46 protein-coding genes and 5 tRNA genes (2 of these 51 cut by a window edge) are annotated in these 57671 nt (G+C 73.6%); 15 read left to right on the forward strand and 36 right to left on the reverse strand.

The window, feature by feature from the left end:
• Positions 1-558 carry the 3' portion of a TetR/AcrR family transcriptional regulator gene (locus E8D37_RS02560; RefSeq protein WP_136568206.1) on the forward strand. Its footprint begins 6 nt before the window's first position, so only the last 558 of its 564 coding nucleotides appear in the window; the start codon falls outside the window, past its left edge; the stop codon is at positions 556-558.
• A 19-nt stretch (positions 559-577) separates the two neighbouring features.
• On the opposite strand, the gene E8D37_RS02565 is transcribed toward E8D37_RS02560, so the two are convergent.
• The 4 genes from E8D37_RS02565 to E8D37_RS02580 all read right to left on the reverse strand — a co-directional run bounded on the left by E8D37_RS02565 (position 578) and on the right by E8D37_RS02580 (position 4495).
• Positions 578-1204, reverse strand: coding sequence for a GyrI-like domain-containing protein (locus tag E8D37_RS02565; RefSeq protein ID WP_136568207.1), 627 nt, complete (start codon positions 1202-1204; stop codon positions 578-580).
• A 400-nt stretch (positions 1205-1604) separates the two neighbouring features.
• Complete coding sequence (locus E8D37_RS02570) at positions 1605-2354, reverse strand: hypothetical protein (protein ID WP_136568208.1); 750 nt, start codon at positions 2352-2354, stop codon at positions 1605-1607.
• A 2-nt stretch (positions 2355-2356) separates the two neighbouring features.
• On the reverse strand, positions 2357-3433 hold the full coding sequence (locus tag E8D37_RS02575) for a hypothetical protein (protein WP_136568209.1): 1077 nt from the start codon (positions 3431-3433) through the stop codon (positions 2357-2359).
• A gap of 528 nt (positions 3434-3961) precedes the next feature.
• Positions 3962-4495, reverse strand: coding sequence for a hypothetical protein (locus E8D37_RS02580; protein WP_136568210.1), 534 nt, complete (start codon positions 4493-4495; stop codon positions 3962-3964).
• Positions 4496-4942: 447 nt separating this feature from the next.
• Between E8D37_RS02580 and E8D37_RS02585 the strand changes: the two genes are divergently transcribed.
• Together E8D37_RS02585 and E8D37_RS02590 are read left to right on the forward strand one after the other, a co-directional pair.
• Positions 4943-5386, forward strand: coding sequence for a hypothetical protein (locus E8D37_RS02585; RefSeq protein ID WP_136568211.1), 444 nt, complete (start codon positions 4943-4945; stop codon positions 5384-5386).
• A 124-nt stretch (positions 5387-5510) separates the two neighbouring features.
• A complete protein-coding gene (locus E8D37_RS02590; RefSeq protein ID WP_136568212.1) occupies positions 5511-6047 on the forward strand; it encodes a hypothetical protein in 537 nt (178 codons plus the stop codon).
• Between the two features lie 265 nt (positions 6048-6312).
• Here E8D37_RS02590 and E8D37_RS02595 read toward each other — a convergent pair whose 3' ends face one another.
• The 3 genes from E8D37_RS02595 to E8D37_RS02605 form a co-directional block, all read right to left on the reverse strand.
• Positions 6313-6966 (reverse strand): hypothetical protein, encoded by a 654-nt coding sequence (locus E8D37_RS02595; protein WP_136568213.1) that lies wholly within the window; start codon positions 6964-6966, stop codon positions 6313-6315.
• Between the two features lie 145 nt (positions 6967-7111).
• Positions 7112-7183 (reverse strand) — tRNA-Val (locus tag E8D37_RS02600).
• A gap of 87 nt (positions 7184-7270) precedes the next feature.
• Positions 7271-8089 carry an aminotransferase class IV gene (locus tag E8D37_RS02605; RefSeq protein ID WP_136568214.1) on the reverse strand — a complete coding sequence of 273 codons (819 nt, stop codon included), beginning with the start codon at positions 8087-8089 and terminating at the stop codon, positions 7271-7273.
• A 160-nt stretch (positions 8090-8249) separates the two neighbouring features.
• On the opposite strand from E8D37_RS02605, the gene E8D37_RS02610 reads away from it, so the two are divergent.
• The 4 genes from E8D37_RS02610 (at position 8250) to E8D37_RS02625 (ending at position 8774) form a co-directional block, all read left to right on the forward strand.
• Positions 8250-8322, forward strand: a tRNA-Gly gene (locus E8D37_RS02610).
• 32 nt (positions 8323-8354) lie between these two features.
• Positions 8355-8425 (forward strand) — tRNA-Cys (locus tag E8D37_RS02615).
• A gap of 25 nt (positions 8426-8450) precedes the next feature.
• Positions 8451-8522 (forward strand) — tRNA-Val (locus E8D37_RS02620).
• Between the two features lie 176 nt (positions 8523-8698).
• Positions 8699-8774 (forward strand) — tRNA-Gly (locus tag E8D37_RS02625).
• 66 nt (positions 8775-8840) lie between these two features.
• Here the strand turns inward: E8D37_RS02625 and E8D37_RS02630 are convergent.
• From E8D37_RS02630 to E8D37_RS02655, 6 genes are all read right to left on the reverse strand, one after another.
• Positions 8841-10175 (reverse strand): MFS transporter, encoded by a 1335-nt coding sequence (locus E8D37_RS02630; protein ID WP_136568215.1) that lies wholly within the window; start codon positions 10173-10175, stop codon positions 8841-8843.
• Positions 10176-10377: 202 nt separating this feature from the next.
• Positions 10378-11847, reverse strand: coding sequence for a GNAT family N-acetyltransferase (locus E8D37_RS02635; protein WP_136568216.1), 1470 nt, complete (start codon positions 11845-11847; stop codon positions 10378-10380).
• Positions 11848-11911: 64 nt separating this feature from the next.
• Positions 11912-12589 (reverse strand): response regulator transcription factor, encoded by a 678-nt coding sequence (locus E8D37_RS02640; protein WP_136568217.1) that lies wholly within the window; start codon positions 12587-12589, stop codon positions 11912-11914.
• Positions 12590-12695: 106 nt separating this feature from the next.
• A complete protein-coding gene (locus E8D37_RS02645; protein WP_136568218.1) occupies positions 12696-13271 on the reverse strand; it encodes a hypothetical protein in 576 nt (191 codons plus the stop codon).
• A gap of 271 nt (positions 13272-13542) precedes the next feature.
• Positions 13543-13764: a hypothetical protein gene (locus tag E8D37_RS02650; RefSeq protein WP_136568219.1), complete on the reverse strand. Its 222-nt coding sequence runs from the start codon at positions 13762-13764 to the stop codon at positions 13543-13545.
• 563 nt (positions 13765-14327) lie between these two features.
• Entirely contained in the window at positions 14328-14747 is a 420-nt protein-coding gene (locus E8D37_RS02655; protein ID WP_136568220.1) for a hypothetical protein, read from the reverse strand.
• On the opposite strand from E8D37_RS02655, the gene E8D37_RS02660 reads away from it, so the two are divergent.
• Complete coding sequence (locus E8D37_RS02660; RefSeq protein WP_136568221.1) at positions 14746-16425, forward strand: acyl-CoA dehydrogenase family protein; 1680 nt, start codon at positions 14746-14748, stop codon at positions 16423-16425. The genes E8D37_RS02655 and E8D37_RS02660 overlap by 2 nt on opposite strands.
• A gap of 58 nt (positions 16426-16483) precedes the next feature.
• Here E8D37_RS02660 and E8D37_RS02665 read toward each other — a convergent pair whose 3' ends face one another.
• Complete coding sequence (locus E8D37_RS02665) at positions 16484-17965, reverse strand: glycine hydroxymethyltransferase (protein WP_136568222.1); 1482 nt, start codon at positions 17963-17965, stop codon at positions 16484-16486.
• Between the two features lie 307 nt (positions 17966-18272).
• Between E8D37_RS02665 and E8D37_RS02670 the strand changes: the two genes are divergently transcribed.
• The 4 genes from E8D37_RS02670 to E8D37_RS02685 all read left to right on the forward strand — a co-directional run bounded on the left by E8D37_RS02670 (position 18273) and on the right by E8D37_RS02685 (position 21785).
• Positions 18273-20009, forward strand: coding sequence for a nitrite/sulfite reductase (locus E8D37_RS02670; protein ID WP_136568223.1), 1737 nt, complete (start codon positions 18273-18275; stop codon positions 20007-20009).
• On the forward strand, positions 20006-20191 hold the full coding sequence (locus tag E8D37_RS02675) for a hypothetical protein (RefSeq protein WP_136568224.1): 186 nt from the start codon (positions 20006-20008) through the stop codon (positions 20189-20191). The genes E8D37_RS02670 and E8D37_RS02675 overlap by 4 nt, the downstream gene beginning before the upstream one ends.
• The gene (locus E8D37_RS02680; protein ID WP_136568225.1) at positions 20188-20934 is read left to right on the forward strand and encodes a phosphoadenylyl-sulfate reductase; all 747 of its coding nucleotides are present in this window, start codon (positions 20188-20190) and stop codon (positions 20932-20934) included. Before E8D37_RS02675 ends, E8D37_RS02680 begins: the two co-directional genes overlap by 4 nt.
• Before the next feature lie 98 nt (positions 20935-21032).
• Complete coding sequence (locus E8D37_RS02685; RefSeq protein ID WP_136568226.1) at positions 21033-21785, forward strand: CbiX/SirB N-terminal domain-containing protein; 753 nt, start codon at positions 21033-21035, stop codon at positions 21783-21785.
• 9 nt (positions 21786-21794) lie between these two features.
• Here E8D37_RS02685 and E8D37_RS02690 read toward each other — a convergent pair whose 3' ends face one another.
• From E8D37_RS02690 to E8D37_RS02740, 10 genes are all read right to left on the reverse strand, one after another.
• Positions 21795-22178 carry a DUF3037 domain-containing protein gene (locus tag E8D37_RS02690; RefSeq protein ID WP_136568227.1) on the reverse strand — a complete coding sequence of 128 codons (384 nt, stop codon included), beginning with the start codon at positions 22176-22178 and terminating at the stop codon, positions 21795-21797.
• The gene (locus E8D37_RS02695; RefSeq protein ID WP_136568228.1) at positions 22175-22987 is read right to left on the reverse strand and encodes a HipA family kinase; all 813 of its coding nucleotides are present in this window, start codon (positions 22985-22987) and stop codon (positions 22175-22177) included. Before E8D37_RS02695 ends, E8D37_RS02690 begins: the two co-directional genes overlap by 4 nt.
• A 76-nt stretch (positions 22988-23063) precedes the next feature.
• The gene (locus E8D37_RS02700) at positions 23064-23543 is read right to left on the reverse strand and encodes a phosphoribosyltransferase family protein (RefSeq protein WP_136568229.1); all 480 of its coding nucleotides are present in this window, start codon (positions 23541-23543) and stop codon (positions 23064-23066) included.
• A gap of 7 nt (positions 23544-23550) precedes the next feature.
• Positions 23551-24057: a regulatory protein RecX gene (locus E8D37_RS02705; RefSeq protein ID WP_240770142.1), complete on the reverse strand. Its 507-nt coding sequence runs from the start codon at positions 24055-24057 to the stop codon at positions 23551-23553.
• 265 nt (positions 24058-24322) lie between these two features.
• A complete protein-coding gene (recA, locus tag E8D37_RS02710; RefSeq protein WP_136568231.1) occupies positions 24323-25384 on the reverse strand; it encodes a recombinase RecA in 1062 nt (353 codons plus the stop codon).
• A gap of 264 nt (positions 25385-25648) precedes the next feature.
• The gene (locus tag E8D37_RS02720) at positions 25649-26083 is read right to left on the reverse strand and encodes a hypothetical protein (RefSeq protein WP_136568232.1); all 435 of its coding nucleotides are present in this window, start codon (positions 26081-26083) and stop codon (positions 25649-25651) included.
• Positions 26080-27315, reverse strand: coding sequence for a molybdopterin-dependent oxidoreductase (locus E8D37_RS02725; protein ID WP_240770143.1), 1236 nt, complete (start codon positions 27313-27315; stop codon positions 26080-26082). The genes E8D37_RS02720 and E8D37_RS02725 overlap by 4 nt, the downstream gene beginning before the upstream one ends.
• Positions 27312-27998, reverse strand: coding sequence for a class I SAM-dependent methyltransferase (locus E8D37_RS02730; protein ID WP_206055532.1), 687 nt, complete (start codon positions 27996-27998; stop codon positions 27312-27314). The genes E8D37_RS02725 and E8D37_RS02730 overlap by 4 nt, the downstream gene beginning before the upstream one ends.
• The gene (locus E8D37_RS02735; RefSeq protein ID WP_240770144.1) at positions 27995-28684 is read right to left on the reverse strand and encodes a DUF2064 domain-containing protein; all 690 of its coding nucleotides are present in this window, start codon (positions 28682-28684) and stop codon (positions 27995-27997) included. The genes E8D37_RS02730 and E8D37_RS02735 overlap by 4 nt, the downstream gene beginning before the upstream one ends.
• 23 nt (positions 28685-28707) lie before the next feature.
• Positions 28708-29454 carry a glycosyltransferase family 2 protein gene (locus E8D37_RS02740; protein WP_136568233.1) on the reverse strand — a complete coding sequence of 249 codons (747 nt, stop codon included), beginning with the start codon at positions 29452-29454 and terminating at the stop codon, positions 28708-28710.
• 82 nt (positions 29455-29536) lie between these two features.
• Between E8D37_RS02740 and E8D37_RS02745 the strand changes: the two genes are divergently transcribed.
• Positions 29537-31000: a hypothetical protein gene (locus E8D37_RS02745; RefSeq protein WP_240770145.1), complete on the forward strand. Its 1464-nt coding sequence runs from the start codon at positions 29537-29539 to the stop codon at positions 30998-31000.
• Positions 31001-31007: 7 nt separating this feature from the next.
• Here the strand turns inward: E8D37_RS02745 and E8D37_RS02750 are convergent, their stop codons facing one another.
• From E8D37_RS02750 to E8D37_RS02765, 4 genes are all read right to left on the reverse strand, one after another.
• Positions 31008-32051: an NAD-dependent epimerase/dehydratase family protein gene (locus tag E8D37_RS02750; protein ID WP_136568234.1), complete on the reverse strand. Its 1044-nt coding sequence runs from the start codon at positions 32049-32051 to the stop codon at positions 31008-31010.
• Positions 32052-32062: 11 nt separating this feature from the next.
• On the reverse strand, positions 32063-32890 hold the full coding sequence (locus tag E8D37_RS02755; protein ID WP_136568235.1) for an S-methyl-5'-thioadenosine phosphorylase: 828 nt from the start codon (positions 32888-32890) through the stop codon (positions 32063-32065).
• A gap of 72 nt (positions 32891-32962) precedes the next feature.
• Positions 32963-33154, reverse strand: a complete 192-nt coding sequence (locus E8D37_RS02760; RefSeq protein ID WP_136568236.1) for a DUF3046 domain-containing protein — start codon at positions 33152-33154, stop codon at positions 32963-32965.
• Positions 33155-33191: 37 nt separating this feature from the next.
• A complete protein-coding gene (locus E8D37_RS02765) occupies positions 33192-33770 on the reverse strand; it encodes a DinB family protein (RefSeq protein WP_136568237.1) in 579 nt (192 codons plus the stop codon).
• Between the two features lie 147 nt (positions 33771-33917).
• Between E8D37_RS02765 and E8D37_RS02770 the strand changes: the two genes are divergently transcribed.
• Positions 33918-38732, forward strand: coding sequence for an ATP-dependent helicase (locus tag E8D37_RS02770; RefSeq protein ID WP_136568238.1), 4815 nt, complete (start codon positions 33918-33920; stop codon positions 38730-38732).
• Positions 38733-38778: 46 nt separating this feature from the next.
• On the opposite strand, the gene E8D37_RS02775 is transcribed toward E8D37_RS02770, so the two are convergent.
• Positions 38779-42543, reverse strand: a complete 3765-nt coding sequence (locus tag E8D37_RS02775; protein WP_136568239.1) for a M12 family metallo-peptidase — start codon at positions 42541-42543, stop codon at positions 38779-38781.
• Between the two features lie 321 nt (positions 42544-42864).
• The gene (locus E8D37_RS02780; protein WP_136568240.1) at positions 42865-43200 is read right to left on the reverse strand and encodes a helix-turn-helix transcriptional regulator; all 336 of its coding nucleotides are present in this window, start codon (positions 43198-43200) and stop codon (positions 42865-42867) included.
• A 196-nt stretch (positions 43201-43396) separates the two neighbouring features.
• Between E8D37_RS02780 and E8D37_RS02785 the strand changes: the two genes are divergently transcribed.
• The gene (locus E8D37_RS02785; protein WP_136568241.1) at positions 43397-45169 is read left to right on the forward strand and encodes a glycoside hydrolase family 15 protein; all 1773 of its coding nucleotides are present in this window, start codon (positions 43397-43399) and stop codon (positions 45167-45169) included.
• Between the two features lie 159 nt (positions 45170-45328).
• Here E8D37_RS02785 and E8D37_RS02790 read toward each other — a convergent pair whose 3' ends face one another.
• The 6 genes from E8D37_RS02790 to E8D37_RS02815 all read right to left on the reverse strand — a co-directional run.
• Positions 45329-47974, reverse strand: coding sequence for a 5'-nucleotidase C-terminal domain-containing protein (locus E8D37_RS02790; protein ID WP_136568242.1), 2646 nt, complete (start codon positions 47972-47974; stop codon positions 45329-45331).
• A 116-nt stretch (positions 47975-48090) separates the two neighbouring features.
• Positions 48091-50886, reverse strand: a complete 2796-nt coding sequence (locus E8D37_RS02795) for an ExeM/NucH family extracellular endonuclease (RefSeq protein ID WP_136568243.1) — start codon at positions 50884-50886, stop codon at positions 48091-48093.
• Positions 50887-51208: 322 nt separating this feature from the next.
• Positions 51209-51826: a CDP-diacylglycerol--glycerol-3-phosphate 3-phosphatidyltransferase gene (gene pgsA, locus E8D37_RS02800; RefSeq protein WP_240770146.1), complete on the reverse strand. Its 618-nt coding sequence runs from the start codon at positions 51824-51826 to the stop codon at positions 51209-51211.
• Positions 51823-53244: a 30S ribosomal protein S12 methylthiotransferase RimO gene (rimO, locus tag E8D37_RS02805; RefSeq protein WP_240770168.1), complete on the reverse strand. Its 1422-nt coding sequence runs from the start codon at positions 53242-53244 to the stop codon at positions 51823-51825. Before rimO ends, pgsA begins: the two co-directional genes overlap by 4 nt.
• Positions 53245-53435: 191 nt before the next feature.
• On the reverse strand, positions 53436-55682 hold the full coding sequence (locus tag E8D37_RS02810) for a helix-turn-helix transcriptional regulator (protein ID WP_136568245.1): 2247 nt from the start codon (positions 55680-55682) through the stop codon (positions 53436-53438).
• Positions 55679-57671: the 3' portion of a DNA translocase FtsK gene (locus E8D37_RS02815; RefSeq protein WP_346763578.1), read on the reverse strand. The gene runs 860 nt beyond the window's last position; the window shows 1993 of its 2853 coding nt (coding positions 861-2853); its start codon lies beyond the right edge, outside the window; the stop codon is at positions 55679-55681. The genes E8D37_RS02810 and E8D37_RS02815 overlap by 4 nt, the downstream gene beginning before the upstream one ends.

The raw sequence follows: 57671 nt of genomic DNA on the forward strand, positions 1-57671 counted from the left end.
GACCAGACGACCGGGTCGCGACCCGGGGGACGCAGCAGCCGCGTGCGGGAGGCCGTGCACGCGGCTGTCGGCGAGCTGCTCGCCGAGGGGGCCGAGCGGATCACGTTCCCGGTCGTCGCCGAGCGTGCGGGCGTCAACCCGACGACCCTGTACCGCCGCTGGTCGGACGTCGACGCCCTGCTCGAGGAGGTCACCGTCGCTGCGCTCACCCGCGACGGCGAGAACCTGCCGGACGGCGGCTCGCTCTCCGAGGACCTCGCGACCTGGGCCGAGACGATCCGGCGTGACATCAGCCGACCCGCCCGCAGCCGGTACCTCCGCGCGATGGTGGGCGCCCGGGACGGCCTGGCCGACAGCTGCCCCGTCACCGATCTCCGGGCCGAGCAGGCCGGACGGCTGCTGGCCGCCGCTGCCGGTCGGGGCGAGCCGGTGCCCACGGTCGAGCAGGTGCTCGACCACGTGGTCTCGCCGCTCTACTACCGGATCGTCTTCGGCCTCGACGTGGACGCCGCCCACGCACGACGGCTCACCGACGACGTGCTCCGGATGGCCACCTGATCTCTCGCCCCCGACGCGCTCACGGCTCTGCAACAGGCCGCACCGGCTGGCGCAGGATCGTCCGCAGCCGCTCGGGGGCCGCCCGGCGCGGGTCGCCGAGATACACCTCGTGGTGCTTGCCCACCGGCCGCAGGCCGCGGCCGGGGATGACGTCGTCGTGCAGCCGGGCCAGCACCTCGGCCTCGTCGTCGTACGGGCCGACGTGCAGAGTCTGGAGGCACTCCCCCTCGGCCAGCGACGCGCACCGCAGGTCGCCGAGGCGGGGCGCCCGCTTCTTCGCGCCGACCGCCTGGACAGCGTCGTCGACGAGGGTGCCGGGCACCCAGTCCGGCACCATCAGCATCAGCGTCCAGTCCCACCGGGTCTTGTCGCGCGCCGTGGTGAAGGCCGCCAGGTCGTCCGCCCACCACAGACCTTCGAGCGGTGGGACGACGTAGTCGCGACCCAGGTCCTTCCTGCTGGCGAGCTTGAGCGCGTAGGCCACCGGGTACAGCGTCTCCAGCGCCTGGACGTACGCGGGCTCGACGTTCGGGTCCCCGTGCCCGTCGACCATGAGGTACCGCGTGGGCGGCACATCGATGCGCTCGAACTCCCCACGGCGCGCGCGGTACCGGGCGAGCGTCCTCTTGAAGTCGACCTTCTCCATGCCGCTCCTCGACTCGTCCGCCCGCTCGGGTCCCCGGCGCGGCACCTGCCGGCGGAGTCCGGCGATTGGGCGGCAGGAGCCACCACTGTGGCCGCTCGGCGCCACGGCACGCAACGCGCCGTCAGCCGCTGCCACCAGCCGCAGTCCAGACCGTCTCGACGAACGACAACTTCTGCGGGGAACGCGGCATCCAAGCGACGTGCGAGTGAGGCGTGGAGCGACTGTCCTGGTGATGGCGTGCGTGGTCGCGACAGGGTGTTCCACCACGCAGGGAGGCGCAGGCGCTGCAGCGCGCAGAACGCCGCCAGCAGTTGAGGTGGCAGCGTGATGGCAGTACGGCACCCAGAGCTGCCTCGCCGCGACTCTGCACTGGTTCGACACCCTCCAGCAGCACAGCTGCTTAGTTGTCCCAGTAGAACTGGTAGGGGTAAACCGCGACGTAACGTCCCCCGTCGCTGGTGGCGTAGTGGAGGTTGATGGCGTTGTTCTTGCTCTCCTTCGCCCCGTTGACCTCCTCGTCAGGGGCCGGCCCGATCCGGAACGCGAGGATGACGCGGGCCGGGTCGGAAGTCGGCGTGAGGTCAGTGCCCGTTCCGCCGTCGGTCCCCGGCAGGCAGTAGTCGGAGGCGTCGGGCCAACGGTCGAACCTCGACGTGGGACGAGTAATGGCCTTCCGTATGTCGGCCGGTGCCAGGCGGACGCCGGCCACGGTCAGCGGGGACGCGCCCTTCTCGGTGACGAACTCGACGGAGAGGACCGCGACTGGTTCGGCGCCCTGGTTGGTGACCGGGATGACCGCTACCTGCTGCAGGGGGTCTCCCGGTTGGGTGCGCATTCCGACGCCGAGGACGCGGCTGCCCGCGTCCTGCAGCGGCCCTCCCTGGTGTTCGTCGCCGGCAGGTTCGGTGAACTGCGCGCAGCTGGTTCCCTCGAACTTCCGCTGCCACGCGGTCAGTTCCTGACTCGTCGCCGGACCTGTCGTGGGCGCAGGCTCCGTGCTGCCGCTGTCACAGGCGACGAGCAGGACGGCAGCGAGTGCCGCGGCGAGGAGGGCGGGAACTCTCCTCGCCGCGGCCTGACCGGCCGGCCGGGCGCTTCGGGACTCGGGGGCTTGACGACCGCCCGGGCGCGTCGACGCGGGGTTGGGCACGTTCAGTCCTTTCGGCAGGTGACGACGTCGGTGCCGCCGTCGGAGCGGCATCCGCTGCCGGTGGTCTTGTCGCGCAGGTTCAGGTAGAGCGCAGAACTGTTCTTGACCAGGTCAGCGTTTCCACCGATGCAGTAGCGGTGCCGCTTCTTGGTCTTGTCGAGGACGAGCTTGACGTATGTGTCGGAGCCGTAGGTGACCGAGACCTTCAGGCTGCTTCCGCCGGCGCCGGCGGAGACCGCGTTGTTGTACTCGACGCCGTCGGTGGTGATGAACTCCCGCTGGCTGCGGTTGCCGAAGTACCAGCCTCCGTCGCTGTCGGCGAAGCAGCCCTTGAACGTGGCCGCCTTTGTGGTGACCTCGCCAGTCCAGTCTCCGGAGGACTCCGGGAGGCAGCCAACGCCGAATCCGCCGGCGTAGGGGTTGTAGGACGGGCAGGTGTAGGTGTTGGTGACTTCGATCTGTGGGTGAACGGTGACCGCTCGGTCCCGCTTTTTCGCGGTCGGGTTGAGCTCCCTGAGACTTCCGAATCCGGTCTCCCCGCTGAGGGAGACCTCACCCGCGATGGATACCGTGTCGCCGGGGGCGCCGACAGTGGCTTCGAGGGTCGCTTTCGACTTGGCGCCGAAGTAGTACTGCGCGGTCATGTGCGGCACGGCCTGGACGAACATGACGCCGGGGTTGACAAGGGACGAGTGCCCGATGGGGTCGCCGGTGGCGACGCCGCGGCCGGCGGTGCGGCTGGCGCTGGCGTACGTCCGCACAGGCACGAACTTTCCCCCGACCGTCGTCGCTGCCCTTCCGACCGGCGTGGTGATGGTGCGGACGTAGGTGGTCCCGTCGCCCTTGCGGGCGAGGATGTCGATGTTGAGGTGCCCGTTGTGCCCCGCGGCGTACGTCTTGAGGGTCTTGGTACGGCAGAAGCTGCCGGAGTAGAAGCCCTTCTTGTTCGAGCGGAATCCGCCGAGGACCGTGCCGTCCTTGTGGAGCATCATCAGGACTCGGTGCTTCTTGAGCTTGGTCCCGCCGCGGCGGCGGGCGACGCCTTCGACGGTGATCTTGTTGTCGGCGCAGCCGCGCATGGCGGTCTCCGGGGAGGTGGTCAGGTCGGCGGCGGCCGGCGTGGTCTCTGCTGCGGCGGCGGAGCCAGCCCCGGTCAGGGCTGTGAGGGCTAGGGCGCCGCCTAGGGCGGCTGCCGCAAGTCGGCGGCACGCGGCCGAGTGGCGAACTGGGGCTGGCGCCGGAGGCGCAGTGGTGTGAGGCATGGTGTTCTTTCCCGAGATGTTCCCCCACTCTTTCCGTCAGGTCTGCCTTGAAGCGTCGCTCTGCGGGGCTGGAGGAAGCCGACACCTTACGGGACCGGCGACCTCTCCGGGCAGCGGTCGGCCAGCGCCTTGAGGGGGCCCCTGATCGTTCAGCAGCCCCCTCCGTCGAAACCCGCTCTGAAGCCGAAGCGATGCAGCGGCTCACCGAAGCGCTCGTCGAGCTCACCCGGCGAGCCGACGACGGGTAGGGGCCTCGCATCACGAAGACCGACGCGAGGGACACCGCGCCGGTAGCGCTGCGCTCCCGCGCGCCGATCATGCGTGTCGATCCGGTTGGGAAACCGCCTACATGTAGACCATCGGCGGGGGCGGCGGCAGCTTGACGTCGCAGATGTCGGACCACTGATCGCCGTCGTGGTTCGTCGTCAGCTCAATCTTCGCGACGCCACCGCTCGGCGGCTGCGGCGTATGTACGCGCAGCTCGACGTCGATGCCGCGCCGCACCGTGCCGACTTCGGCCGTGTCTCCACCGTTCGGCGAGGCTTCCTGACTGTCGACGAACGTGAGCCTGTCGTCGAGGGAACGGATCGTGACGTGCTCGACCGTCTCTGGGGCGACGAGCTCGACGACGAGCCGACGCGGCCCTGTCTCGCCGTTCCGACGCCTCGCAAGCCCGGCGCTCCACTGCGGGCGGCGCTCTTCACGATGACGCGCTGCCTCGACCCGTGTCATCTGCTCGTCAGCGTGCGCCGACCGTGAGGCAGCGTCTGCCGCCTGCTCGGCGGCATCGGCAGATCGGCGGGCTTGCACCCACGCGAGCACCGACACGATCAGGGCGAGCACCGCGATCGTGCTGACGACGACATCAGATGCGTTCACGGCGCGCAGCCTCCCACGTAGCGGCGACACTGGACCCATGACGTGCCCGACGTGTCGCGGCCCGCTTCCCGTGCCAGCCCGCACGGGTCGTCCTCGCACGTACTGCAGCGAGCACTGCCGCCGCGTCGCCGAGTTCGCCCGTCGCCGTGCTCGCCGTGCCGAGCAGCGCACGGCGTGGCTCGCACAGTGGGGCGAGCTCTTCGAGCTCAGTCAGCCTCGTGCGTGACGTCCGATCGGCGTAGCGTGGGCTGCGTCGACGACGTGAAGTTGCGGCGACGTGAAGGCCGACGACCCCGCCCCTGGGGGAAGGCCGACGAACTGAGCGACGAGGAACTGAGTCACCAGCGGCCACGCTGACGAGTCCGCTCGCTGAGCCAGCTCGCAGAACCGCCTCTGCTCCGATCCCGACTCTGCGCGCCCACCGCGCGCGACAGGAGCTGCATCCTCATGCCTCTCACGCTCGAAGAGCGGCGTAGCGCCGAGCTCACCGCCGCACAGCAGATCATCGACACCGGCAAGCGCGCCGGTCGTCCCCTCACGGCCACGGAACGGAAGAGCGCGCAGCAGCACATCGACGCCGCCGCGCAGCTGCGTGTCCAGCTCGACGACATCGCCGAAGACGAGCAGCTGCGTCGTGCGCTCGGCAAAGCCCTCGGCGGTGACCAGCTTGCCGACCCGGCCCAGCTGGGGCGCTTCTCCGCGAAGAGCGCGGCCCGGCAGCTTGCCGATCAGCTGCTCCCTGTCGGCCAGAAGGCGATCGCCCCCAGCGGGTCCGCCGTCGCCCCAGCCGGGCTGACGATCCCTGAGCCGATCCCGCTCGACCGCCCGGCGAACGGGCTGCTGTCCGTGATCGACTCGAAGCAGGTGACCGAGCCGCCGAGCGTGTCCTAAATGCAGCAGGCGACACGCGGCGACGCTGCTGCTGTCGTCGCGTCCGGCGCTGAGAAGCCTGTCAGCGGCTCGACGCTGAAGCGGATCGACACTGTGCTGAGCGTCGTCGCCGTTCTTTCGTCCAGTGTGGGTCGCGGACGAGCTGACCGGCGACGTGGATCGTGCGATCGAAGCGCTGATCGTCTCGACGCTTGCCGCCACCAGCGGTGTGCAGACGCAGGCGTTCAGCAGCGACATCGCTGAGACGATCAGGAAGTCGATCACGAAGACGCAGATCGCCGGGTCGTCTGATCCGATCGTCGTGATGCACCCGTCCGACTACGAGGCTCTGTGCCTGCTTCGTAGCGCCGGGACGGAGAAGACGTTCATCGCCACGTCGGCAGTCACGCAGGCCGTGCCGGGTGGGGCTGTGAGCCTGCCTGTGGGTGCGTCCGCTCAGCTGTCGTGGGGTGCGCCGATCTGTCTGAGCGTCGCCGCGACTGCTGGGACTGCGTGGGTGCTCGCTCGTGATGCGCTGCAGCTCTTCGTCGACGGCGCTGTGCTCGTCGACTGGTCCGAGGCTGCCGGGTTCACGCGCAACGAAGTCACCGGGCGAGCAGAGACGCGGGTGCTGCCTGCCGTGCTTCGGCCGTTCTCCTGTGTGAAGACGACGCTGGCCTGAGCTGGCTCGTCGCGGCGTCAACGTCACGCGGCCGTGTGCCCTCTTCGATGTCCAGCACGGCTCGCGATCGAAGCTCGACAACCCGGCTGCGACGTCATCCCTTGTCGCGCCGACGAGCTGCGCCGCACGAGCACCCCATGCCGCGCCTCGCAGGCCGCACTCTCACAGCCTGCGAGGTGGCCCAATGTCCCTCGGCACGCCGACGAGCTGGGGAACCCGCCAGATCGGCTCGGGTGAGCCTTGTCGGGTACGCGCGACAGCTGCGTCACCCATCGTCTGCGAGGCGAGCGAGCAGATGGAGCTGAAGGTTCGGAGGCATGTCCATGAGCCACTGCGCCGAGTCACGTGGCGGGAGCTCTGGACCGAGCCGACTCGCCCTCTCCCGGACGCGAAGCTCGACGCTCGACACCCACTCGACGACATCGGCGAGCGAGACGTCCTCGATCCAGACGCGCTTGCCGTCGAAGCGGAGTCGGCCCGGCGCGATGTCGGGAATCGACTCGCGAAGTTCTGTTGCCGATCGCCCCGTCGGGTCTTCCCAGTGCTCTTCGATGTTGCGCAGCAGCGTCAGCGTGCTCTCGTGGCCGAAGCTCGGCAGGCCGTCGTCCGGCAGTCGACTCGCGCACTTGATGACCTGCGCGACGGCGAGCAGCAGGAAGTACTTGTCTGCGTGCGCTGTGTTCAGAGCCCGTGGCGTCAGCTCGCGACTCGCCTCGTCGACGAAGCCCTGCCACTCCGCAGGCGATCCCTGCTCGACGTGCTGCTCACGGATGCGCTCGTCACGAGCTGCGGCGAACAGGTGCTCTGTGGAGTCCCAGAGTCGCTTCGTCTGCAGATAGACGACGTCAGCCCACGTCACGAGGGCAGCCCTGATGGTCTGCTCGTTGAGCTGCGCCGGTACGCCATCGCCGCGCATCACGCTCTCAGCCTCTCAGGCGTCGAGCCGGACGGGGTGCGATTGCGCGTGCGATAGGCGTGCTACGCACGAAGTCGCTATCGCACAGTTATGGCACAGAAGCCGCCCTCCCGATCGGGAAAGCGGCTCTGACCTGCGCAAACACGGGTGGGCGATACTGGGTTCGAACCAGTGACCTCTTCGGTGTGAACGAAGCGCGCTACCACTGCGCCAATCGCCCGTGCCGCACCTCTCGGTGCGGACGAGACTGTAGCCCTACCCGGGTGGGCACACCAAAATCGGGGCCCCCAGACCCGTCACACGCCCGTCAGAGGCCGACCATCTCGGGCTCGCGCCGGGCCCAGGTCTCGGCGGCCGCCCGCGTGACCGGCCCGACCTCGAGCTCCCGGGAGCCCCACCGCGTGACGGCCTGGACGTCGCGGGTGGTGGACACCAGGAAGACCTCGTCGGCCGCCTCGGCGACCCCGATCGGCTCGTCGACCTCGCGACCGCCGCACCACTCCAGCACCAGGGCACGCGTGACGCCGGCGAGGCAACCGCTCGCCAGCGACGGGGTCCGCAGCTCGCCGTCCACGACGTAGAAGACGTTGGACCCGGTGCCCTCGCACAGGTGCCCGGCCGTGTTGGCCAGCACGGCCTCGGTGGCGCCGCGCTCGCGGGCGTACGCGAGCGCAATGACGTTCTCGGCGTAGGACGTGGTCTTGAGGCCGGCGGTGGCGCCGCGCTCGTTGCGGGTCCAGGGCACGGTCACCACGGACGTCTCGGGCTTCCCCGCCGCCATGGGCACGGCGACCACGGCCACCGACTGCGGCCCGTCGCTGCGACCCGAGCCCAGCGGGCCAGGACCGTCCGTCACCGTGATCCGCAGGCGACCGAGCGGGAGGTGCTCGGCGGCGAGGACGTCGGCGACACCCTTCTCCACGGCGGCCCGGTCGACGGTGCCCAGGCCGAGGCCTACGGCGCTGCGCTCGAGGCGGTCGAGGTGGAGACCCAGGGCGAACGGACGACCGTCGACCACCTTCACGGCCTCGAAGACCCCGTCCCCCACGGTGAACCCGTGGTCGGAGAGCCGGACGACCGGCTGCTCGGGGTCGGTCAGGAGCTGTCCGTCGAACCAGGCGCGCATGACGCGCACTCTAGGACGAGGCCCAAGCATCCCCTCTGACCTGGGCGGACACACGCCGGAACACCTCCGCGCCACGCGCCCGACACCCCCGATTTGGCGCGGTCTGGGCCCTGGGCTAATGTTCTCGACGTCGCAAGGGGCACCGCCCCGAAGCAGACAAGCGGACGTAGCTCAGTTGGTAGAGCGCAACCTTGCCAAGGTTGAGGTCGCGAGTTCGAGCCTCGTCGTCCGCTCTGAGAGGTCGCTTACAGGCCAGGCCTCCAATGGTGGGTTGGCCGAGAGGCGAGGCAACGGACTGCAAATCCGTGTACACGGGTTCAAATCCCGTACCCACCTCGTAGAGTAGACAACTCAACAACTAGGACGATTGGCGCAGCGGTAGCGCGCTTCCTTGACACGGAAGAGGTCACTGGTTCAAACCCAGTATCGTCCACAGGAAAGAACCCCCAGCCGGTCCGGCTGGGGGTTCTTGCGTTCCCCGGCCCCCGTCGGCGGACCGGTGACCGAGTGGCATCGGCCCAGATCAGAGGGGGTGCGACCCCGTTTTGGGCGGTCCGGCCGACGTCCGCTACGGTTCTCGTCGTCGCCAGGGCGCAGCCCGGGAGACCTGCGGACGTAGCTCAGTTGGTAGAGCGCAACCTTGCCAAGGTTGAGGTCGCGAGTTCGAGCCTCGTCGTCCGCTCCAGCAGAAGAAGGAGGACCGCCGGCCACAGGCCGGCGGTCCTCCTTCTTCGTCAGCGGGTGGACGCGCTCAGGCGACCTTCTCCGGCAGGGGCGACAACCCCGCCCGGGCGCGAGCCTTCCCGTAGCGCTCCGCCTCGATCTCCTCCAGCGAACGCCCCTGCGTGTGCGGCGCGAACACCAGCCCGATGACCATCGAGCCCACCAGGAGCGCGATGAGCAGCGTGCCGACCCCGTGCAGGCCGGTCACGGCCAGCAGCGTCGGGAAGAGCAAGCTCACGGGCGAGAGCAGGCCGCGCGTGGCGAAGGTGAGCACGCCCTGGGCGCTGGCGCGGTAGCTGGTCGGGAACAGCTCGCTGGCCCACACGGCGTAGAACGCCTGGGCACCGAGTCCGCTGGAGACGCCCCAGAGCACGGCGAACGCGACCAGGGTGACGGGGCCCACGGGGCCGTAGACCAGGACGATCCAGCCGACGATGCCGAGCGCCGCACCGACCCCGAAGAGCACGCGGCGGTTCACCTTGTCGCCGATCGCCATGAACAGGCCGGTGGCGGCCACCGTCATGCCCCAGAGGAAGACCTGGAGCCAGAACTGCTCGGTCTCGTTCGTCAGACCGCTGGCCTCGTAGATCCGCGGCATGAAGATGCCGGCCTGCCCCGCGACGATGTTCCAGAGCAGGTACACGGCGAACAGGAAGGCGAGCGGTCCGTAGTTGAGGCGGTCGGCGAACAGCGCCTTGAGCGCGAACGTGGGCTGCTCCCCCGCACCACTGGCGTCCACGCCCTCGGCAGCGGCCGCGGCACGCGACTCGACCCAGGCCTCGGACTCCGGCAGGCCCTGCCTGATCCACCAGGCGATGCCGGCCACGACGAACAGGACGAGGAAGACGATCCGGCCACCGAGCAGGCCGAGCGGCGACAGCACGGCCGCCAGCGCGTAGCCGAGCATCGGACCGACGGACCAGAACAGCTGGGCCGTGCCGACGCGGCGGGCCCGGGCGTGGGTCGGGGCCTCCTCGGAGATGTAGGTCCAGGACGTCGGGATGCCGACACCCACGGCCAGGCCGGTGATGACGAACGCCAGCATGAGCATCGTGAAGTCCATGGCGAACGCGGCGAGGAGCACGCCGACCATGTAGACGAGCAGGTCGTAGGTGTAGATGACCTTGCGACCGAAGCGGTCGGCCAGGACACCCCCGACGATCGCGCCGACGGCCCCGCCCAGGGCGTTGGAGCTGAGCGCGGCCAGCAGGCCGACGCCCAGGTTGCTGATCCCGAAGGCGTCCTGGAACGCCGAGAGGCTCGTGGCGATCGCGATGATCGAGCCGGCCTCGATGTAGTTGGACATGGAGACGGCGACGGTCGCCCCCCAGCCCGTGGTGCTGCTTCTTCCCAGGCGCGCCATGGCAAGCCCTCCCTCAGTGACTCCTCGTGACCTGCACGAGCGCGGATTAAAACGTTTCAAAGTCTCGTGGGTCACGTTAGGCACATCACTGTGATGGTTGCAACAGGCACCTTTCATCTCTCAGGTTGCGCACAGACGACGGCGCCCGGCGCCCCTCTCCCCGGGAGGGAAGCGGGACGCCGGGCGCGCGGGGCGGCGCAGGTCAGGTCGGCGTGGCCGCCAGCGCCCGGCTCCGCAGCAGCACGCCGGCCGTCTCCACGAGCTCGTCGACGTCCGTGCAGACGACCGCGCCGGCGTGCGCGAGCAACGGCAGGAGCGGCCGCACCGCCGGCGAGGAACCGGGGAGCACGAGCAGTGGTGTGTGCACGCACGTCCGCCGCGCCAGGCGCAGCAGGTGCCGCCGGTCCCGCACGGTGTCGAGCTGGATCGCGGCGACCCGGATGTCGGGGTCGTCGGACCACGCGGCCAGCAGGTCCTCCGCGGTCACGTCCACCGCCGCACCGAGCGAGACGAAGGACGCGACGCCCAGCCCGTCGCGGGCGGCGAGCCCGAGCGCGAGGTTGCCGACGACCGCGGACTCGGCGGCCAGGCCCAGTCCGCCGGCCCCAGGCACGGACGCCCCCGCGTGCGCGGCGACCCGACGCTCACCCGCCCCGACGACCACGCCCAGGGAGCCGGGGCCCACGAGCCGCACGCCCGCCTCGCGGGCGGCCTCCCCCAGTCGCTCCGCCGTGCCGTGGCGCAGACCCGGGTCGGCGGCGCCCCCGGAGGCCACCACGACCACCTGCGCGCCGATCTTGCCGGCGTCGTGCACCACCTCGACGCAGCGGGACGCCGGGGCCACGACGACGACCAGGTCGGGCCGGCCGGACGACTCCATCAACGAGGGCACCTCCACCGCGCCGCGCAGGTACCGAGCGGCGCCCGGCACCCCGACGACCTGCACAGAGCCGGCGAACCCGGTCGCAGCGAGGGCCTCCAGGTGCCGCACGACCACCCGGGACTCCTCGGGCCCGGCCACGAGGACGACGGAGGCGGGCTGGCGCAGCGCCCGCAGCGAGCAGGCCTCCGCCCGGCACTCCCGCGCGTCCGTGCGCACCTCCGCCGCCGGGCCCGCCTCGGTGGTCAGCTCGACGGTGACCACACCGTCGGTGACGGCGCGACCGACCACCCGCGCCGTGTCGGCCAGGACGCGGAGCATCGGCGCGTTGTCGGCGAGCACCTCGGCCACGAGCCGAGCGACGCCCCGCTCACGGGCGTGCCGGGCGAGCTGCTCCAGCAGCAGCGTGCCGAGCCCGAGGCCGCAGTGCTCGTCGTCGACGAGGAACGCGACCTCGGCCCGCCCGTCCGGCAGCAGCGCGCACGTCCCGAGGGAGACGACGCGCCCCCGCACGCACCCCACCAGCGCCTCCGTGGCCGGGTCCGCCAGCGCGCGGGCCACGTAGACGTGCGCCGCGTGCCGAGACGGCGAGAAGAACCGCCTGCGCAGAGCGTCCTCGCCCACCCGCTCGTGCAGGTCGTCCAGGGCCGCGGCGTCGGCCGCGACCGCGGGGCGCACAACCGCGCGCCGCCCGTCCGAGAGCACGACGTCGACCTCTCGTCCCGCCTGCTCGTCCGTCGTCAGCCCCGCACGGTCCTGGGCCGCGCGTCCCCATCCTGCTCGTGCCTCCATGCCGCCAGGCTTCTCCCGCGGCGGTGGTCCGCAGCAGGGGACCTGGGCCCGAGGCCGTCGTACCTCAGACCCGGGCGAGGGGGGCTGTCAGGCTCGTCCGGTGCAGGGTCGCGAAGACCGCCGCCTGCGTCCGGCTCGAGACCTGGAGCTTGCCGAGGATGTCGGAGACGTAGTTCTTCACCGTCTTCTCCGACAGCTGCGTCGCGTGGGCGATCTGCCGGTTCGTCAGGCCGTCCGCCAGCAGGAGGAGGATGCGCTTCTCCCCCGCGGTGAACGTGCCGACCTCCGGGTCCTCGGTGGAGGCGTGGCGGACGTGCTCGAGCACCCGCCCGGTGACGGCCGGGTCGAGCACCGACTGGCCCGCCGCGACGCGACGCACCGCGGTGGCCAGGTCGTCGCGGCCGGAGTCGGTGAGCAGGAACCCGCTGGCCCCCGCGTGGATGAGGTCGATGACGCCGGCCTCCTCGCGGTCGTCGCCGAGCACCAGCACGCCGGTCCCCGGTGACTGGGTCCGCACCTCCCGGCACGCCTCGACCCGCTCGTGCCGACCGTTCGCCGCGTCCATCAGGACCACGTCCGGCCGGAGGGCGGGCACGCGGTGCACGGCGGTGCGCACGCTGCCGGTCTCCCCGATGACGTGGACGCCGGCCTCGTGCTCCAGCAGCGCCCGCAGACCCTCCCGCAGCAGCCGGTGACGGTGCAGCAGGTAGACCCTCGGCGTCGCGACCCGTGTCGCCTCCATGCTCCCGACGCTATGCCCGGGTCGGCACCACTCTCAGGTGCGCATCGTCAGGTGCCAGCGGGCCCATGGTCCCCGGAGCGGGGGCACCTCACGTCCCGGCGGACGATCAGACCCCGATGCTCTCGAGGAGCCGGGCGCGGCCCCCGGGGTCGACGAGCACGAGCGGACAGCCCTGCGGGGTCCCCCACCGGTCGGCCCAGCGCCGCAGGACAGCGTCGGTGAGCGTCCGCCGGGCCACGGCCCCGTCGACGAGAGGGTGCCCCACCCCGAGGACGAGCAGGCCGGCGCCGGCGGAGGCGTCGGCCAGGACGTCGGCCACCGTCCCGTTCTCCAGGCGCGGGGTGATCCGCAGGTGCCGGCCGTCGGCCGGTCCCACGGCAGCGAGGGCCTCGGCCTGCGCACGGGCGGCCTCGTCCCGAGCCACGCAGAAGTGACCGGGCACCTGGTGGACCACGACTCCGCCCGCCAGCGGCCACACCGTCACGGGCTCGACCCAGCCGCCGGGGCCACCGTGGCCGCGCCGCTCGACCTGGCCGAGTGCCCAGGCGAGCGCGCGGCGGCTGGCGGGCGAGCCCGAGAGCCCGACCACGAGGTGGTCGACGCCGATGTCGCCCTCCCCCGTGGTGCGGGCCCCGGGACGTCCGGGACCAGGCAGGTCACCGCGCGACGCTGAGATCGCCATGGCTCCTCCTCCCGGGCGCACCCGACCGACGTGGACCTCGTCGGCTCCCTCCAGCGTCCCGCGCGCGGGACCTCCGGACACGGGCCGCCTGGCTGGGGCGACGGGGCCGCGTGGCAGGGGCTGGAGGACCAACGTCCCGCACGCCTTCACGCCACCGACACGTGTCGGCGCCCGGGCCCGCCGGACAGCACGACAGCCCCGCACTGGGGGGTGCGGGGCTGTCGTGGGGCCTGGTGCGGGCGACGGCGTGCCGGCCCGAGGCGGGGTGGTGTCAGTCGATGTCGCTGGGGTCGATGTACACGAACAGGGACTCGAGGTTGCCGTCGTGCGGGGCGAAGCGCATGCCCACGGGGCTGTCCGGGCGCACGCCCGTCTTGCGCCCCTGGTCGACGAACCAGATCAGCTCGCCCCAGGTGAGCTGGGGGTCCAGGTCAAGGCCGATGGCCGTGTTGATGGTCTTCTTCTCGAAGGTCTCGAACTCGTCGTCGCTCATACCCCCCACAGTACGGTCGTCTCGTGACACGCGGGTACACATCGGATCCTCCACATCCCCAACATGTGTGAAATCTCTGCTACAGCGAGCACCCTGTCGACACGGACCGGTCTGGACCGGTCGAGATTTCCGGCCGCTCCAGGGTTCGGGCTGCGGAAGCCGGGTAACAGGTGTGACGAGAGTGGACGGCAGTGACAGGTGCACCGGCGCGAGAGGCCGGATCAGGGATGTACCGCCTGCCAACCATCCGCCCCCGACCAAGGCTCAGGTCGGGGGCGGAACCCTTTTTACCCGGCCCTCACCGGCCTCGCGTCCCACGCGCTACCACCAGCCGGACAGCTACCTGTCGGTCACCGGACGCGGCCCCACACTGAGCCACGAGAAGGAAGAGGCCCGCCGTCGAGGTGGGCGCCCGGGCAGCTGGCCCGGTCGCCCGGAGGAGCGTCGAGGGCAGGCGAGGGCCCAGCCGGCTCGTGGTCCGTCCAGCCTCGTGACCACCCGGCTCCCCGCGGCGACGCGGGGAGCCGGACGCCGGCGGCCGCACGTCCGCTCGCGGGCGCGGCTCACCGGGGAGTGAGCGAGGTCGACGGCAGCCACTCCTGAACGAGCCCCCACCGCTCCCCCCGCACGCGGGCCGCGTAGACGACGAGCCCCTCCCAGCCGTCCCCGCCGCGCCGCCACTCCAGCAGCAGGCCCGGCCGCTTCACGCCGTCGGCGTCGATCGCGTCACCGACCCAGCAGTGCCGCGCGGGGCAGGCGTCGACGAGGGGCGGCAGCCCGTGGCCACGCACCTCCGGCCCGGGGAAGGACGTCGGTGGCCGCGCCCGGTCCCGCAGCGGAACCCCGCTGCCGCGCTTGTTCATGCCGCCCGCCACCGCGCCATCGTCCCACATGATCGAACACGTGTTCGACTCGCGCCGCCGCTCCGCCGAGGTGACCCGCCAGTAGCCTCCCCCGCCCAGCCGACCTACGGTGGGGCCCATGACGCAGGACACGTCCCGCCCCACCCGCGCCGCCCTCCGCCGGACCACGAACCAGGTCCCGCCCCTGGTCGGGCACCACACGGTCACCGGCGACGCAGCCCTCACCGACGCGGTCCTGCGTCACGCCGACGCAGCGACCCTCGACTCCCTGCTGGACCTCGGCGCGGAGGCCGGCAGCGCCGAGATCCGTGAGCACGGGGTGCTGGCCAACACGCACACCCCGGTGCTGCGGCCCTACGACCGCTACGGGGAGCGGGTGGACGAGGTGGAGTACCACCCGTCCTGGCACCACCTCATGAGCCGCGCCACGGCGCACGGGCTGGGCGCGACCGCCTGGGCGGCCGACCCCGCCACGCAGCCCCACGCCCACGTCCGGCGGGCCGCCGGCGTCCTCGCCTGGTTCGGCGCCGAGCCCGGGCACGCCTGCCCCCTCACGATGACCTACGCGGCCGTCCCGGCGCTCCGCGCGGACCCGGCGCTGGCGGCACGCTTCGAGTCCGGCCTCGCGTCGACCACCTACGACTTCGGGCTGCGGGCGCCGTCGACGAAGGCCGGGCTCCTGGCCGGGATGGGCATGACGGAGAAGCAGGGTGGCTCGGACGTCCGCACCAACGTGACGCAGGCTCGGCCCACCGGGGAGGAGGGCACGTACAGCCTCCACGGGCACAAGTGGTTCACCTCGGCACCGATGAACGACGTCTTCCTCGTGCTCGCCCAGGCCCCCGGCGGGCTGACCTGCTTCGTGCTCCCGCGGGTCCTCGAGGACGGCAGCCGCAACGTCCTGGACGTCGTCCGGCTCAAGGACAAGCTCGGCAACCGCTCCAACGCCTCCTCGGAGCTCGAGATGGACGGCACGCTCGCGCACCGCCTCGGGGAGGAGGGGCGCGGGGTCCGCACGATCATCGAGATGGTCGCGGCCACGCGGCTGGACTGCGTGCTCGGGTCGACCACCACGATGCGGCGCGCGGTCGCCGAGGCGTCCTGGCACGTCGCCCACCGCGAGGCGTTCGGCGGGACGCTGGCCGACAAGCCGCTCATGCAGAACGTGGTCGCGGACCTGGCCGTCGAGGTGGAGGCCGCCACGGCGCTCGGGATGCGGCTGGCCGCCGCCGTCGACCGCCGCGACGACCCGCACGAGGCGGCGCTGCGCCGGATCGCGCTGCCGCTGGCGAAGTTCTGGGTCTGCAAGCGGACGCCCGCGACGGTCGCCGAGGCCATGGAGTGCCTCGGTGGCAACGGCTACGTGGAGGAGTCCGGGCTGCCGCTGCTGTTCCGCGAGTCGCCGCTCAACTCCATCTGGGAGGGGTCCGGCAACGTCAACGCGCTCGACGTGCTGCGCGCCCTGAGCCGGGAGGCCGGCGTCCTGGACGCCTGGATCACCGAGGTGGGCCTGGCCAGCGGCGGGGACCACCGCCTCGACCGAGCGGTGCAGGAGACGCTCGCGCTGCTCGGCCAGCTCCTGGGCGACCCGGGGCAGCTGGAGCGTCAGGCGCGGAGGCTCGCCTCCAGGATGGCGCTCGTGCTGCAGGGCTCGCTGCTGGTGCGGTTCGCCCCGCCCGAGGTCGCCGACCTGTTCTGCGGCTCCCGCCTCTCCCCCGGGTTCGACGGGGTGTTCGGGTGCCTGGACGGCGGCGACCTCGCCGCGGTGGTGAAGCGCACGACGCCCGAGGCCGGCTGAGCCGGCCCCGGGCGTCGGGGTGCTTCAGGTGACGCCCCGTGGGGGGCGACGGTGGCGCTCAGGCCAGGTCGAGACCCGGGTAGAGCGGGTTGCGCTCGAGCATCTCGGCGGAGGCGGCCTTGACCTTGTCCGCCACGCCCTCGGCCAGGACGTAGGAGGCCTTGGACGGGCCGCCGGCCTTGGTCGTGCCGGGCTGGGTGTTGCTCAGCACCGTGGTGATGAGCTCGGCGACGGTGTCGAACTCGTCGTGCCCGAAGCCGCGGGTGGTGAGCGCCGGGGTGCCGATGCGGACGCCGGAGGTGTACCAGGCACCGTTGGGGTCGGCGGGCACCGAGTTGCGGTTGGTGACGACGCCGGCCTCGAGCAGCGCGGACTCGGCCTGCCGGCCGGTCAGGCCGTAGGAGGAGACGTCGAGCAGCACGATGTGGTTGTCCGTGCCGTCGGTGACGAGCTTCGTGCCGCGCTTCATCAGGCCGGCGGCGAGGGACTGGGCGTTGTCGGCCACGGCCTGGGCGTAGGTCTGGAACTCGGGCTTGCGCGCCTCGGCGAACGCGACGGCCTTCGCGGCCATCACGTGCGAGAGCGGGCCACCGAGGACCATCGGGCAGCCGCGGTCGACGCTGGGGGCGTACTCCTCCGTGGCCAGCACCATGCCGCCGCGCGGGCCGCGCAGCGACTTGTGGGTCGTCGTGGTGACGATGTGGGCGTGCGGGACCGGGTTCTCGTCGCCGGTGAAGACCTTGCCGGCCACCAGGCCGGCGAAGTGGGCCATGTCGACCATGAGGGTGGCGCCCACCGAGTCGGCGATCTCGCGCATCTTGGCGAAGTTCACGCGGCGCGGGTAGGCGGAGTAGCCGGCCACCAGGACGAGCGGCTTGAACTCCTTGACCTTCGCGGCCACGGCGTCGTAGTCGAGCAGGCCCGTCACCGGGTCGGTGCCGTACTGGTTCTGGTGGAACATCTTGCCGGAGATGTTCGGGCGGAAGCCGTGGGTGAGGTGGCCGCCGGCGTCCAGGCTCATGCCGAGCAGGCGCTGGTTGCCCAGCTCGCGCCGCAGGGCCTCCCAGTCGGCCTCGGTGAGGTCGTTGACGTTGCGCTTCTCGGCCTTCTCCAGCCACGGGCCCTCGACGCGGTGCGCGAGGATCGACCAGAAGGCGACGAGGTTGGCGTCGATGCCGGAGTGCGGCTGGACGTAGGCGTACTCCGCGCCGAACAGCTCACGGGCGTGCTCCGCGGCGATGGACTCGACGGTGTCCACGTTCTGGCAACCGGCGTAGAACCGGTGACCCACGGTGCCCTCGGCGTACTTGTCGCTCAGCCAGGTGCCCATGGTCATGAGCACGGCCGGCGAGGCGTAGTTCTCGCTGGCGATGAGCTTGAGGGAGGCACGCTGGTCGGCGAGCTCGGCGCGGGTGGCGTCCGCGATGCGCGGCTCGACGGAGGCGATGACCTCCAGAGCCTGCTGGTAGGCGCTGCTGGTGAGGCCGGAGACGTCGGTCATGGGCGCCAGCGTATAAGGCACAGCGGCGGGTGCCGACATCCGCGCGTGCGGGCGACAGACGTTGCGCAGGTGTGACGGACAAGGCACGGAGCGGTCTCCGCACGCGGGACGCCCCGCTCACATCTCACATTCCGGACATTGGTCTCGTCATACGAGATCCGCATTTGGAGATGACGGTCCCGAGGACTGAGACTGCTTGACGTGAGCCTCGCCGACACCCACGTGCACCTGGTGGTCCGCCGCCACGTGGACCTCGGTCGCACGCGCAGCGCCATGTGTCACGCCCGCTGAACCCCGCCCCGCCTCGCGGCCTCTTGCCGCGCCCCGTTCAGCTAGGAGCCCCCGCATGTCCGACCTGCGCTACCAGACCGTCGCCGCCCGCCAGACCGAGATCCCCCGGCCCCGCCGTGGCGAGGGCCAGTGGGGCCTGGGCTACACGGAGCCGCTCAACAAGAACGAGCAGTCCAAGAAGGACGACGACCCGCTCAACGTCCGGGACCGCATCCTCTACACCTACTCCAAGCGCGGGTTCGACTCGATCGACCCCAGCGACCTGCGTGGTCGCTTCCGCTGGATGGGGCTCTACACGCAGCGCAAGCCCGGCATCGACGGCGGCCGCACCGGCTCGATGGCCGAGGAGGAGCTGGACGACCGCTTCTTCATGATGCGAGTGCGCTCCGACGGCCAGCTGCTCTCCGCCGACGCGGTGCGGGCACTGGGCACCATCGGCGTCGACTTCGCGCGGGACACCGCCGACGTCACCGACCGCGAGAACATCCAGTACCACTGGATCCGCATCGAGGACGTCCCGGCGATCTGGCAGCGCCTGGAGGACGCCGGTCTCTCCACCCTCGAGGCCTGCGGCGACTCGCCGCGCCCGTTCCTCGGCTCCCCCGTGGCCGGCGTCGCCGCCGACGAGATCATCGACGGCACGTCCGCGCTCGAGGAGATCAAGCGTCGCTACATCGGCGACCCCGCGTTCTCGAACCTGCCCCGCAAGTTCAAGACCGCGCTCACCGGGCACCCCAGCCACGACGTCTCCCCCGAGACCAACGACGTCTCCTTCGTCGGCACGGTCCACCCCGAGCACGGCCCCGGCTTCGACGTCTGGGTCGGCGGCGGCCTGTCCACCAACCCGATGCTCGCCCAGAAGCTCGGCGTGTGGGTGCCGCTGGAGAAGGTCCCGGACGTGTGGTCCGGCGTCGCCTCCATCTTCCGTGACTACGGCTACCGCCGCCTGCGCTCGCGCGCCCGGCTGAAGTTCCTCGTCGCCGACTGGGGCGTGGACACGTTCCGTGAGGTCCTCGAGAACGAGTACCTCGGCGAGCCGCTGGTGCGCCTGGAGTCCCCGGAGTCGCCCGTGGGCCACCGCGACCACGTCGGCGTCCACGACCAGCAGGACGGCCGCAAGTACGTCGGCGTCGCGCCGGTCGTCGGCCGCGTCTCCGGCACCCTGCTGGTGCAGCTGGCCGACGTCATCGACGAGTTCGGCCTCGACGGCGCCCGCCTCACGCCGTACCAGAAGATCGTCCTGCTCGGCGCCGACCCGGAGCGCGTCGAGGCCCTCGTCGAGCGCCTCGACGAGATCGGCCTCTCGGCCCGTCCGTCGGTCTTCCGCCGCAGCTCCATGGCCTGCACCGGCATCGAGTTCTGCAAGCTGGCCATCGTCGACACCAAGAACCGCACCCGCGACCTCATCGCCGAGCTCGAGCGCCGCTTCCCCGACCTCACCACCGAGCAGATGGGCGGGGGCTTCTCGATCAACGTCAACGGCTGCCCGAACGCCTGCGCCCGCACCCAGGTCGCCTCGATCGGCCTCAAGGGTCAGCTCGTGACCCACGAGGGCCGGCAGGTCGAGGGGTTCCAGGTCCACCTCGGCGGCGCGACCGGCCTCCAGGCCAACTTCGGCCGCAAGCTGCGTGGCCACAAGGTCACGAGCGAGGGGCTGGACGACTACGTCAGCGCCGTGGTCACCAACTTCCTGGGCGACCGGTCCGAGGGCGAGACCTTCACCGACTGGGTCGCCCGGGCCGACGAGTGGCAGCTCGACGGGTCGGCGGTGCTGGAGGGACAGGGCTCATGAGCGAGCGCGCCGTCCCCTTCCACTGCCCCTACTGCGGCGACGAGGACCTCTGGCCCCACGAGGTCGTCGCGGAGGACGGCAGCACCACCTCGCCCCACGGCTCGTGGGAGTGCCGCTCCTGCCTGCGGGCGTTCTCGCTGAGGATGCTCGGCCAGGTGGCTCGCCCCGGGAGCCCCTCGTGACCGCCGCGACCACGGTCGCCGCGGCCGAGGCGCGCGGTGCGCAGACCGAGGGCCGCTCCCCCGAGGAGCTGCGCGAGATCGTGCAGCACTGGGGCGCCGAGCTCGAGCTGGCGCCTGCCGAGACGATCATCGAGTGGGCCGCCGCCACCTTCGGCGACCGGTTCTGCCTGACCTCCTCCATGGGGGACGCCGTGCTCGCGCACGTCGCCGCCAAGGTCGTGCCCGGCATCGACGTGGTCTTCCTCGACACCGGCTACCACTTCATCGAGACGATCGGCACCCGCGACGCGGTCGAGGCGACGATGGACGTCAACCTCATCACCATCACGCCGACCCAGACCGTCGCGGAGCAGGACGCCGCCGAGGGCAAGGACCTGTGGCAGCGCGACCCCGACCGCTGCTGCTTCCTGCGCAAGGTGCAGCCGCTCCAGCAGTCGTTGGCCGGCTACGACGCGTGGGCCACCGGCCTGCGCCGCGCCGAGACCCACCACCGGGTCATCGCGCCCGTCATCGGCTGGGACGCCAAGAAGGGCAAGGTCAAGGTCTCGCCCCTCGCCCGCTGGAGCGACGAGCAGGTCGACCGCTACATCGCCGAGAACGGCGTCCTGGTCAACCCGCTGGTCTACGACAACTACCCGTCCATCGGCTGCGCGCCCTGCACGCGCCGCGTCGCCCCCGGCGAGGACCCGCGCAGCGGGCGCTGGGCCGGCACCGGCAAGACGGAGTGCGGCATCCACGTCTGAGGCCCGGCCTCCGACCCGCTCCGCCGCGACCGCACCGCGCCACCGACGAACGACTTCCACCACCCGGCACCACCCGCACCACCGAGGAGAGAGCACCCATGGCAGCACCCGCCCTGGTCGCCCTGGCATCCGGCAGCACCGACCCTCGCGCGCACGCCACCGTCACCGCCATCGTGGACGAGGTCCGCGCCGTCCGCGGCGACCTCCGCATCGAGCAGGCCTTCGTCGACGCCCCCGCGCGCCGCCGCGGGTCCCTGGCCTCCGTCTCCGACGCCCTCGTGCGCGCCGGCCACGAGGAGGTCGTGCTCGTGCCCCTGCTGCTGGCCGAGTCCCCCGAGACCACCGCCACCATCGAGGACGCCGTCGCCACCCTGCGCGAGCGGCACCCGGGCCTGCGCGTGCAGGCCACGCCCGTCCTGGGCCTCGAGGCCTGCTTCCTCCAGGTCCTCGACGTCCGGCTCCGCGAGGCCCTGCGGGCCGCCCGCGTCCGCGAGCTCGACGCCCTCGTGCTCGCCGCGGTCGGCTCCACCGACGCGATCTCGAACCAGGCCGTCGCGCGGCTGGCGCGCGTGTGGGGGGCCCACCACAAGCTGCCCGTCACCGCCGCCTACGCCCAGGCCGCCCCGCCGGCCGCGGGCGAGGCCGTCCGGGCCTTCCGGGCCGAGGGCCGTCGACACATCGCCGTGGCCTCGCTGTTCCTGACCCCCGGCCCGCACGCGGACCGCGCCGCCGAGCTCGCCCTCGAGGCGGGCGCCGTGGCCGTCGCGGACCCGCTGGGGGCGCACCCGGAGGTCGCCCGCACCGTCCTGGCGCGCTACGCGGTCGGCGCGGTCGAGCTCGTCCCCGTCTGAGCCGGCGGCTCAGCCCACGTAGGCCGCGAGGAGCCCGGCCAGCGCCTGCTCCGGGTCCGCGCAGACCCCACCGTGCACCGGCCCCGGCTGGAGCACGGTGCTGCGGGGCGCCTTGAGGAAGCCGAAGCGCTGGCTGGTGGGGCGCTGGGCGGCGGAGCCACCCATGGGAGTCCCGGCGCACACGGCGTCGACGAAGGCCAGGCCCGCGTGGACGTGGGCCAGGTCCAGCTCCGGCGCGAACGCCCGCAGGCGCTGCTCGTCCACGCGGTGCGCCACGCCGAGGTAGTCCGTGGCGTGGCAGTAGAGGACGACGCCGACGTTGCAGAACTCCTCGCGCTCGGGCCGGGGGACGCAGCGCAGGACCGCGTACTGGTAGGAGACCCGGTCGCTCACGGCCGGCCCGTCCTGCCGGCACCCGTCCCACCGTCGCCGGCCACGTCCGGGAGCCACTGGCGGCTGCCCAGCCTGGCGAGCAGGAAGCGGACGTAGGCGGCCCGCAGGTCCGCGGGGGTCTCGGTGCCGGGGACCGGCTCGAGCCACGCGTCGGGCACCTGCGCCAGGACGTCGGTGAGCAGCCGCTCGTCCACGCGGCCGCCCAGGTCGCGGTCGACGTCCGCGAGCACGTCCGCGTGCCCCTGGACCGCGGGCAGCAGGACGTGGTCGGAGGCGTCCCAGGCCTGCGTGGCGAACCGGGTCGGGTCGGTGACCCCTCCCGCCCACGCGTGGTGGAAGTAGAGGCTGGCGCCGTGGTCGATAACCCACAGGTCGCCGTTCCACACCAGCAGGTTGGGGTTGCGCCACGAGCGGTCGACGTTGGCGCAGAGCGCGTCGAGCCACAGGACGCGGGCCGCCTCCTGCGTCGAGACCGCGGAGGTGCCGTCGAACCCGAACGCGCCCGGGAGGAAGTCGATGCCCAGGTTGGACCCGACGGAGGCGTTGATGAGGTCCTGGACCTCCTCGTCCGCCTCGTAGCGGGCGATCTCGGAGTCGAGGTCGAGCTCCACGAGGACCGGGGTGCGCAGGCCCAGTCGCCGGGCCAGCTCCCCCACGACCACCTCGGCCACCAGGACCCTCAGGCCCTGGCCGGCGCCGCGGAACTTGCAGACGTAGGTGCCGAGGTCGTCGGCCTCCACGACCCCCGGGAGGCTGCCGCCCTCCCGCAGCGGGGTGACGTAGCGCGTCACCGCGACCTTCTCGATCACGCCGGTCACCCTAGACCGGGACGCCCGGCCGGTGTCGGGGGCGGGGTGTCGGTGTCTCCGGGGGGGGGGGCGCGTGTCAGCGGTTCGGCGTGACCACCGGCTGGCTCGACCACGGGAAGTCGATCCACTTGTCGGTGTGCCGCCAGACGTAGTCGGGGCGGACCACGGTCCACGGCTTCTCGTACACGACGGCGGAGCGGGCCTCGGCGACGTGGCCCTCGCAGAACTCCAGGACCGTCTGGAGGGTCTTGCCGGTGTCCGCCACGTCGTCCGTGATGAGCACCTTCATGCCCGAAAGGTCCACCGCGTCCGGGGTGGGCGGGAGCATCATCGGCACCTCGAGGCGCTGGTCGACGCCCGTGTAGAACTCGACGTTGACGGTCGAGAGGTTCTTCACGCCGAGGGCGTAGCCCAGGCCCATGCCGAGGCCCAGCCCGCCGCGGGCGATGGAGAGCACCATGTCGGGCTCGTAGCCGGAGTCGGCGACGGACTGCGCGATCTCGCGCACCGCCGTCCCGAACAGCTCGTAGGTCAGGATCTCGCGCTCGTCAGCCACGGCGACATCATGGCAGGTCGAGACCGGAGCCCCCGAGGCCACCCTCGTCGTCCTCGACGCCGCGGTCCGCGCGGACCTCCTCGCGGGCGACCCGGTAGACGAGCTCGCCGCCGTAGCCCTTGCGGCCGAGGGCACCGAGCAGTCGGCGCAGGGCCACCTCGTCGTCCAGGTTCCGCATGGTCCGCAGCTTCTTGCGCGCGAGCGCCCGGGCGGCCGCCTCCTCGTCCTCGGGCTGGACCTCCTCCTCGAGGACCGTGCGCGCGGTCTCGTCGTCCACGCCCTTGCGGCGCAGCTCCTGGGCGAGGGCGCGCGGGGCGAGCAGCTTCGAGGACTGCCGGCTCGACACCCAGGCACGGGCGAAGGCCTCGTCGTTCACGAGGCCGACCTCCTCGAACCGGTCCAGCAGCGCCTCGGAGATCTCCTCCGGCACCAGCTTCGCGTCGAGCTTGGTGCGCAGCTCGGCCCGGCTGCGGGCGCGGCCCGTCAGCTGCTCCAGCAGGATCGTCCGCGCCACCGCCTCCGGGTCCTCCGGCGGACCAGGGGCGTCGGCGGGGGCGTCGTCGCCGTGTCGGCGGCGTCCGCCCCGGCTGTTGGCACCCCGTCCACGACCACCGCCACGGCGTCCACCGGTGGCGTCGCCGGACGGAGCTGCCTTCTGAGCGTCCTCGCTCGGGGTCGACGGTCCCTGGGCGCCGCGCGTCCACGCGTCGACGCCCAGGGAGACGTCACCGAGCCAGTCCGGTGCCGGCCTCTCCTCGTCCAGGTGCCCCACCGTGGACTCAGAAGTCGTCGATGCCGACCGGCTCGTCGGCCGGGGCGTCGACGGTCGGGCCGACGCCCAGCTTCTCGAGGATCTTCTTCTCCAGCTCGTTGGCCAGGTCCGGGTTGTCGCGGAGGAAGTTGCGGGCGTTCTCCTTGCCCTGGCCGAGCTGGTCGCCCTCGTACGTGTACCAGGCGCCGGCCTTGCGGACGAGGCCCGCGTCGACGCCGACGTCGATCAGGCCACCCTCACGGGAGATGCCCTTGCCGTACATGATGTCGAACTCGGCCTGCTTGAACGGCGGGGCGACCTTGTTCTTGACGACCTTGACGCGGGTGCGGTTGCCGACCATGTCCTGGCCGTCCTTCAGCGTCTCGATGCGGCGCACGTCGAGCCGGACGGAGGCGTAGAACTTCAGCGCCCGACCACCGGTCGTGGTCTCGGGCGAGCCGAACATGACGCCGATCTTCTCGCGCAGCTGGTTGATGAAGATCGCGGTGGTGCCGGAGTTGTTGAGGGCACCGGTCATCTTGCGGAGGGCCTGGCTCATGAGGCGGGCCTGGAGACCGACGTGACTGTCACCCATCTCGCCCTCGATCTCGGCGCGGGGCACGAGCGCGGCGACGGAGTCGATCACGATGAGGTCGAGGGCGCCGGAGCGGACGAGCATGTCGGCGATCTCGAGCGCCTGCTCACCGGAGTCGGGCTGGGAGACGAGGAGGGCGTCGGTGTCGACGCCGAGGTTCTTGGCGTACTCCGGGTCGAGCGCGTGCTCGGCGTCGATGAAGGCCACGATCCCGCCGGCGCGCTGGGCGTTCGCCACGGCGTGCAGCGCCACGGTCGTCTTACCGGAGGACTCCGGGCCGTAGATCTCCACGACGCGGCCGCGCGGGAGGCCGCCGAGACCGAGCGCGACGTCCAGGGCGATGGAGCCGGTGGGGATGATCTCGAGGGGGGCGCGGGTCTCGTCGCCGAGGCGCATGATCGAGCCCTTGCCGTACTGGCGCTCGATGCCGGCCAGGGCTGCGTCGAGGGCCTTGCCCTTGTCGCCGGACTTGTCGGTGGTGGTCTTCGCGGCCATGTTCTTGCTCCGTCTCCCCCGGGTCTGGCCCGGCTTCCCTTGCTCTCTCATGTCGGGGGCGACGCTAGGAGAAGGCACCGACAGTCCTCCTCCGCCGGCCCGAGAGCTGTGGAGGAGCACGTCCCACGACATGCTTGTGGACACACCGTAGCCCGAACATGTGTTCGATCCACACACCGGAGGACCGGCGTGTCGGGCGGCGTGTCGGGCGGCGTGTCGGGCGGCGTGTCGGGCGGCGTGTCGGGCGGCGTGTCGGGCGGCGCGTCAGCCCCGTCCCCGCCGGCGCGGCAGGTACCGCGCCACGACGACCCCGACCGCCGTCAGCGCGGCCAGCACGCCCCACCCCGCCCAGTAGTCCCGGTCCAGGAGGGTCGGGTTGTCGGGGGCGTGCTCCCGGCCCAGCCCGACGAGGACGGGGACGGCGAGCAGAGTCAGCGCGCCGAGCACCACCAGCCCGCCGGCCACCGGCGCGCGCCAGGCGGGCGGGAGCAGCCGCGCACCGGCCGCCCCCAGGAGCACGAGCAGCCCGGACAGCACCACGTCGTGGGCCAGGACGCCGACGGCCCACCAGACCCCGACGTCCACGAGGCCCTCGAGCGACTGGCGGCTCACCAGCAGCCAGAGGCCGTAGCCGAGGACCACGACCCCGACGGCACCCAGGACGACCCGGCCGCCGGTACCGCGGGCGGGGGCGCTCACGAGCCGCCCTCCTCGACCTCGAGGCGGTGGACCCACTTGGTCTGGAGGACGCCGGGACGGTCGGGCGCGATGACCCGCGCCGGGAACCCGTGGTCCAGGCTGAGCGGCTCGCCGGACAGGCCGAGGGCGAGGAGGGTGCGCGGGTCGTCCGCGAAGTTCCCGGGCAGCCGCGTCGTCGCGTACCCGCCGCGCTGCTGGAGGGAGGAGACGACGACGGCCGACCCCGCCGGGGCGGCCACGAGGTCGAGGAGGTCCCGCACGGGCACGCCCGTCCAGGTCGCCTGCGCGCTCCAGCCCTCCACGCACGCGATCGGCAGCGACTGCTCCACCTGCGGGAGGGCCTCGAGGTCCGCCCGGCTCAGGCTCACCACGCGGTCGCCCCGTACGACGTCGAGACGGTAGGCCTCACCGGTCGCAGCCACGTCCACCGCCGCGGCGGAAGCGGTGCGGTTGATCGGGACCCCCTGGGGTCCCTCCCCGGTGCGCACGGCGAGCACGGACACGCGCCGCAGCAGCGGCACCGTGCCGCCGGCCGTCGCCAGGACCGCGAGGCCCGCCGCCAGCCAGGTCACCCGCAGCAGACCTCGCCGGGAGAGCGCCCCCTGCGCGGTGGCGGACGACCGGTCGAGGCCGGCGTCGTCCACGTCGGAGCCCAGGGCTGCGCGCACCACCGGGAGCTTGACCGCGACGTGCACCAGCAGCGCGCCGATCGCGACCCAGGCGACGGCGTAGTGAGCGCTGCGGAACGAGAACTGCCAGGGGTACCACTGCGAGACGTTGAGCAGCCCGGTCGCCAGCATGAAGATCGCCGAGGCCACCAGGAGGCCCACCGCGGCCCGCTCCGCGCCGACCAGCACCACCTGGCCCAGCCCGCGGGGCAGCGCGGCGAACAGGCGCGGGAGCACCGACCACAGCTTCACGAGCAGCAGCGGCACCGCGGCGGTCCCGCTGGCCACGTGGAGGCCCTGGGTGAGTCGGTAGCCCCAGGAGGGGGACGTCGGGAACGGCACGGGCGGGTCGGGCAGCTGGGCGTAGTGGCTGATGAGGCCCGTCACGAAGGCGAGCCCGAAGCAGCAGCCGAGCGCGACCCCCACCCGCGCGGCCACGGCGGGGCTGCGGAGCCGAGAGGTGAACGACTCCTCGCGCGGGCCGGACGCGCGCAGCCTCGCGAGGCCGCGCGCCGGCGGGCCCCCGCCGACCGGGCCGGCAGCGTCGTCCGGGGTCCGGGTCACCCCACCATCCTGACCCCGACCCCCGTGCCGGCGCCACGGTCGAGCACCGCGAGCCACCGGCTGCCGAACGGCTCGACGGTGCGCACCGCCAGACCGGCCAGGTCAGCGAGCCGGTGCACGTCGTCGACGCCTACCACGGCCCACCGGAACGGGCGGCACCGCGCGCCGTCCACCTCGATGCTCATCCACCCCGCCGAGAACGGGACGCCCGGGCCGGCGAGCTCCGCGACCACCCGACCGCCCGGAGCCAGGACCTGGGCCGCTCGCCGGAGCAGGGCCACGGGGTCGCCGCCGATCCCGACGTTGCCGTCGGCGAGCAGGGCCGTGGACCAGCGCCCTTCCTCCGGCACCGGGTCGAACAGCGAGCAGTGCACGGCGTGGACGCCGCGGGCGCGGGTCCGGGCGACGCACTCCTCCACGACGTCGACGCCCAGGGTGCGGTGCCCGCGGCGGTGCAGCGCCGCCGCGAGGCGGCCCGGTCCGCAGCCCAGGTCGATGGTGGCGCCGCTGCAGGCGGCGAGGAGGCCCTCGTCCTCGGGTCGGGCCTCGCCGGACCAGGAGTCGACCGGCAGCACGGCGGCGGCGCGGACGACCGCGCCCGACGCGTCCACGTCGCCGACGCTCGCCCGTCCCCCGCGCAGGGCGGAGGCGAACGCGGCGCTGAACGAGACGTCGCCGGTCACGGTCGCACCGCCCCGGCTCCCTCGTGGACCACCCGTCGCCAGGCCTCGGCGAAGGCCGACCCGGGGCACTCGTCGGCGACGGCCTCGGCGTCCGCGACAGTGTCGACGTCCCGCAGGACGCGGGTCGTGGCCACCCTCAGACCGGTCGCCTCCAGCGCGGCCCGGGTGAGCGTCCCGGTGCGGGGCGTGGACATGGGCACCTCCACCAGGCACGCCGCGGCCGCGGGGTCGCGCAGGCCCAGCACCCACCAGCCGCCGTCCTGCGCCTCCCCCAGCACCGCGTCGGCACCGGCCAGGTCGGCCGCGACCCCCCGCAGGAGCGCCGGCGTCACCTGCGGGGTGTCCATCCCGACCTGGACGACCGGCTCCTGGGTGAGGCCGCCGACGTCGGCGTGCGCCCGCGCCAGCCGGGCGGCGAACCCGTCGCCGACCTGCGGGTGGACGGTCCAGCCGGCCACCGCCCGCAGCAGCTCCTCGCCGCGGACCGCCTCACCGAGGTCGCCCGCGAGCGCGAGGTGGCAACGGTCGGGCCCGACCGTGGCGACGGCGGCGCGCAGCGTGTCGAGGAGGGCGGCCGCGGCCACCTCGGCCGCGGCCGTCATCCCGACGTCCGCCCCGAGCCTCGTCTTGGCGCGCCCCGCCACGGGCGCCTTCGCCACCACCAGCACCCGGAAGGGGGCGGTCACCGGAGCAGCGGACGGCCCCGCGCTCACGCGAGCACCCGCCAGAAGTCGCGGGCGGCACGGGCGGTGCCCCGCACCGAGCCGGAGACCTTCGAGCGCGTGCCCTCGGCGCGCGGCAGGTAGTCGACGTCGTGCTCCACGACGCGCCAGCCCGCCAGCGTCATCCGCTGGAGCAGCTCGACGGGGTAACCGAAGCGGCGGTCCTCGACGCCGAGGTCGAGCAGCGCCTGTCGACCGCAGACACGGACGGGCACGATGTCGTGGACGTGGGTGCCGATCCGGCGGCGCAGCCAGGCCAGGATCAGGCGGTTGCCGAGGCGCGCGTGCCAGGGCCAGACGCCGCCCCGCACGGGCCGCCGGCGGCCCACGGCCATGTCCGCGCGGCCGGACACGACGTCCTCGACGAGCGGCAGGAGCTGGGCGGGGACGAGCGAGCCGTCGCCGTCCATGAAGGCGACGTGGTCCGCCGTCGCTGCGAGCAGCCCCGCATGCACCGCGGCGCCGTACCCGGGCACGGGCTCGTGCACCACCCGGGCGCCCAGCGCGGCGGCGACCTCGGCGGTGTCGTCGGACGACCCGTTGTCGACCACGATCACGGACAGCGAGGCCGGCACCAGGGGCAGCAGGGTCCGCAGGGCCGGGCCCTCGTCCCGGCACGGGAGGACCAGGTCGACAGGGGGAGCCGCGGGAGCGACGCCAGGGTCCGGGCCGGGATCGGGGCCGGGACCGAGGCCGGGATCGGGGCCGGGATCGCCGGCGGACGCGGGGGGCATGGACGCAACGTAGCCGCGGGAGCCGTGACCCGGGAGGGTGAGGAGCGGGCCGCGGCTGTGCCGGGATGTCTAGGGTCGGGGCATGGTCAGCGGCACGTCGGGCGGCACGTCCGTCCAGGACGGGACGACCGCGACGCCCGCACCGGGGGGCGCGCGACGCGACTCGCGGCTCGCCCTCGTCGGCTCCACCATCGCGGTTCTCCTGCTCGCCGCCGCCTTCTCGCTGCCGCACCTCCTGGACTGGGACGTCGCCACCCGGGCCTCCCGCTCCGCCGTCGACGAGCCGCTCATCACCCCGCTGCACGGGTGGTGGGACCCCAAGCTCCTCGGCCCGGGGACCCTGCCGGCGATCGCCCTGGCGGTCCTGGGCTGGGTCTGGCTGCCGGGTTGGTGCAGGCGCGCCTCGTGGAGCCGGCTGCTGGTCGTCGGGTACGTCCTCAGCCTCGCGTGGTGCCTGTCCCTGGCCCTGGTGGACGGCACCAGCGGGCTCAGCCGGGTGCTCGGGAGCAGCGACGAGTACCTGCCCACCGCGCGGGCCGTCACCGACGTGGGCGCCCTGCTCCACGAGTACGTCGCCCGCATCCCCTACTCGGCCGCCCCGGAGAACTGGCCGACGCACGTGGCGGGGCACCCGCCGCTGATGCTGCTGTTCTTCGTGGGCCTGGTGCACCTCGGGCTGGGCGGCGACCTGGCCGCGGGCCTCGTGGTCACCGTGGTCGGGGCCTCCCTCCCCGTGGCCGCGCTCGTGGCCCTGCGGGCCCTGGGCGCCCAGGACGCCGCACGCCGTGCCGCGCCGTTCCTGCTCCTCTCCCCCGTGGCGGTGTTCGTCGCCGTCTCCGCGGACGCCGTCATCGGCACCGTCATGGCGTGGGGGATCGCCTGCCTGGCGCTGGCCGGGGCGGCGGCCGCCCGTGGCGCCGCCGTCCGGGTGCACCTCGGCTGGTCGCTGCTCGCGGGCCTCCTGCTGGGTTGCGGCGTGATGATGTCCTACGGGATGCCGCTCATGGGGCTGGTCGCCCTGGCCGTCCTCGTCGCCGCCGGCTCCTGGCGGCCCCTCGTGCCGACCGCCCTCGCCGCCTTGGCGGTCGTGCTCGGGTTCGCGCTCGCCGGGTTCTCCTGGTGGCAGGCCTACCCCGTGCTCACGGACCGCTACTGGGACGGCATCGCGGCCGACCGGCCCGCCTGGTACTGGACCTGGGGCGACCTCGCCTGCCTCGTCGTGATCACCGGCCTCCTGGTGCCGGCGGGTCTCGCGGTGGCCCTGGGCCGCGTGAGGGGTGGTGCCCGCGGGCTGCTGCGACGGGGAGCCGGCGTGCCGCAGGAGGTCCGAGTCCTCGTCCTGCTCTCGCTGTCGACCCTGCTCGTGGTCGCGCTCGCCGACGCCTCGCGGATGAGCAAGGCCGAGACCGAGCGGATCTGGGTCCCGTTCGTGCCGTGGCTGACCGTGGCGGTGGCGCTGCTGCCGACGCGGTGGCTGCGCGTCGGCCTGGCCGTGCAGCTGATCTGCACGCTCGCCGTCCAGCAGCTCCTCTACACGTCCTGGTGACGCCCGCTCACGCGCGCAACGGGGCCGTGGCGAACGCGCGCAGCCCCTCGTGCGGGGTGACCGCGGCCGCGAAGCCCAGCTCTCGGCGGGCCCGCTCGGGGCTGGCGACGATGTGCCGCACGTCGCCCAGCCGGTAGCCGCCGGTGACCTCGGGCGTCAGCGAGGAGCCCGTGCCCTCGGCCACGAGGGTGGCCACCTCCCGGATGGAGATCGGGTTGCCGGAGGCCACGTTGTAGGCGGCCACGTGACCGGCCGGCGCGGAGGTGACTGCGTCCAGCGCCGCCAGGTTGGCCGCGGCGACATCGCTGACGTGCACGAAGTCGCGCATCTGCCCGCCGTCCTCGTAGACCTGCGGGGCCTGCCCCCGCTCGAGGCTGGAGCGGAACATCGCCGCGACCCCGGAGTACGGGGTGTCGCGCGGCATCCGGGGGCCGTAGACGTTGTGGTAGCGCAGCGAGACGCAAGCGGCGTCGGCCTGCCGGACCCAGGCCGAGGCGTACCCCTCCTGCGCCAGCTTGCTCACGGCGTAGGTGGAGCGCGGGTCGAGGCGGGCGTCCTCGTCGACGAGGCCCCAGCCGAGGGCGGCGTCGCAGACCGGGCAGTGGTTCTCCACGTCACCGGACTCCAGCGCCGCCCGGCTGCGCGGGCCCGGCACCTGGTCCCCGTGCGAGGGGCAGGTGTAGCGGCCCTCGCCGTAGACGACCATCGAGGACGCCAGGACCAGCCGGTCCACCCCCGCCTCGTGCATCGCGGCCAGCAGCACGGCGGTGCCGAGGTCGTTGACCCCGGCGTAGGCCGGGAGGTCGGAGACCGTGACGCCGGCCCCCACGACGGCGGCCTGGTGGCACACCGCGTCGACGCCGGCGAGCAGGTCGGTCCAGCCGTCGGCGTCCCGGACGTCGAGCTGGTGGGTGCCCGCGGGGGCGGTGGCCTCGCCGTGCGCCATGGGCAGCATGAGGTCGACGCGGACGACCTCGTCGCCGCGCGCCTCCAGCGCCCCGGCGACGGCGCCGCCGATGAAGCCCTCCGAGCCGGTGAGCAGCACGCGCATCCGGGCGCGCCTCAGGCCCGGCCGGACGCGTCGGGCTCCGGGATGCGGTAGGTCGGTGGCGTGGCCTCCAGCCAGGCGGCGCACGAGCAGCCGGCCGGGTCCGGGAGCGCCTCCACGGCGCTGCCGAGGATCGAGTGCAGGCGCTCGAGGTTCTGGGCGAAGAGCGCCATCACCTCGTCGGCCGAGACCCCGTGCTCGCCCTCGGCGCCGGCGTCCATGTCGGTGACCAGGGCCAGCGAGGCGTAACACATGCCCATCTCGCGGGCGAGCGGCGCCTCGGGCGTCGCGGTCATGTTGATGAGGGTCCAGCCGGAGGCCGCGTAGGCCTGCGACTCGGCACGGGTGGAGAACCGCGGCCCCTCGATCACCACCATGGTGCCGCCGTCGGCGATGTCGGGGGCGGCACCCACGAGCGCGGTGCGCAGGCCCGGGCAGTAGGGGTCGGCGAACGGCAGGTGCACGCCGCCGCGCTCGACGTAGGACGGGTTGCGCCGGTACGTGCGGTCGACCAGCTGGTCGGGGACCACGACGTCGCCCGGAGCGACCTCGGGCCGCAGCCCGCCGACCGCGCAGGGGGCCAGCACCTGGCGCACCCCCAGCGAGCGCAGCGCCCAAAGGTTGGCCCGGTACGGGATGAGGTGCGGCGGGTAGCGGTGGTCGCGGCCGTGCCGGGGCAGGAAGGCCACCCGGCGGCCGGCGACCTCGCCGATGCTGATCCGGTCCGACGGGTCGCCGTACGGGGTCGAGACCTCGACCTGCTCGGCGTCCGGGAGGAAGGAGTAGAAGCCGCTCCCGCCGATGACGGCGACGTCGGCGCGCGGGGAGGTGGTCGGGGTCATGGGCTCACTCTGTCAGAGCCCCGCGACACCGCAGGGGTGACCTGGCCGGGGGCCGCGCCGCGGCGGATCGCGTCAGCGCAGGCTGGGCGGGAGCTCGGCGAAGGTGTGGACGGCGGCCCACACCTCCTTGGGCGTCATGCCCGCCTCCAGGGCCTCCTCGGGGGTGCGCTGCCCCAGCTCGCGCAGCACCGTGAGCCGGGCGAAGGGCCGCGCCTGGGCGCCCAGCGCCTCCTCCATCCGCTCCCAGAACTCGGTGTGCCGCACCCGCCCATCATGCACGGCGACGTGGCGACGGGCCGGGTCAGGCCGTCGGGCGCACGTCCCACGCGTGGTGCAGCACGTCGTGCAGGTGGTACTGCGCGAGCGTGTCCAGCGTGAAGGCGCTGCCGTTGCTGCGCAGCCCCCGGCGCGCCCACAGGCCGTCGTCGCCCGCGTCGAGGGAGTCGTAGAGGTCGGCCACGGCCTCGGTGGCCGTCTCGAGCCCGGCAAGGGCGTCGCCCGGGGCGCTCAGGTCGTACCTCTCCTCCAGCGCGGTCGCGTCCTGGTCCCAGTTCTCGAACAGGGCCGGGGCGTCGGCCGCCGCGGCCACGGCCGCCACGCGCCCGGCGAAGACGCGCTGAACGTCCCGGACGTGGCAGGCGTACTCGGTCGCCGACCACGTGCCCGGCTCCGGCCGGACGGCGGCCTGCTCCCCCGCCAGCACCGACCGCCACAGCGGCAGCTGCGCGCGCAGCGTGCGCCCGACGTCCGCGCGCCCGACGGCGCCGGGGACGAAGCCGCAGTCCGGGCAGGGCTGCTCCAGGACCCACGTCCAGTCCTTGGTGTCGGCGGTGGCGGGCTGGACGGCGGGCTGGACGGCGGGCTGGGTCTGCGAGGTCATGCCCCCGATCCTCGGCGCTCACGACGGCCCGGACGAGTGGCAGGAAAGCCACGCTTCGTCGATATCCTGCCACTCGTGGCGGGCCCCGACCGGGTCGTGCCCCCGCGGGGTGACCGGGCTGTCGGCGCCGTCGGTCAGGATGACCCCGTGCCCGTCTCGTCCCCCGACCCGCTGGAGCGCTTCAGCGAGCCCACCCGTACGTGGTTCCGTGCGGCGTTCGCCGAACCGACCGCGGCGCAGGCGGGCGCGTGGGAGGCCATCGGCGCCGGTCGGAACGCCCTGGTGGTCGCCCCCACCGGCTCGGGCAAGACGCTCTCCGCGTTCCTCTCGGCCATCGACAGGCTCCTGGTCGAACCGGTGCCGGAGGAGAAGGAGAAGCGCTGCCGCGTGCTCTACGTCAGCCCGCTCAAGGCGTTGGCCGTGGACGTGGAGCGCAACCTGCGGGCGCCGCTCACCGGCATCCGGCACACCGCGGAGCGCCTGGGCGCGCGCGTGCACGACGTGCAGGTGGGCGTGCGCTCCGGCGACACCAGTGCCGCCGACCGCCGCCGCCTCATCACCCGGCCGCCCGACATCCTCATCACGACGCCCGAGTCCCTGTTCCTCATGCTCACCTCGCAGGCCAGGGAGTCGCTGCGGGGCGTGCAGACGGTGATCCTCGACGAGGTGCACGCGGTGGCGGGCTCCAAGCGCGGCGCCCACCTCGCCCTCACCCTCGAGCGGCTCGACGAGATCCTCGAGCGGCCGGCGCAGCGGGTCGGCCTCTCCGCGACCGTCCGACCCCTGGAGGAGGTGGCCCGCTTCCTCGGCGGGCAGGCGCCCGTCGAGATCGTCGCGCCACCTGCGGCGAAGAAGTGGCAGCTGGACGTCGTGGTGCCGGTCGAGGACATGGAGCGACCGGGCGGGGCCGCACCCGCCGACGAGGACCCGTTCGCCGAGCCCGACCCCGATGCCGCCCGCCGGGCCTCCAGCATCTGGCCGCACGTCGAGGAGCGGGTGGCCGACCTCATCGAGGCCCACCGCTCCACCATCGTCTTCGCCAACTCCCGGCGCCTGGCCGAGCGCCTCACCGCCCGGCTCAACGCGATCGCCGCCGAGCGAGCGGGTGTCGAGCCCGAGCCCGGCGACGTCGTCCCGCGCACCCCGCCCGCCGGCGCGCCGGCCGCGACGCCGGCGGAGATGATGGCCCAGGCGGGCACCGCCGACGGGGTCGTCGCGGGCGCGCCCGTGCTGGCCCGGGCCCACCACGGCTCGGTGAGCAAGGAGCAGCGCGCCCTCATCGAGGACGACCTCAAGCGCGGCCGGCTCCCTGCGGTCGTGGCCACGTCCAGCCTGGAGCTGGGCATCGACATGGGCTCGGTCGACCTCGTGGTGCAGATCGAGTCCCCACCCAGCGTCGCCAGCGCGCTGCAGCGGGTCGGGCGCGCCGGCCACCAGGTCGGCGAGACCTCGCACGGCGTCCTCTTCCCCAAGCACCGTGGCGACCTGGCGCCCACGGCGGTCTCGGTCGAGCGGATGCGGACGGGCGCGATCGAGTCGCTGCGCGTCCCGACCAACCCCCTCGACGTGCTGGCACAGCAGGTCGTCGCGATCACGGCCATGGACACCGTCCACGTCGACGCCCTCTACGCGCTGGTGCGACGGGCGGCGTCCTACTCCGCCCTCCCCCGCTCGGCCTTCGACTCGGTGCTGGACCTGCTGGCCGGGCGCTACCCCAGCGACGAGTTCGCCGAGCTCCGACCCCGGGTGGTGTGGGACCGGGTGAGCGGCGAGGTCTCCGGGCGGCCCGGTGCCCAGCGGCTCGCCGTCACCTCAGGCGGCACCATCCCCGACCGCGGCCTCTTCGGGGTCTTCCTGGTCGGCGGCAGCGAGGAACGTGGCCCGGGCAAGCGCGTCGGCGAGCTCGACGAGGAGATGGTCTACGAGTCGCGCGTCGGCGACGTCTTCGCGCTCGGCGCCACCAGCTGGCGGATCGAGGACATCACCCACGACCGGGTGCTCGTCTCCCCCGCACCCGGGCTGCCGGGCAAGCTGCCGTTCTGGCGGGGGGACTCCCTAGGCCGCCCCACCGAGCTCGGCGAGGCCGTCGGCGCGCTCACCCGCGAGCTGGCCGGGCTGCCCCGGGCGCGTGCCGAGAAGCGGGCCCGCGACCAGGGGCTCGACGAGCTCGCCGCCCGCAACCTCGTGCGCTACGTCCACGAGCAGGCGGAGGCGACGACCACCGTCCCCAGCGACGCCACGCTGCTGCTGGAGCGCTTCCGGGACGAGCTGGGCGACTGGCGCCTGGTCCTCCACTCCCCCTACGGCACGCCCGTGCACGCCCCCTGGGCGCTGGCGATCAACGCCCGCCTGCGCGAGCGGTACGGCGTCGACGGCCAGGCGGTCGCCTCCGACGACGGCATCGTGGTCCGCATCCCCGACACCGACGCCGAGCCCCCGGGCGCCGACGTGCTGGTCCTGTCCCCCGACGAGATCGAGGACGTCGTCACGACCGAGGTCGGCGGCTCGGCGCTCTTCGCCTCCCGCTTCCGCGAGTGCGCGGCGCGGGCCCTCCTGCTGCCGCGCCGCGACCCCGGCCGCCGCTCCCCGCTGTGGCAGCAGCGGCAGCGCGCGGCGTCCCTGCTGGAGGTCGCGGCCAAGTACCCCTCCTTCCCCATCGTCCTCGAGGCGGTGCGCGAGTGCCTCCAGGACGTCTACGACCTGCCCGGTCTCGTCGCGCTGCTGCGCCGGGTGGAGCAGCGGTCGGTGCAGGTCGCCGAGGTCACCACGACCACCCCGTCCCCGTTCGCGCGCACCCTGCTGTTCGGCTACGTGGCGCAGTTCGTCTACGAGGGCGACTCCCCGCTGGCCGAGCGCCGCGCGGCCGCCCTCTCCCTCGACCAGTCCCTGCTCGCCGAGCTGCTCGGACGCACCGAGCTGCGCGAGCTGCTGGACCCCGAGGTCGTCGAGCGCACCGAGGCGGAGCTGCAGCGCCTCGCCGAGGACCGCCGCCTCAAGGACGCCGAGGGCGTCGCGGACACCCTCCGCCTGCTCGGCCCGCTGAGCACCGAGGAGGTCCGAGCCCGCAGCGTCGAGGGCACCACGACCGAGGACGTCGCGGCCTGGCTGGAGGGGCTGGCCGGCACACGGCGGGTCGTCGAGGTCCGCATGGCGGGCGAGGTCCGGTGGGCCGTGATCGAGGACGTCGGTCGGCTCCGCGACGGCCTCGGCGTGCCGGTCCCCCCGGGCGTGCCGGGTGCCTTCACCGACCCGGTCGAGGACCCGCTGGCCGACCTCGTCGGCCGCTACGCCCGGACCCACGGCCCGTTCACCGCCGACGAGGTGGCGGCGCGCCTGGGGCTGGGGGCCGCGGTGGTGCGGCACACCCTCCAGCGGCTGGTCGCCTCCGGCCGCGTGCTGGACGGCGAGTTCCGACCCGGCGGCCAGGGCACCGAGTGGTGCGACGCCGAGGTGCTGCGCCGGCTGCGACGCCGCTCGCTGGCGCGGCTGCGCGAGGAGATCGAGCCGGTCGACCCCGACGCCCTGGGCCGCTTCCTGCCCGCCTGGCAGCACGTCGAGGCGGTCGAGCCCACCGTGGCAGGAACCCAGGAGCCCGGCTCCCGCGGGCCGGCGCGGCGACCCCGCGACGGCGGCCGGCCGCGGCGCGGCGCGCTGCGCGGCGTCGACGGCGTGGTCGCGGCGATCGACCAGCTCGCCGGCGCGGTGGTCCCGGCCAGCGCGCTGGAGTCCCTCGTCCTCCCCGCGCGCGTCACCGACTACGAGCCCGCCCACCTCGACGAGCTGACCAGTACCGGCGAGGTCCTGTGGGCCGGGCACGGCGCCCTCGGCGGCGCGGACGGCTGGGTGTCCCTGCACCTCGCGGACACCGCCCACCTCACGCTGCCCTCCCCCGCCACCGGCCCCGGCGGCGCCCAGGACGGCAGCGACTGGCCCGCCCTGCACACCGCGCTGCTCGAGGTCCTCGACGGCGGCGGTGCGTGGTTCTTCCACCAGCTCGTGGGTCAGCTGGCCTCCGCCGGGGTCACGGCCACGGAGCCGGCGGTCTCCACGGCGCTGTGGGAGCTCGTCTGGGCGGGGGTCGTCGGCAACGACACGCTCTCCCCCCTGCGCGCCCTCACGCGTTCCGGAGGCGCCACGCAGCGCACCCGGCGCGCCCCGGCCCGCCCGCGGCTCGCCTCGACGACCAGCGGCCGGGGCGGCGCCCGCCCACGCGGTGTCGTCCGCGGGGGCCCGCCCGAGACGGTGGGGCGGTGGTCGCTGCTCCCCGAGGTCGACGAGGACCCGACCCGGCGCGCCCACGCCGCCGCCGAGCGACTCCTCGAGCGGTACGGGGTGCTCACCCGCGGCAGCGTCGTCGCCGAGCGGGTGCCCGGCGGGTTCGCCGCGGTGTACAAGGTGCTGAGCGCCTTCGAGGACTCCGGGCGCACCCGCCGCGGGTACTTCGTGGCCGGCCTCGGCGCGGCCCAGTTCGGCAGCGCCGGCGCCGTCGACCGGTTGCGCACCTACGCCGACGCCCCGCGGGTGGCCGACCCCGCCGCCGCGCCCCAGGCCGTCGTCCTCGCCGCCTCGGACCCGGCCAACCCCTACGGCGCCGCCCTGGACTGGCCGGACGCACCCGGCCCGAGCGGGGAGGACGCCGCGCCCGGCGAGGGCTCCGAGTCCGCGCGTGGCCACCGGCCGGGCCGGAAGGCCGGCGCGATCGTCGTCCTCGTCGACGGACGGCTGGCGCTCTACCTGGAGCGCGGCGGCCGCACCCTGCTCACGTTCGTCACCGACGTCGACGAGCTGCGGGTGGCCACCGGGGCTCTGGTCGCCGCCGTGCAGCGCGGGTCGCTGGGGCGGCTGACGCTGGAGCGGGCCGACGGCGCCCCCCTCCTGGGCTCGGGGCCGACCCCCGTACGCGAGGCCCTCGCCGCCGCCGGCTTCACCACCACCCCCCGGGGCCTGCAGCTGCGCGGCTGAGCCGCGCGGGCCGCAGGCCCCCGGGAGTCGCCTCCCGGGGAGCCGGTCAGCGGGTCCGCACGCCCAGGCCCTCCACCGAGACCTGCCGGCCGCCGACCGTGGTGAGGGTCAGCCGCCCGCTGACCGGCTCCGCGAAGCGCGGCAGCACCACGAGCGAGGAGGCGGTCCGGCTCGGCGCGGCCAGCCGGACGGTCCGCAGGACCGTGCCGCCCAGCGCGATCCGGACGCGCCCGGCGCCCGGTGCGCGCGTGACGACGACCGCGACCTGCTCGGCGTTGCGGACGACCGCCGACAGCCGGCTCCCGGCGCGGGAGGCGACGAGGGCGTGGCCCCGGTGGAACCCGGCACCGGTCCTGCGGGTCCAGCCCGTCGTCTCCGTGCTCAGCCGCCCGACGCCGGACGGCACGAGGAACGTCCGCGTGGCCGGGGTGCTGTCGGCACGGTCGCCGGCGACGGCCGCGACGGTGAAGACGTGCTCACCCGGCGCCGGCCGGTCCACGTCCGCGCCGGCCGCCGAGCACGGGAGCTCCTCGCCGTCCAGGGTGCAGGACCAGGCCACGCCCTCGGTGTCGGAGGAGTAGCCGAAGCGCACGGTGCGCGCGGTGGTGAAGGAGCCGGCGCGGGGCCCGGACGTCAGGCGCGTGGTCGGCTCGTCGGACTGCGGGGCGCCGGCGAGCACGGGCAGGACGACGTCGTCCTCGGCGGCGTCGCGGGCGAAGTCCCCGCTCACCACCGTGCCGACCACGACCTCCTCGGTGCCCTCGGAGGTGTCGACCAGCCCGGCGCAGGAGGCGGTCCCGTCGGAGTCGGCGGGGGTCGTGCACAACGCGCGGCCGGTGCCCCGGTCGACGAACGTCACGAGGGCGCGGGACAGGTCACCCGGCTGGCCGTCGTCCGCCTGCGAGACCACCGTCCGCAGGGCCACCGGGGTCTCCTCGCCGTCGGAGCGGACCGACTCCGGCCCGTCCCATCCGACCGAGGCGTCCTCCGCCTGCACCGTCACCGCCGACGAGGTGCTGACGCCGTCTGTGCCGGGAGCCGAGGCGGTGAGCCGGAGGGTGGCGGCCCCCACCGCCTGCGTCACGGTGCCGGTCACCGCGAAGGTGGCGGTGCCCGGACGCGTGCCGGCGCCGCTCTGCCCCACGCGGGTGACCGCGAGGCCGGAGACACCCGAGGCGGCGAGCGCCAGGTCGGCCCCGTCCGCCTCGGCGGCGCTGACCCGCACCGTGAGGGGCTCGAGGACGTCGCTGTACTGGACCCGGGCCGCGGCCGGGGTGCTCACCGTGAGCGAGGGGTGGATCGTCAGGTCGGCGTCGCTGAGGTCGAAGAAGTAGTTGCCCACCGCCTCGACCCGCACCCGTGCGGCGTCGGTCTCCACCTGCGGCCAGGTGACGTCGATGCTGCCGTCGTTGGGGGTGGAGCCCGCCAGCTCGTAGGGGTAGCTGTGCCCGCCGTCGACGGACAGGCTGACCCGGACGCGCGGGGCGTACTGCGCGGCGTCGGTGCCGGCGACGTCCCAGGTGACGGTGCCGGTGTCCCCACCGGTGACAGCGCCCTCCTCGGACTGCGAGGTCACCAGGAACGGGCCGGCGTCGCCGACGGTGAGGGTCACGTCGTCGTGCTGCGTGCCACCGGCGGTGCGGCCGTCACGGGCGGTGAGCCGGAACGTCATCGAGCCGGCGCCCAGGAGCGGGTCGGTGTAGTCGGCGGTCGGGAGGAACTCCGAGAAGCACTCGACGATGGCCACCGGCACGTCCTCGGCCGGCGCCTCGGGGCAGGTCCCGGTCGCGGCGTTCGTGTTGCCGTCCAGGATCTGCTCCAGGTCGGGGAAGGTGCGCGAGGGGTTCGCGTCCGCCAGGTTCTCCCCCGACGAGGAGTACGTCAGGGAGTCCTCCAGCGAGACGTCCGCGTAGGTGCCGAACACGCGGAACAGCGGACCCTCGTGCTTGGTGTTCTCGACCAGGCCCAGCCCCGCCAGGCCGCCGGTGTCGTTCTGCTCCCACAGGTAGACCAGCGCGTCGCCGTCGGGGTCGCTCCCCGAGCCGGTGAGGGTGAACGGCGTACGCAGCGGGAGGGTGGCGTCGGCCGGGGCGGTCACGGTGGGCGCGTGGTTGGTCGTGACGGTCGCGGTGCCCTGGTTGGTGCCGGGTCCGCCGTCGTAGGGCACGCCGATGAAGGCACTGACGTCCCCGCTCGTGCCGGTGACGGCCAGGCGCGGGTGGGCGTCGGTGTCGGGCCAGCGCACCCAGAATCCGCCGTCGTTCAGCGAGGTGCGGCCGGCGTCGTAGCCGCCCACCGTGACCTGTGCGCCGGTGAGGGCGCGCAGGCGGCGCTGCACGCCGAGGACGGTGTAGCCGGCCCCGCGGACGATGCTGGTGACCCGTCCGTCGTAGCCCAGGTTCACCGTCTCACCGTCGGTGTCGAACCCGGTCAGCGTCACGGTCTGCTCCTCGGTGTAGGCGCCGGGCGCGGCCGTCACGTGGGCCGTGACCTCGTCGATGCTCCGCTGGGAGAAGTACGGGTCGGTGTGCGGCTGGAGGTCGTCGGTGCCGCAGATGCCGGCGTAGGCCATCACCGAGGAGCCCGACCCGGGCTCGACGGACGTCCCGCCGTTGCGGTTGAGCAGCGAGCAGTTGGCCTGGTCACCGTCGAAGGTGTGGTTGGCTGCGAACTGGTGCCCGAGCTCGTGGGCGACGTAGTCGATCGCCATGAAGTCGCCCTCGGGGAACGGCAGGCCCGTGCAGCCGTCGGCCTTGGACTGCTCCCCCACGACGCCGAGCCCGGCGATCCCGCCGCCGTTGATGCCCAGCGCGATGTGCCCGACGTCGTAGCGGTCCGCCCCGATGATCTGGCCGATCACGAACTCGTTGCGGTCCAGCAGCCCGGAGGAGCAGCCCCCGGTCTCGGGGTCGAGGTCGGCGGCGTCGTAGCAGGCGGACTCACCGCACGGCCCGCCCGGCTCCGTGGCCTTGGCCGCGGTGTCGAGGTTGAGGTCGTCCGTCCCGTCCACCAGCTGCAGGCGGATGGCGAAGTCCTCGCCGTAGATCTGGTTGACCCGGTTGATGAGCGTGACCTTCTCCGCCAGGACGTTCTGGGTGCCGAAGTACGCGGCGTAGCTGGGGTCGGTGACCAGGGCGAGCCGGTAGGTGCGACGGGTGACGAGGTCCCCCGCCGCCGTGGCGGCGGCGGCCGCGGCAGCCGCCGGCGCCTCACCGTCGGGATGGGCGATGATCCCCGACTCCACGAGTGGTGCGGTGTCGTCGGTGGGGACGTAGGCGAGGTGGGCGGTGGCGCCCCGGCGCTGCAGGGCCGGGTCCACGTACCAGGAGCCGCCACCGTCCGCGTCGCGCACGGAGGCGTGCAGACCGAGCGGCGTCACGTCGAGGCGGACGGTGCGGGTCGGGTCGTCCACGTCGCGGCCGGCGAAGGTGCGCAGCTCGGGGTGGGCCGCCTGGAGGCCGCTCGCCATCACGCTGTCCTCGACCACGGCGAACGTGTGCAGGCCGCCCGCGGGGTCGGGCAGCTCGATGCGGACGCCGCGGGCGCCCGCCTCGTCGGAGTCCGGCGCGGCCGCCAACGTGTCCGCGACCGCGTCGACGTCGACCCGGTAGGCCGAGTACTCCTCCGGCCGGACCCGCACCCGGGCGGTGCCTGCCTCGGGCAGCGCGAAGGACGCCAGGGGCGTGAACCCGGGCGCCACCTCGGCCCGCGCGTCGCGACCCCGCGCGCCCGTCGCGCTCCCGTCCCCCGCGCCGTCGGCCGAGGCGGGAGCCCCGGCCGTGCCCGCGAGCACGAGCGCGAGGGGCAGCACCGCCGAGAGGGCCCAACGACGAGCGTGCCGTCGGCCCGGCCGAGCGCTCGGGTCGGGTGCGGGGGTCCGGGGGTGTGCCATCGTCGCGTCCCTTCCGCGGACGCGCACCGTGCACGACCACTGGGTCCCGGCTCACTGGCGAGCCGTGACCCAGCAACGACGCCTCTCCCGGAGCCGTTACGCCCCGGCCCTCAGGATTTGCTCAGGCTCCGCGCCGGACACCGCCACACGACGCGGGCACGCCTGGGGACACGAACGCCGGGGCGCCGGCGGTCTGGACCGCGGGCGCCCCGGCGTGCGGAACGGAAGGGTGGGGACCTGTCAGGCCGCGGAGGCCACGACGTCCTCGGCCACGCGCCCGACGGCGAGCGGGGTCGCGGTCACCTCGGCGACGGCGCGGTCCACCGCGCTGCCCAGGGCCGCCTCCTCGAGCGCCACCGCGTCGGAGACCGAGCGGAGCACGGACGAGAGCGGCACCTCGAGGGCGCCGCACAGGGAGGCGAGCAGCTCCGAGGACGCCTCCTTCTGACCACGCTCGATCTCGGAGATGTACCCGAGCGAGACGCGGGCCTCCTGCGACACCTGCCGCAGGGTGAGGCCACGCTCCACGCGACGGGCACGGAGCACGTCGCCGAGCAGTCGACGGAAAAGCACCATGCTGGCCTCCTCTCTGGTCCCACCGATCGGCGGGAGTGGGCGCAACGTTACCGGAGCCGGTGTTGTTCCGCCGGGCGGTTCCCCCACCCAACCACGTGTGCAACGGGTCGGCGACCACCCGTCCCGGCGCGGCGTGCCGGACGGGCCAGCCGACAGGGTGGACGGGCTGGTGCACGGGCGTGCCTAGGTTGGGTGCATGGCGCTGCCCATCGAGCACTATGCCCTCATCGGGGACCGCAGGACGGCCGCGCTGGTCGGCCGCAACGGGTCGATCGACTGGCTCTGCCTGCCCCGGTTCGACTCCCCCGCCTGCCTCGCGGGGTTGCTGGGGACGGACGAGCACGGGCACTGGCAGCTCGTCCCCGAGGAGCCGTACGAGGTGACCCGTCGCTACCTGGGTGCCTCGGCCGTCCTGGAGACCACCTTCACGACGGAGTCCGGGAGCGCGACCCTCACCGACCTCATGCCGCGAGGGGACGGTCGCGCCGACGTCGTCCGCCGGCTCGCCGGGGTCCGGGGCACCGTGCGGTTCCGGCACGAGCTGCGGATCAGGATGGACTACGGCGCCGCCACGCCCTGGGTGCGCCGGCAGGTCGTCGACGGCGAGGAGGTCATCACCGCGGTCGCCGGACCCGACCAGCTGCTCCTGCGCGGCCCCAGGCTCCCCGTGGCCACCGACCACCGGCACAGCGACTCCTTCACGCTGGCCGAGGGCGAGGAGCAGACGTACTCGCTGACCTGGCTGCCCTCCCACGTCCAGCCGTCCTCGCTCGGCGACCACGACGACCGGATCGCCCGCACCATCGCCGAGGACGAGGAGTGGGCGGCCGTGTGCCGCACGGACCTCCCCCACGGCGACGTCGTCCTGCGCTCCCTGCTCACCCTCCGACTCATGACGCACGAGGCCACGGGCGGCATCGTCGCCGCGCCGACGACGTCGCTGCCGGAGGAGCTCGGCGGCTCGCGCAACTGGGACTACCGGTACTGCTGGCTGCGGGACGCCGCCCTCACGCTGGAGTCGCTCATCGACGCGGGCTACGTCGAGGAGGCGGAGCTGTGGCGCGGCTGGCTGCTGCGCGCGGTGGCGGGCGACCCGGCCGACCTGCAGATCATGTACGGGGTGGACGGCGCGCGCCGGCTGCCCGAGGCCGAGCTCGACCACCTGCCGGGCTACGAGGGCTCGCGGCCCGTGCGCGTGGGCAACGGGGCCGTCCGGCAGCAGCAGCACGACGTCCTGGGCGAGGTGATGACGGCGCTCGCGCGCGTCCGCCGCGCCGCCGGCGACCCCGACGACAACGCCTGGGCGCTCCAGCGGGCCCTGGTCGAGGAGCTCCTCACGCACTGGGAGGAGCCGGACCGCGGGCTGTGGGAGGTGCGCGGCGAGCCGCGGCACTTCGTCCACTCCAAGGCGATGGTGTGGGCCGCGCTCGACAGCGCCGTGCGCGCCGTCGAGGAGGACGGTCTCGAGGGCCCCGTCGAGCGCTGGCGCGAGGTCCGGGACCGGGTGCGCGAGGAGGTGCTCGACAAGGGCTTCGACCCCGTGCGCAACTCGTTCCGGCAGCACTACGACACCGACGAGGTGGACGCCGCGCTGCTCGCCCTGTCCACCACCGGGATCGTGGCCCCGGACGACCCGCGGATGCTCGGCACCATCGCGGCCGTCGAGGAGGACCTGCTGCGCGACGGCCTCGTGCTGCGCTACCGCACCGAGGCGGGCGTCGACGGGGTGGACGGCGAGGAGAACCCCTTCCTGGCCTGCTCCTTCTGGCTGGTCACCGCCCTGGCGGGGGCGGGCCGTCACGAGGACGCCGAGGCCCTGTTCGAGCGGTTGATCGGCCTCGTCAACGACGTCGGTCTCCTCTCGGAGGAGTACGACGTGGACGCCGGCCGCATGACGGGCAACTTCCCCCAGGCCTTCAGCCACCTCGCGCTCGTCCAGGCGGCCGTCCGGCTGGCCGAGACCCGCTGACGCTCCCCCGCCCCACGCACCCGCCCCGCTCCTGACCTCCGCACCTGGCGGGCCGGAGGAGGCCCGCGACGCCGGACGGCCCGCCCGAGCGGGTGCTCGGGCGGGCCGTCCTCAGGTGGTGCTGGGCGGTGCTGGGTGGTGCTGGTGCTGGGCGGTGGGTCAGTGCACGACGCGCACCGTGCGCAGCACCGTGGCCGCCGTGACCTCGTCGTCGCCGAGGTAGCTGATCCGGACGTTCTTCACGCCGACCGTGCCGTACGCCGGGAGTCGCAGGCTCGCCTCACCGTCGTGCAGGACGGCGGTGAAGGCGAACCCCGCGGTGCGCACGACGACGCGCCCGCTCGGGACGGTGCTGGTGCCGGGCGCGGCGACCGAGACGTCCCACGTGGGCCGGGTGGTCCGGGCGTGGACCGCGGCGGGCGTCCGGGAGACGGCGATCTTGCCGGGCGCCTTGCGGACCCGGACGGCCACCGTGGTCGAGGAGCCCTCGACCGTGTCGTCGCCGCTGTAGGTCACCACGACGTCCTGCGAGCCGGCCAGCGAGAAGGCCGGGACGACCAGGAGGGCGGTGCCGTCCTCGCCGAGCTCGGCGGAGTCGACCTCGGTGCCGTCGACGGTGGCCGTCACGGTGCCGGTGGGCGTGCCGTCGCCGGCGTCGACCACGGCCTCCAGGCGCAGCTGCTTGTTGCCGTTGACCAGCGCCTTCCCGGCGTTGAGCACGGTGGCCGAGACCTCCGAGCACAGGCTGTCGGCCGCGACGACCGGGAGGGTGACCTGCGTGCCGGACGGCTTGGCGGTGAGCACCAGCGAGTCGCCGGCACGGGCCGAGCACGGGGTGGTCAGGTCGATGTCGGCCGTCCCGTCGGTGACGGCGAAGGTGCCGGCCGAGCCGACGGTCTCACCGTCGCGCACCAGGGTCGCCTTGACCTTGGTGTTGACGGGCGAGCCCAGCGAGGTGAGGTCCAGCGTCTCGCCGGTGGTCGGGACCGCCGGGGTGACGTTGTCGGTGCCGAGGGTGAAGGACTCCTCGGAGCCCGCGCTCACGGACGACGGCAGGTCGGTGGCGAACACCTGCTGGCGCGAGTAGCTGGGCGAGATCGGCGAGGCGTCCTGCAGGTAGGAGATCCACAGGTCGCGGTCGACGAGACCGGTGTCGCTCGAGGTGCCCTCGGTGAAGGCGGTGAAGTTGTCCCCACCCGTGCCGAGGAACGAGAACGTCGAGACGGTGTAGGTGGCGTCGGGGTCGACGGGCTCGCCGTCGATGCGCACCGAGGTGATCCGGCTGCCCTCGTCGGCGGAGGAGTCGGCCGTGACCTCGACGTTGTCCGAGAGACCCAGCTGGAGGTAGGGGCGGTCGGCGCCGCTGGGCTGCCACTGCTGCTCCAGCACGTCCTTCAGCTCGGCGCCGGTCAGGTCGACGAGCCAGATGTTGTTGACGAACGGCAGGACGCTGTTGGCCTCGGCGTAGGTGACGACCCCGTCGGTGTTCTCCGGGTTGTCGGTGGTGTCGCCGGCGTAGAGCAGCTCGGCGCGGAGGCCGCCGGGGTTGGTGATGCCGAGGTCGGCCTCGCCCATGTCGCTGGGGATGCCGTCACGCAGCGCGTTCGCCACGAGGTCGCCGAGCGTGGACTCGGCCTGACGGTTGTCCCGCGTCGTCCCCTCGTACTCGCCGTCGACCGGGGCCGCGTCGGCGAAGGCGGTGGTGACGTCGTCGGTGATGGCGCCGACCGGTTCGTTCCCGACCTCGGCCGCGTCGGCGAGGGCGTCGTCGACGATGGACTTCACCTGCGCCACGTCCGGGTACTCGGCGGCGAGCTCGGCGTCGGTCTCGGTCGTGCTGGACGTCGCCACGTTCTCGGCCTCGTACCCGGTGACCTCGTGGGTCGTCGGGTCGACGCTGAGGACGACGTGGCCGACGTTGGCGGCGTACGAGCCCGTCTGGAGCAGCGGACGCGTGCCGGACTCGCCGGGGATCGGCTGGTCGTAGACGTAGGTCTGGTGGGTGTGACCGTTGAAGATGACGTCCACGGCCGGGTCGAGGTCCGCCATCTCGGCGAACTCGCCGCCGTGGGCGACGCCGTCCTCGTAGGTCTCGGTGCCGTCCTGGGCACCCGCGTGGAACGTGGCCACGATGACGTCGGCCTCGCCGTTCGCCTCGTCGCCGTCGCTCAGCTCGCCGGCCACGCGGTTGACCGCCTCGACCGGGTCGCCGAACTCGATGTCGCTGATGCCGCCCGGGGAGACCAGCGAGGCGGTCTCCTCGGTCACGGCGCCGACGACCGCCACGCTGACGCCCTCCACGTCGAAGGTGGCGTACTCGGGCAGGGCGGGCGTGGTGGTGCCCTTCTCGTACACGTTCGCGCCGAGGTAGTCCCACTGCGCGTTGCGCGAGCCGTCGGCCCCGATGATCCGGTCGGTCAGGTCGTCGAAGCCCTTGTCGAACTCGTGGTTGCCCACGGCCGAGGCGTCCAGCCCGAGGGCGTTGAGGACGTCGATGGTGGGCTGGTCGTCGTCGACCGCGGAGGCGAACAGCGACGCCCCGACGAGGTCGCCGGCGCCGACGAACAGGGTGTCCGCGTCCCCGCCCTCCGCGCGGAGCTTCTCCACCGTGCCGGCCCACTTGACCGTGTTGGTGAAGATCCGGCCGTGGAAGTCGTTGACGCCGAGGAGGTTGATGGCGATGTCGCCGTCGGCGGCGGCCGTGACGGGCTCGGCGTGGGCGGAGCCGCTGCCGGCGACGGCGACGCCGGTGGCCAGCAGGGCCAGGCTCACCGCCCCGGCGAGGCGCGAACGCGCTGCATGCATGAAGGTTCTCTCCCGAATGAAAGACGTGAGCGGGTGCGGGAGGCGGACCGGCCTCCCCACGGGGACCCGTGCCGCCGGGGTGGTCCTCCCGGCGGCACGGGCCGTGGCTGGTGCGGCTAGCGGCGGACGATCTCCAGCGAGGTCTCGGACGGCAGCACGCCGTCCGACCCGCCGTAGGAGAACGTCAGCGTGTGGGTCCCCGACTGGGCGAACGGCCCGAGGCGGAAGCGTGCGGTGCCACCGGACAGGGTGGCGGTGCCGGCCTGGACGCCGTCGACGAGCGCCGTGACGGTGCCGGTCGGCGTGCCCGTGGTCAGCGGTTCGGCAGCCGTGACGGTGACGTCGACGACGACCTTCTGGCCCCCGTGGACGACGCCGGTCGCGGGGCGGACGAGGTCCGCGTCCACGGTCGTGGCAGTGCCGATCGGCCCCGGATCGACGCCCACGACCACCGGGTCGTGGTCGGAGGCCCGGAACTGGTTCGGCTGGTAGAGCAGCGTCGCGTTGTAGTTGTAGCGGCTGTACTCGAAGCCGACGGACTCACCGGAGTTGATGTTCCAGATGTCCGAGCCGGTCACCATGCCGGACGCCACGTCGTTGGCGAGGACGTGGTCGAGGCTGCCGACCAGGCCGTCGTAGCTGTAGGAGTACTCCCCCTCCGGCGCCAGGTCGGTGTAGCCGTCCGCGTAGAGGACCTGCATGGGGTCCTCCTGCGTGTAGCTGTTGAAGTCGCCGGTGAGGAAGACGGCGCCGGAGCCACCCAGGTCGCCGGCGAACTCGTCCGCGAACGTGGCCAGGTCGCCGGCCTGCGCCACCCGGTCCGGGTTGGCGTTGCCCTGCCCGGTGCCGTCGTCGGTGCCGGAGCCCTTGGACTTGAGGTGGTTGACGACGACGGCGAACGCGTCCGCGTCCGAGGCGCCGACCAGCTTGAAGCCCTGGGCCAGCGGCTGGCGGGCGTTGGAGAAGGCCGCGGACCCGACGAGGACCCGGGACCCGCCCACGGTCTGCACCGTGGCCGGCTGGTAGATGAACGCGGTGCGGATGACGTCCTGGTCGGCGACGGCCGGCAGGTCGGCGGCGTCCGGCGACGGCACGTAGGCCCACTTCTCGCTGCCCGCGGCGTCGTTGAGGGCGGCGACCAGGGTCGAGAGCGCCTGGTCGCGGTCGAAGCCGAACTTCACCGAGTTCTCGATCTCCTCCAGCGACACCACGTCGGCGTCGAGGGTGTTGATCGCGGCGACGATCTTCGCCTCCTGGCGGGCCAGGCTCTCGTCGGTGGCGGCACCGCGCGGCCCGTCCTCGCCGTCTGCGAGCGTGCAGGTGCCGGCGCCGATCGGGGTGCCCGCCCGGTCGTCGTACGTGGAGCAGGTGCCCCCGTCGGCGACCGCGTCGGCCGCGGTGTAGGTGAAGTAGTTGAGGACGTTGAAGCTCGACAGCGTCAGCGCGCCGCCGACGTCCCGCGGCGCGGTCTCGTCGGCGCGGGTGTCCTCGAACGTGGCCACGTCGGCGCCCTCGCCGACGACCGGGGAGGTCGGCTGGAGCTCCCAGGCGCCGTACCGGTAGTCGACGACCACCGGGCCGGTGAAGGTGACCGCCGCACCGACCCGGATCGGGTTGTCGGTGGTCAGCCACGCCATGGGCGTGTTCTTGGCGCCGTACAGGTAGCTGGCGGTGGAGCCGTCGTCGAGGATGACGCCGCGGGCGGCGTTGTCGGCGGCGACGCCGGCGACGTCACCGGTCTGGGCGTCCTCGACCTCGGTCGGCTGGAGCAGCGGCGTCGTGCCCGCCGCCAGGCCGATCGTGCCGTAGCCGTTCGTGTCGTACGTGTCGGTCACCGTCATGGGGCCGGTGGGCGCGAGGAGCTCGGACTCGTGGGCCTCCCGCTCGGCGTCCGTGGTGAACCAGGACGTCGCGAGCGGCGTGACCGGCTCGAGGGGTGTGTCGAGCAGCGTCCACGTCGGCGAGGTGAGCTCGGTGAGCCCGCTGTACTCGGCGACGGTGGCGGTGACCTCGACGGAGTCCCCGATCTCGGGGTACGTCGCCGGGCCGTAGACCCACACGGCGTCGGACGCGCCGGGGGTGGCGTCGGTGCCCGTGCCGGTCCCGCCGGTCTGCACGACGAAGGAGCTGAGGCCGCCCGTCGGGTAGACGGCCGTCACGACGCCCTGGGTGACGACCTCGTCGTCGACCAGGGGGGACGCGGCGCCGGTGCCCTGGATCTCGGCGATGGTCGCGGCGACCGGGTCCGGGTCGGGCTCCGGGTCGGTGCCGCCACCGCCGCCCGTGTTGGCCGGCGTGGGCGTGCCGGTGGCCAGGTCCGCGCTGTTGTCGTCGGTGTCGGTGCCGCCGGCCCGCTGGTCGGAGACGGTGTTGCTGAGCGTCGGGGCCGCGGCGGTCTCGTAGGTCGTGGCGCTGCCGTAGCCGACGAGGTCGATCACGCCGGCCGTGCCGGTCGTGAGCGAGCCGGTGCCGGGGTTCATCGCGGTCGTGCCCTCGGCCAGGAAGACCAGGCCGCTGCTGCCGCTCATGGCGATGGCGCCCACCGCGTCCGGCGTCGGCAGCGCCTCGGTGCCCGCCGAGCCGGCGGCCTCCTGCACGAGGTAGTGACCGCCCGCAGGGACGCTGCCGGCCAGCGCGGTGACGCCGGAGGCGTTCCCGGTGCCGGCGGCGCTGCGGTACTGGACCGAGAGCCCGTCGACGGACACGGCGGCGTCCGTGGGGTTGTAGAGCTCGATGAAGTCGTTGGTCAGCGTGGCGCCGCTGTTGCCGCCACCGCCGTAGACCTCGCTGATGACGAGGCCGGTTCCTGCCGGGTCCGCCAGCGCGGGCGCGGGCACGACGAAGGGGACGACCCCGATCGCCATGACCGACACGCTGAGCAGCCCGACCACACGCTTGCGCGTCGTGGACATGAAGTTTTCTCCCGAGAAGGCTGAAACGAAGAAGATCCTGAGAAGCGCCTTACCTTAATCATGAGATCCCCCTGTGAAACAAGGACGTCAGATGAACGCTCTGTAACAGAATCCCTGCCCTCGGGGACGTAACGCGAGCACCTCCTCGCGACACGCTCGCCGCCGGGTCGGGGCCGTCCGGCCGCTATCACGCGCGGCCGGGGGCGCCTGCTCGCGGGGTCGCCGCGCACGCTCGCCCCGACACGCAGCGCGGCCCGCCCCTCGAGCGAGGGGCGGGCCGTCGGCGCAGGTCAGAGGCCTGCGGAAGCAGTCGGTGCCGGGGTCAGCGCAGCTGGTCGCGCTGCTTCCACAGCTCCTTGTAGAACTCCCAGCCGGACCAGAGCGTCAGCGCCACGGCCACCGCCAGCAGGGCCTGGAAGACGTAGAAGAGGATCTGGAACGGCAGTTCCAGGACGCCGGGGAGGTCCGGGTCGAGCAGCGGCAGCGTCAGCCCGCCGAGGGCGAGCGCCTGGACCGTCGTCTTGAGCTTCCCGAGGTCCTTGGCGGCGATGACGACCTTGCGCAGCACCGAGAGCCGCAGCAGCGTCACGCTCCACTCGCGCAGCAGGACCACGATCGTCACCCACCACCAGACGTCCCCCACGATGGACAGGCCGATGAAGGCCATGCCGGTGATCGCCTTGTCGGCGATGGGGTCGGCGATCTTGCCGAAGTCCGTGACCAGGTTGCGGGCCCGCGCGAGGTCGCCGTCGATCTTGTCGGTGATCATCGCGACGAGGAAGAGCGCCCAGGCGATGGTCCGCGACGTGGCGGACTCGCCCCCGTCGTAGAGCAGCGCCCAGCCGAAGAACGGCACCATGACGATGCGCAGCGTCGTCAGGGCGTTGGGGAGGTTCCAGTTGGACGGCTTGCCGGTCGTCCCGGCGCTGTCGGTGCTCACTGCGACCACGTCCCGTGGGTGGCGGACTCCGACGGGGTGACGGCCGCCAGCAGGTCGATGCCCTCGCTGCCCACCACGTGCGCCCGGACGATCGAGCCGACCGGGGCGTCCACGGCGTCCACGTCGAGCAGGGTCGTCGTGCCGTCCACCTCGGGCCCCTGGAAGGCCGCACGGCCGACGGGGCCGTTCGGGTCGCTGTCGACGTCCTCCACGAGCACCTCCACGATCTCGCCCACCCGCTCCTCGGCGCGCTCCTCGTTGAGCCGCTCGACGAGCTCGGAGACGTGCTGGGCGCGAGCCCGCACCTCGTCCTCGTCCAGCTTGTCGTCGTAGCCGGCCGCCTCGGTGCCGTCCTCGTCGGAGTAGCCGAAGACGCCGGTGACGTCCATGCGCGCGGCCACGAGGAAGGCGCAGAGGGTCTCCAGGTCCTCCTCGGTCTCGCCGGGGAAGCCGACGATGACGTTGGAGCGCACGCCCGCGGTGGGGGCGAGCGCGCGGACCTGCTCGAGCAGGCCCAGGAAGCTCTCGGGGTCGCCGAAGCGGCGCATCCGTCGCAGCACGCTCGCCGAGGCGTGCTGGAAGGAGAGGTCGAAGTAGGGGACGACGCCGGGCGTCTGCGCGATGGCCTCGATCAGCCCGGGGCGGGTCTCGGCGGGCTGGAGGTAGGAGACGCGGACGCGCTCGATGCCGTCCACGGCGGCCAGCTCGGGCAGCAGCGTCTCGAGGAGCCGCAGGTCGCCCAGGTCCTTGCCGTAGGACGTGGAGTTCTCCGAGACCAGGAACAGCTCCTTCACGCCCTGCTCGGCCAGCCAGCGCGCCTCGTCGAGCACGTCGGTGGGACGGCGGGAGACGAACGAGCCGCGGAACGACGGGATCGCGCAGAAGCTGCACCGGCGGTCGCAGCCGGAGGCGAGCTTGAGGGACGCCGTCGGGCCGTCGTCCAGCCGACGGCGCAGGGACGCGGGGCCGGAGGCGTGACCGGGGACGGCTGCCGTGGACAGCGAGCGCTCCACCGGGCTGATCGGGAGGAGCAGACGCCGGTCGGAGGGCGTGTGCGCCTGGTGGGTCTCCCCCGCCACGATCGAGCGGAGCCGTTCGGCGATCACCGGGTAGTCGTCGAAGCCCAGGACCGCGTCGGCCTCGGGCAGCGACTCCGCCAGGTCCTTGCCGTAGCGCTCGGCCATGCAGCCCACCGCGACGACGGCCTGCGCCTTGCCGCCGTGGCTGGTCTTCAGGTCCGCGGCCTCGAGCAGGGTGTCGACGCTGTCCTTCTTCGCCGACTCCACGAACCCGCAGGTGTTCACCACCACGGTGTCCGCCTCGGACGGCTCGGAGACGAGCCGGAAGCCGCCGGCCTCGAGGCGGCCGGCCAGCTCCTCGGAGTCCACCTCGTTGCGGGCGCACCCGAGGGTGACCATCGCCACGGAGAGGAGGGGCCGCTCGGGGTCCGGGCCTCCCTCCTCGGCGGGTCGGGAGTCGCGGTCAGGGGCGGCGGCGGGAGTGGTGGTCATCTCGATGAACGAGTATGGCGCGCCGGGAGGGCCTGGGCGAACCCTGACCTCCCGACGCGCCGTGGTCGACCGCGTCCGCCGGCGTCACCGGCGCGTGCTCAGCCGGCCGTGTACGTGTCCTCCGCGGCGTGGCCGGTGCGGCCCATGGCGCCCTGGTCCACGCCCCCGACGCTGACCTCGAGCGAGCCGTCCGTGGTGCGGATGCGCACCGGCTGGGAGACCTTGTCCAGCGTCTCGACCTCACCGAAGGCGAGGTTGCCCCGGAAGACCAGCTCGTTGGAGCCGTCCCGGACCACCACGTGCGCACCTCCGCCGGCGGCCGTCAGCACCACGGTGGTGCGGGCGCCGGTGGTGGCCGAGGACGTCGCGAGGGTGGGGACGTCCTGGGCCGGGTCGGCCCCTCCGTCGACGACGAGGCGGGCGATGCTCCAGGCGAGCACCAGAGCCATCACGGCCGCCACGAGCACCGACCAGCGAGGGCTGCCCGGACTGCTGAACCGGTGCGGACGGGCCGCCGGGTCCACCCCGAAGACCCGCTGGGGGCTGACGGGCGCGTGGGCGTAGTGGCTGTCGTAGAGGGCGACCAGCGGGGCGGCGTCGATGCCGAGGACGCGGCCGAGGGTACGCAGGTGGCCGCGGGCGTAGAAGTCGCCGCCGCACGGGGCGAAGTCGTCGACCTCCATGGCCTCGATGACGTGCGGGCGCACCCGCGTCCGGTCGGCCAGCTGGTCGACCGAGAGCCCCAGCCGGGTCCGCGCCGCGGCCAGCTCGGGCCCGATGACGGGCTCGGCCGCGGGGTGCTCCTCGTCGTCCCAGACGATGGGGTCGACGGGGTGGCCCTCGCGGGCGATCGGCCGGACGCGGTCGCCCCAGGTGGAGGTGTCCTCCACCAGGTCCACCGACCCGGGACGCCGCAGCTCGCGGGCCTCGGGCAGCGAGGGCCGCGCCTCGTCGGCGGAGCGCTCGCCGGCGTCGAGCTTCAGCGCGTTGGCGCCGAAGACGGTGACGTCGCCGTCACCGTGGCCGCCGACGCGGACGCCGGTCTCGGAGGCGGGGTGACGGGTGACGACGTCGCTGCGGACGCCGGCGACGGCCGGACGGGTCGACGCGGGAGCGGGACCCGCGGCCTCGACCACCGGCTGCGCGGGGCCGGCCGTCTCACGGTGCCCACGGCCGAGGCCGGAGAGCGCCGAGAGGCCCGGCAGCCCGGGCAGGAGCGCCGACATGCGGTGCATCGCGTCGCTGAACGGGTTGCGGGAGGCCGGCACGGAGCCGACCCCGGCGGGTGCCGGGGAGGACGCCGCGGCGCGGGGGTCCTCGTCGAGCGGGTCCGTCAGCGGGTCCCACGTCCGGGGCTCGGATGCCGGGGCGAAGGACGGGGCGTCGGACTCCCCCAGCGGCACGTCGCTGAGCGCCGGGATCTCGCCCGTGGGCGCGTCGTCGTCCCAGACCTCCTCGACCGAGGCGTCGTCCGGGACGTCCTCGACCGGGGCGTCCTCGACCGCGACGTCCTCGACCGCGACGTCCTCGACCGGGGCGTCCTCGACCGGGGCGTCGTCCCAGGCGCCGGCGGTCTCGAACGCCGCGGCAGCGGTGGTGGCCGCAGCGGTGGCCGCGGGCTCGACCGGCGGCTCGACGAACCGGTGGTCCTCCTCGCCCTCGCTGCCGAGGTGGTCGTCGAGGTCCTCGCCGTACCCGTCGGCGTGCTCGTGGGAGTGCGCCTGCTGACCGGCCGCCCACTCGTCGGGGTCGACGTACTCGTAACCCTCGATCTCGGCGACGTCGCAGCGGCCGGCGGAGAGCTCGGCGAGCGCGTCCACGAGGTCGCGGTGCCGCGGCAGCAGCCCGCTCACCATGGTGGCGGCGCCGAGGCGCAGTGCGATCGGGTCGCCGGTGGCGGGCAGGACGTCCAGCGAGCCGTCCTTCCACCACGACGCGCGCGGCAGCACCTCGACCGCCTGCAGCTCCGACCAGGGGAACCCCTGCCAGGTGCGGCCGTCGCGGACGCGGACGCCCTGGGCGTCGGCGACCAGCAGCGGGGTGCGGCCGTCGATCAGCGTCATGACGTGGGTGGCCCCGACCGCGAGGACGACGAGGAGCACCACGACGTCGAGGAGGGACGGGCCGCTGAGCACGCGCACCAGGTACGCGAGCGTGAGGAGGGCCGCGAGGCCGGTGACGACCGCGGAGAGGCGCGTGTTGCGGCGCAGCTCCACGACGAGGGGCGCCTCGGCCGTCTCCCCGGTGGGCTCGTCGGGGATCGCAGGTCCGGTCACGTCCTGGGCGGGCTCGGCGCCGTCCATGGCCTGGGCGTCGTCCGCCCCGGGCTGCTCGTGCTCGTTCACATCTCCCCCTGCAGGGTCGCGATCACACCGTCCACCTCGTCGGGCTTCACCAGGACGTCGCGCGCCTTGGAGCCCTCACTGGGACCGACGACGCCGCGGGACTCGAGGATGTCCATGAGGCGACCGGCCTTGGCGAAGCCGACGCGCAGCTTGCGCTGGAGCATCGACGTGGAGCCGAACTGGGTCGAGACGATGAGCTCGACGGCCTGGATCACCAGGTCGAGGTCGTCGCCGATGTCGTCGTCGAGCTCCTTCTTGGAGGCCGCCGGTGCGGTGACGTCCTCGCGGTAGGTCGGCTCGAGCTGGGTCTTGCAGTGCTGGACGACCTCGCGGATCTCCGCCTCGGTCACCCACGAGCCCTGCACGCGGACCGGCTTGGAGGCGCCCATCGGCAGGAACAGTCCGTCACCCTGGCCGACCAGCTTCTCGGCGCCCGGCTGGTCGAGGATGACCCGGCTGTCGGCGAGGCTGGAGGTGGCGAACGCCAGGCGGCTCGGCACGTTGGCCTTGATCAGGCCGGTGACGACGTCCACGGACGGACGCTGCGTGGCGAGCACGAGGTGGATGCCGGCGGCGCGGGCGAGCTGCGTGATGCGGACGACCGCGTCCTCGACGTCCCGCGGCGCCACCATCATGAGGTCGGCGAGCTCGTCGACGATGACGAGCAGGTACGGGTACGGCTCCAGCTTCCGCTCACTGCCCAGAGGCAGCTCCACGTTGCCGGCGCGGACGGCCTTGTTGAAGTCGTCCACGTGGCGGAAGCCGAAGTTGGCGAGGTCGTCGTAGCGCAGGTCCATCTCGCGCACGACCCAGGCCAGCGCCTCGGCGGCCTTCTTGGGGTTGGTGATGATCGGGGTGATCAGGTGCGGGACGCCCTCGTAGGCGTTCAGCTCGACCCGCTTGGGGTCGACCATGATCATCCGCACCTCGTCGGGCGTCGAGCGCATGAGGATCGAGGTGATCATCGAGTTGATGAAGGACGACTTGCCCGAGCCCGTCGCGCCCGCGACCAGCAGGTGCGGCATCTTGGCGAGGTTGGCGACGACGAAGCCGCCCTCCACGTCCTTGCCCAGGCCGGTGATCATCGGGTGGTGGTCGTTGCGCGCCTTGCCGCTGCGCAGGACGTCACCGAGGCTGACGATCTCCTTGTCGAGGTTCGGGATCTCGACGCCGACCGCGGACTTGCCGGGGATCGGGCTGAGGATGCGCACGTCGGCGGAGGCCACCGCGTAGGCGATGTTCTTCTGGATGCCGGTGATCTTCTCGACCTTCACGCCGGCGCCGAGCTCGACCTCGTAGCGGGTGACCGTCGGGCCGCGGGTGTAGCCCGTGACCTGGGCGTCGATGCCGAACTCCTCCAGCACCTGGGTCAGGCGGGCCACCACGTCGTCCGAGGCCTTGGACTTCGGCTTGTGGGGCGAGCCGGCCTTGAGCACGTCGCTGCCGGGGAGGCTGTAGGTGATGTCGCCGGAGAGCTCGAGCTGCTCGACGCGGGCGGGGAGCTCCGCGTGCGGCGGGGGCACGAGGTCGTGCTTGTCCTCGGCGTGCGTCGCGCCGTCGTCGCCCCGGGACGCCGCGGGCGCGGCCGCACCGGCGGCACCGGCCGCGCTCGCGGCGGCGAGGCCGGCAGCGGCGCCGACCGCCAGGTCGAGGCCGTCGGGGTGGTGCTCGTCGTCGGCGGTGTCCGCGGGGCCGTCGGCCTCGCCGTCCAGGATGTCGAGCCCGGCCTCGTCCTCGTCGTGCTTGCGTCCGCGACGGAAGAGCTTGCGTCCGCGACCCGACTCGGTGTGCTCCAGCGCGACGTCGAGGGCGTCCCGCTCGCGCTGGGCGACGGCCGGGATCGGGCCGGTGTCCTCGTTCTCGATGCGGCGCCGCGTGGCGGTGTCGACGAGGGGCGAGTCGTAGGCGGGCGAGCCCATGTCGGGGTCGATCCCGCCGCGCCGGGCCGCGAGCGCGGCCTGCGCCTCCGGCGTCCGCCCGAGGAGGCGG

Origin of the sequence: Nocardioides sp. GY 10127 (assembly GCF_004919085.1) — a bacterium.
Taxonomy (GTDB): domain Bacteria; phylum Actinomycetota; class Actinomycetes; order Propionibacteriales; family Nocardioidaceae; genus Nocardioides.

Bases quoted from the DNA above. Each gene is read 5' to 3' on its own strand.
- E8D37_RS02565 (WP_136568207.1), bottom strand. From the start codon at position 1,204: ATGGAGAAGGTCGACTTCAAGAGGACGCTCGCCCGGTACCGCGCGCGC.
- E8D37_RS02575 (WP_136568209.1), bottom strand. From the start codon at position 3,433: ATGCGCGGCTGCGCCGACAACAAGATCACCGTCGAAGGCGTCGCCCGC.
- E8D37_RS02585 (WP_136568211.1), top strand. From the start codon at position 4,943: ATGCCTCTCACGCTCGAAGAGCGGCGTAGCGCCGAGCTCACCGCCGCA.
- E8D37_RS02605 (WP_136568214.1), bottom strand. From the start codon at position 8,089: ATGCGCGCCTGGTTCGACGGACAGCTCCTGACCGACCCCGAGCAGCCG.
- E8D37_RS02630 (WP_136568215.1), bottom strand. From the start codon at position 10,175: ATGGCGCGCCTGGGAAGAAGCAGCACCACGGGCTGGGGGGCGACCGTC.
- E8D37_RS02635 (WP_136568216.1), bottom strand. From the start codon at position 11,847: ATGGAGGCACGAGCAGGATGGGGACGCGCGGCCCAGGACCGTGCGGGG.
- E8D37_RS02640 (WP_136568217.1), bottom strand. From the start codon at position 12,589: ATGGAGGCGACACGGGTCGCGACGCCGAGGGTCTACCTGCTGCACCGT.
- E8D37_RS02645 (WP_136568218.1), bottom strand. From the start codon at position 13,271: ATGGCGATCTCAGCGTCGCGCGGTGACCTGCCTGGTCCCGGACGTCCC.
- E8D37_RS02650 (WP_136568219.1), bottom strand. From the start codon at position 13,764: ATGAGCGACGACGAGTTCGAGACCTTCGAGAAGAAGACCATCAACACG.
- E8D37_RS02660 (WP_136568221.1), top strand. From the start codon at position 14,746: ATGACGCAGGACACGTCCCGCCCCACCCGCGCCGCCCTCCGCCGGACC.
- E8D37_RS02655 (WP_136568220.1), bottom strand. From the start codon at position 14,747: ATGGGCCCCACCGTAGGTCGGCTGGGCGGGGGAGGCTACTGGCGGGTC.
- E8D37_RS02665 (WP_136568222.1), bottom strand. From the start codon at position 17,965: ATGTCGGCACCCGCCGCTGTGCCTTATACGCTGGCGCCCATGACCGAC.
- E8D37_RS02670 (WP_136568223.1), top strand. From the start codon at position 18,273: ATGTCCGACCTGCGCTACCAGACCGTCGCCGCCCGCCAGACCGAGATC.
- E8D37_RS02675 (WP_136568224.1), top strand. From the start codon at position 20,006: ATGAGCGAGCGCGCCGTCCCCTTCCACTGCCCCTACTGCGGCGACGAG.
- E8D37_RS02685 (WP_136568226.1), top strand. From the start codon at position 21,033: ATGGCAGCACCCGCCCTGGTCGCCCTGGCATCCGGCAGCACCGACCCT.
- recA (WP_136568231.1), bottom strand. From the start codon at position 25,384: ATGGCCGCGAAGACCACCACCGACAAGTCCGGCGACAAGGGCAAGGCC.
- E8D37_RS02740 (WP_136568233.1), bottom strand. From the start codon at position 29,454: ATGCCCCCCGCGTCCGCCGGCGATCCCGGCCCCGATCCCGGCCTCGGT.
- E8D37_RS02745 (WP_240770145.1), top strand. From the start codon at position 29,537: ATGGTCAGCGGCACGTCGGGCGGCACGTCCGTCCAGGACGGGACGACC.
- E8D37_RS02750 (WP_136568234.1), bottom strand. From the start codon at position 32,051: ATGCGCGTGCTGCTCACCGGCTCGGAGGGCTTCATCGGCGGCGCCGTC.
- E8D37_RS02755 (WP_136568235.1), bottom strand. From the start codon at position 32,890: ATGACCCCGACCACCTCCCCGCGCGCCGACGTCGCCGTCATCGGCGGG.
- E8D37_RS02765 (WP_136568237.1), bottom strand. From the start codon at position 33,770: ATGACCTCGCAGACCCAGCCCGCCGTCCAGCCCGCCGTCCAGCCCGCC.
- E8D37_RS02780 (WP_136568240.1), bottom strand. From the start codon at position 43,200: ATGGTGCTTTTCCGTCGACTGCTCGGCGACGTGCTCCGTGCCCGTCGC.
- E8D37_RS02785 (WP_136568241.1), top strand. From the start codon at position 43,397: ATGGCGCTGCCCATCGAGCACTATGCCCTCATCGGGGACCGCAGGACG.
- E8D37_RS02790 (WP_136568242.1), bottom strand. From the start codon at position 47,974: ATGCATGCAGCGCGTTCGCGCCTCGCCGGGGCGGTGAGCCTGGCCCTG.
- E8D37_RS02795 (WP_136568243.1), bottom strand. From the start codon at position 50,886: ATGTCCACGACGCGCAAGCGTGTGGTCGGGCTGCTCAGCGTGTCGGTC.
- rimO (WP_240770168.1), bottom strand. From the start codon at position 53,244: ATGGTCACCCTCGGGTGCGCCCGCAACGAGGTGGACTCCGAGGAGCTG.